Consider the following 57671-nt stretch of genomic DNA (forward strand, 5'->3'; position numbering starts at 1 on the left):
CCCATCAGTTGTTTTGGGAGTAATGTCGAGTGTTGCTTTTGGAGAAGTGTTGTTAATCCCCACTTGAGCTTTAATAATCAGGCTGATGAATAAAACAGCCAGTGTAATTATATTTTTCATTGTTTGTTGTATTTTTGGGTTTGTTTGTTGTTTATAATGTAAGCTTATGGTAACACAAAGCACACAAAGATTTCTTTAATATGATATGCTTATTGAGTTTCACGAAGCCATTCCACTTAAAAGAGCTCACTAAGCTATTCTTCTTTAATATGAATGAGCTGGGCTTCGACAGGCTCAGCCTGACATTGTGAACACAAAGTGCACTAAGTTTTTTTATTTATGATATGCTTTAAGTTTCACAAAGGCGTTCTACTTAGAAGAGCTCACTAAGCTGATTGTTATTAAACACAAATGGCACTAATGGAATGGCACTAATTTCACAAATGTTGTTTGATATTCTTTGCTTAGATCCCCTACGGGATGACAAATGAAGTGGGAAGTGTCGTTTTGCATTAAGCATTTGTGTTATTTGTGCATAGCTATTTGTGCTCATTTGTGTTTATTTAGTTACGTTAGATAGCTGGTTTTTAACATGAATGGCGCTAATGGAATTTCACTAATTTCACAATTGTTGTGTGAAAATGTTTGCTAAGATCCCTACGGGATGACAAACGGAGTGAGAAGTGTCGTGTTGCATTAAAGCATTTGTGTTATTTGTGCATAGCTATTTGCGCTTATTTGTGTTTACTAATTCGTGCTATTTGTATTTGATAAAATATCGCAAACATGGGCGGAGGACGGCTGAAGTGATTGGTTATAATTTTTAAAATATTGAAATAGTTAATAAGAGGATATAAAAGCTTCTTTTTAGCATGATTTACGACCAGGAAAACTCTCAGAACGGAATCCATCATTTTCTGCTGTTGTTTTACAGGAGAGGAATTTCCTAGAATAGCTATTGATAGAGGGTTACTTGCGTTTCCAATATAATGAGAACTCTTTGGGATTGTAAAGCATGCTTGATTTATTTGGTTAATATCATTTTTGCTAATGGACATCGATTTCAGCTTGAAGAGAACTTTACGCTTGGTTGCGTTAAACTGTTTTGATGATGTCTGATTTTTTCCTGATAAAGATGTAACAGTGGAAATCTCAATCGGTGATTCAATATACAGATAAGAATCTTCAGATATAAAAAGTGTTGAGTCCGAGTAGGAAAAAGGAGTCTGAGAGCTGATGAAAACAACAATGACAAATACCTGCAAAAACAGCATCCTTACGCTAAAACGCAGGAAATGAGGGAGCTGGGAAAGGGTCATCATTTGTAGTTTCATTTTGTGTAAAAAAGTAGTCCCACTTAGACTACGTTTAGCACCAAATGATCTAAGAATCAATATTGTTCTCTTTTTTTAGGGTAAAAACGAAGGCAGTTTCTTTTCACCTTAAACGCCCGAATTTTAAAGGAATCTACTATTTTAAATTAATTAACCTATTAAAAAACAAAGGATTATTATTTGGAAGTAAGGATAATTTGTTTACATTTGTCACAGAAAAAGTAGTCTAAGTGGGACTACTTTTTTAATTCAATAGGTAATATTTTTCTCTTTTGCGGTTTTGCCGGATTTCCAGTTTATTCATCCTTATATCTTTAAAAATAATCTGTTACCGATGAAAACTTTTGCCGGTTCTCGGCTTTAATCTTTATGTTATCTTGTCCTTATGACATGATCATGAAAATGATATGAAAGATATTTGAGATTCTTCCTTCGTCAGAATGACAGGTTTAATGTAATATAGGATTGGGCAAATACATAACATAATACTGTTACTGAGTGATAGCTCATGCTGAGCCTGCCGAAGTACCTTTGCGACCAAAAATATACGTCATCATTTAAGAAGTCTTTGCGAACTTTGCGTTAAAAACAAAATGGGATATTAATTTTTATTCCAAATAGATCAAATCTATTAGTCCACTCTTTTTAAAATCAAATTTTAGGTCTACCTTTATTCTATTCAAATAATAACGCTAGAATATTAATACAATAAAAAGATCTATGGAATCAGTAAACAACCCATCATTTCACGAAATCTTCAAACCAGAAAATGAAATTCCCCAGGAATATAAAGTTCCCGAAATCCATCAGCGCGAATACCTTCTCAACGGCGAACTGGTCGTGTGGAGCGGTGAGGTTCAGGAGATTTACTCACCCGTATGCATTCCGACAGAAAACGGACTGCAACGTAAACTGCTGGGCAGCGTCCCGAATATCGGCCCAAAAGAAGCTATGGAAGTTCTCGATGCCTGTGTAAAAGCGTATGACAACGGGCTGGGGGAGTGGCCTACCATGTCTGTGGAAGGAAGAATCAAATGTATGCAGAAATTTGTCTACCTGATGATTAAGGAGCGCGATGTGATTATCAGATTGCTGATGTGGGAGATCGGAAAAACACTCGCTGATTCTACCAAAGAATTTGACAGAACCGTAGACTATATCAACCAGACGATTGATGCATTGAAAGACCTCGACCGTGAGTCATCCCGTTTCCAGCAGGCGGAAGGTACCATTGCACAGATCAGAAGAGCACCGCTGGGAGTCGTTCTCAGTATGGGCCCATTTAATTATCCTTTAAATGAAATATTTACCACGCTTATTCCGGCGCTCATTATGGGAAATACCATTCTTTTTAAACTTCCCAAACATGGTGTTCTGGCTCATTACCCATTGTTAAAAGCATTTAAAGAAGCCTTCCCAAAAGGAACAGTGAATACCTTATACGGCAAAGGTTCCGAGATTATCACCCCGATAATGGAAAGCGGAAAGGTGAATGTGCTGGCATTTATCGGTTCCAGTAAAGTGGCCAACGGTTTGAAAAAGCTTCATCCGAAGGTTAATCGTTTACGTGCGATTTTAAGCCTTGATGCTAAAAATGCAGCGATTGTTACCAAAAATGCTAATCTCGATGTGGCGGTGAGCGAATGTATTTTAGGATCCCTGTCATTCAACGGTCAGCGTTGTACGGCACTGAAGCTGATCTTCGTTCAGAAAGAAGTGGCCGAGGAATTTACCCAAAAGCTGACGGCTGCCGTTTCTGCTATGAAACCCGGACTTCCGTGGGAAAAAGATGTGAAGATCACGCCGCTTCCGGAAGTCAACAAACCTCCTTATTTAAAGGAATGTTTAGAAGATGCTAAAGCAAAAGGCGCAACAGTGCTGAACGAAAACGGAGGATTTACCGAAGAATCTTTCTTCTTCCCGGCCGTTGTATATCCGGTGAATAGCGATATGAAGCTGTATCATGAAGAGCAGTTTGGGCCAGTGATTCCAGTAGTTCCGTTTGAAGATATTGAGGAACCGATCGAATACCAGGTGAATGCTGATCATGGGATGCAGGTGAGTATTTTCAGTGAAGATCCGCTGGAAGTTTCAAAACTGATTGATCCGTTTGTGAATCTTGTGAGCCGTGTGAACATCAACTGCCAGGCACAGAGAGGTCCGGATGTATTTCCATTCACCGGAAGAAAAGACAGTGCGGAAGGTACGTTATCGGTTTTTGATGCGCTTCGTTCGTTCTCGATCCGCTCGCTTGTGGCTGCGAAAGTAACGGAATCCAATAAGGATCTTCTGAACACGATCGTAAGGGATCATGATTCTAATTTCCTGAGCACGGATTATATTTTTTAATAGTTTGTTTCGAATAGATACTTATAAATGACTTCTGCCACTTTGCTAAAAATAAAGGTAATGTTGTTTTTTAACGCTAGGACCGCAAGAATTTTAAGGTATTGAATATTTTCCGGTCGCTAAGGCTGAACTTCGTTCGTAAACCTTCAGTTTATACTCAGCAAATGATAGTGATTTATAATCTTGAGTCTTTTGTGCTTTAAAAAAAAATAAATCCGCAGTACAAAGTTGTATTGCGGATTTTCATTGATGAAATCAAAACGTATATATTGAAGAAAGTTATTGCGATGTAAGGAACCTGCTGATGATACCGTTCAGTTCCTCAGCATGGGTCACATTCAGCCCGTGGGGTGCTCCTTCGATAATCATAAAATCATTGTTTAAGATTCCCTGCGCTGCCTGCTTTCCGGCTGTATCAATCGGTACAATATTATCGGAGTCTCCGTGTACGATTAGTGTTTTCACTGTTACATTCTTTAATTCCGGACGAAAATCGGTATTGGCCCAGCTTTCTGCACATTTTATCGTTGCGATAGGATTGGCAAATGAAGCAATGGCCCAGTCGTAATCGAGTTGTTTCTGGCTCACTGTTTTTGAAAGAAGCCCTACATTATAAAAGTCTTTGTGGAAAGATTCAAGAAAAGTAATTCTGTCTGTTTTCAAAGCCTGCATGATCTCATCGAGCTTTTCCTGAGGAACGCCATCCGGATTATCGTCTTTCTGCTTCACTAAAGGAATGATGGATGAAATTAAGGCAATCTTATCCACATTCTGGGTTCCGTAATTGGTAAGATAGCGTACTACTTCACCGCCACCCATTGAAAATCCGAAAAGGATAACTTTTTGAAGGTCGAGTTGAGTAATGATTTCGTGAAGGTCTTTGGCAAGCCCGTCATAATCGTATCCATCTGCTGAAGGAGATGATTTTCCGAAACCTTTGCGGTCATAAGTGATAACACGGTATCCGAGATTCAGAAGTACGGGAATCTGCATTTCCCATGATTTGCCGCTAAGTGGCCATCCGTGAATTAAAATAATTGGCTGACCTGATCCGAAATCTTCATAATAAAGCTGGACATTTTCATTGTCCTGTTTTGTAATAAAAGGCATATTGATATTTATTTGGTGTTAGTCTTTGGATCACAAATATTAAGCCACAAATACCATAGCAATCTTCATAAAGACTTTTTACAAATGTGAAAGGGTATTATTGATTATAACTTTTGTGGAAGATCATTTAAAAACTTAAACAGCTTTATTCATTAAAGCAAAGCAAGGTTATTATAAATCCTATTCTTATTGATATTATTCTTACATTCAATTCCTATAAAATATTTTTATCATCCGCTGTAACATTTTTGTAAGAAGATTACTAACCTCATAGAGAGTAAGAAATTATGGCCTCAACAGAACAGGAATTTTTAGATAAAATTGAAAAGCATAAAGGAATCATTTTCAAGATTTCTAAAATGTATATGGATGATAAAGACGACCGTGATGATCTTTTTCAGGAAATCACCTATCAGGTCTGGAAAGCGTATCCTAGTTTCAAAGGACAAAGTGAATTCTCTACCTGGCTCTACCGAATCGCCCTGAATACAGCAATCATTTTCCTCAAAAACGAGAAAAAAAGAAGCTTCATTACCGGTGGAGCATATGAAGAATATAAGATCGCTCACGAAGAATTTGATCATGAAAAAGAAGATAAACTGAATGCGATGTATAAAGCCATTCATCAACTGAACCCGATCGACAAAGCTTTTATCTTCTATTACCTCGAAGATTTTTCAGGAAAAGAGATTGCCGAACAGATGGGAATTTCCGAAGGAAATGTAAGGGTGAAAATGAACCGCGCCAAAAATAAACTTAAAGATATCTTAAGCTCAAATAAATCTTAACTTTTAAATCAATTGTCATGAATATAGATGAACTGAAAAATACATGGAATCAGGATGATTCCTTTGATGAAACACCGGAAATAAGCATGGAGCAGAAGCATAGGATTAATCTCCCGCTCGAAAAAATCCGCAAGAATATGCGCATGGAATTCTGGTCTACAATAGCAATGTTTGTTTTTGCCTTTGCTGTGATCGCCTTGTCACCCGGACTTTTTAAATTTAAATTTTACATCAGCATTCTCATTGCCTCGATGGTTTTTGTAACGTTCTTTTTTTACAGTCAGTTTTTTAAGCTGTACAATAATATGAGTAACCCATTGATGAAAACATATGATAGTCTGAAAGATCTGCTGTATCAGTTTCAGCTCAATAAGCAGTATTATCTTTCTTTCTACCTTTCTTTTGTACCTTTTTTGGTTTGTGAAATTATTATTGTCCTTGAATTTATCCCACGTTCGGTTCCTTTATCGAATCTTCAGGTCGCCACCACTCTTATCGGCACTATGGTTATTACGATGCCCCTGCTATTCATTATAGGAAAATGGTGGTTTAATAAGTTCTACGGAAAGTATATTCTCCAGGTTGAAAATTTGGTAAATGAACTGAAGAAATAGCATCTGATTGATTTAGGAAGTAGTTTCGGCGGCTGAAAGCCGCCGAAACTACTGTGTGTAATATGCCGGAAATTCTCGAAAAACAGAATAAAAATCCCTCCATTCAAAATAATGTGGACTTACACTGCTTACATTTTTAAAACCCTTATCCTCAAAAAGCTTTTTGGTTCGGGTCACATGAAAATATTGGGAAACCACGATAATGCTGTTGAATGACATATGTTTTCTTAAGGCTAAAGTATTATCGACAGTAGCTCTTGTGGTATTTCCAAGATTATCAACAACAATAAGTGAATCGGGAATTCCTTTGGCAACAAGGTATTGTTTCATTTTATCACCTTCGTAAAATCCTTCTTTTCCAAGCCCACCGCTTACGAGGATCTTTTTTACACGGTTTTTTCTGATAAGTTCTTCGCCGGTCTGAAGCCGCTTTTCAAGCCTTTCTGATAATGTTCCGTCTTCATTAACTTTACTTCCCAGAATAACGGCAATATCAGCATTCTTTCCACGGTCTGATAGCCCGTCAATGATGATATACGCTGAATGTACGGCAAACCATAGAATAAATATACAGACAATGATTTTAATGAATTTAAAAATATTTTCATTCTTATTTCATCAGGTATTTTTCAGCTTTTGCCTTTTCGTTTTTAATATCGCTCATAATCCATTCCAATTGAGGATATCTGTTGTGAATGATGTCATCCATCGTTTCTTTTATGGGAATATCAGGTACAACTCCCTTTTGGGTTTGTGTAAAGCTGATATCCGGCTGTACAAGGACAAGTCCGATCGGAAGATCTATCTTGGAATTGGGCAGCACTTGGTAAGAATAAAATCCAGCAACAGTGCCATCGTTAGCCCCACCTGTTTCTTCTCCAACGAGAACAGCCCTCTTGTCATTTTTAAGCTTGGCAGTGAGAATGGAAGATGCCGAAAAGCTTGATCCGTTGATCAGTACGAAAATCCTTCCGTTGAACGCATTCTTATCCGGTTTTGATGGTTTGTCAGCTTTTATTTTGTAATAAAACTTTCCGTCTTTTTTATAGGTGCTGAAGGTTTGAGCGAAGAAAAAGGCAGGATAAGTAAGTGTCTTAAAAGTATACTGCAACGCATTGCTCTTCCGGAAATAGTTGGTTTTTAAAGGCGTCGTGGCAGAATTTACTTGAGAAGGTTTGATCAAAACATATGGCTCCGGAGAAAGATAAGAGTACAACTTATGAATCTCTTCCAATGAACCTCCGTAGTTGTTTCTTACATCAAGAATAAGATATGATGCCCCGGCTTTTTTAATCTGTTCAAAAGTATTTTTGTAAAATTTAGCGGAATAATCTCCCGAAAAGCTTTTCACTTTAATATAGGCTATAGTGCTGTCCTGATCAAGAAATTTAAAATTCCTGTTGTAAGAATCACTGAAAGCTACGTAATCATTGATTTTTTTGTCCTCGGTTCTTTTTTTATTTTCTTTTTCTTTTTTGAGGTCATCCTCAGATTTTGATTCTCTTGTCAGCCGGTAAGTTTTTTTCTCTCCGTTGAATACTGTCTCTATCGTCGCATGATTTTCATATCCTTTTTCAGCTACGTAATAGTTGAAGAACAGGTCTTTCAGGAAGTACGGTTTGAAAGTCGTGTTGAATCCGTCGGTACTGATAAGTCTTCTGTACTTTTTTATGTAATGGGAAACCGGGGTTTTATCGATGGTAAGAATCTCAGTTCCGGGCTTTATTTTTTCAATAGAATCTTTATTTCCGATGATAAAAAGCCTGTCATCTTTGATATAATATTCAAAACGGCTGAACATTCCTTTTTTATTCTCAAGATCTTTGATTTCTCTTTTGGTGATTCTTTTAGAAGGAATCCGTAGCGAGAGATGGCCTTCACGGATGTCGGAAATCACCGGCTGCAGCTTAAAATAAAACTGAAGCGGGGTAAGAGGGGTGTTGATGGTATTTTTCACACTGTCGAATTTCCTGTCTAGTTCATCTTTTGAGATGTACATGTAAAGACCGGGATGCATTTCCTTAATTTTAGCATATGCGAAATCCACATCTTCTTTCAACTTTTCGGGCGGAATACAGATGTTTTGCCGTTCGTTATATTTACGTACAGATCCGCAGGCGGTTATCAGCAGGAGGATGAGCAGGAAGAAATAATTTTTCTGCACTTTTTGTTTTTTTATTTCAAAAATAAAGCTTTAGAGAATACGTTTTGAAAAAAGGCGTAATATTTTCATGTTAATATAAAGGTTTTTATCTCGATCAATTGTCATACCTATAATCTCACTCATTAACCTATAAATAAAAATGATTTACGGACTTATTATTTTAGCTGTCATCATAATTTTACTATATTTTGTCATTACCGGTCAGGAAGTTTTCGGATCGGAAGCAAAAGGAGAGCGGCTTCAGAGAATGCAGCGTTCCAAACATTATAAAAACAAGCAATTTCAGAATCTTACGTATACGCCTGCATTGGCAGAAGGATATTCGATGCCGAAAGTGATGTTTAATTTTCTGTTTGATAAAAAGGATCCTCATCTTAAGCCTTTACGTAATATCCCGTCAGTGCATACAGATTTGAAGAATCTTCCTAGAGATCAGGATGTTTTTATATGGCTGGGGCATTCGTCGTATTATATTCAGACCGACGGTGTTTCCTTTTTGATTGATCCTGTTCTCAGTTCGTACGGTTCGCCTTTCAGGTTTTTTAATAAAGCTTTTGCCGGAGCCGATATTTTTAGACCGGAAGACATACCAGCAGTTGATTATCTGGTGATTACGCATGATCATTATGATCATTTGGATTATCCGACCATAAAGGCTATTAAAACTAGGGTTGGCAAAGTTATTTTGCCTTTGGGAGTTGGTGCGCATCTTGAAAGATGGGGCTACGATACGAATCAGCTGATCGAAGAAGAGTGGGGAACTGAGGTTGATTTACGTAATGATATCAAAATTATATTTACTCCTGCAAGGCATTTTTCCGGACGGAAGATGAAAAGAAATGTTACATTGTGGACGTCTTATGTTTTATTGACACCTACCAAAAAATTATTTCTGGGTGGTGACAGTGGTTAAGATACACACTTTAAAATGATTGGTGAGCAATACGGACCTTTCGATTTTGCCATCATAGAAAACGGGCAGTATAATGAGGCCTGGAAGTATATTCATGCCTTACCGGAAGATGTTATTCAGGCGAGTATTGATGTGAGAGCCAAAAATATCATTCCTGTCCATTCTTCGAAGTTTGCTCTTGCACTCCATCCGTGGAATGAACCTTTACGAAAAGTAACGAGCCTTGCCGGAAGCAAAAATTTATCAGTTTTAACCCCGATGATCGGTGAACCTGTAGACTTAAATGCGCACGACAATCATTTTAGCAAATGGTGGGATATCGAATGATTAAGAATGCCAAATATTTCTGTAGCGAGTAGGGTGACTTTCAAACTGCTGTCTTACAAAGCTGCACTCAGGATCCACCAAAAGATCTTTTTCTTCGGCGTAGCGTACAAGCTCATCCAATAACATTTTAGCATAGCCGTGGCCTTCATGCTCTTCATCAAGTTTAGTGTAATAAACAATAAGCTGTCTACCATCTACCTCGATAGACATATAGCCGGCTTTGTGTCCGTCTATTAATATCTGCAACTCATCCTGATACGGACTGATTTCAAATTTTACAGTTTCCATAATACTGAGATTTTAGGTGTTACAAAATGATTTTGAGAGTTTTCCTCTTTTAAAATTACAAATTAAAATCGATATGAATGTGTTTCCGAAGGTTTTTACAAGATTCGTAACGAAATACATTATTCATTAAGCACCGGTATATCATTTTTAAGTGACTGACCAAAAAATCAGTCATTTAATTTTATCTATCAAAATTATTTCTTGACGTTTGTTTTGTTTGAATTTTATAATTTTGATCCATGGAATCGAATGAAACAATAAAAGGTTTTTACCGACGCGTCGGCCTCGAGTGTGTAAAAACACCCGGAGTAGGGCATTTTAATGTCTTTTCAAGGGAAAATTGCTCTCTTATCACGCCTTACAGCAGAAGAGATTATTACAAAATTTCTCTGATCATCGGAAAAGGAAAATTACATTATGCCGATAAATGGATCGCTGTCGACAAGCCGGCGTTGTTGTTTTCAAATCCGCTTATTCCTTATTCATGGGAAGCTGAAAATAAAGACCAGAAGGGATTTTTCTGTCTCTTTACCGACCAGTTCCTTCACGACGGAAACCGCCTGGGAAATTTACAGGATTCGCCGCTGTTCAGGATCGGAGGAACTCCGGTATTTTTTATTGATGAAGAACAGCAGAAAACAGTTGCGGATATTTTCATTAAAATGATGAATGAGATTCAGTCGGATTATCTGCACAAATATGATATGCTGCGGGCTTACCTTCATCTTCTGATTCATGAAACAATGAAAATGCACCCGGCGGAAAACTTTGAACCTTATCAGAATGCTTCGCAGAGAGTGGCATCTCTTTTTATGGAATTGCTGGAAAGACAGTTTCCTATTGACAGCCCTGAAAGATCTTTACGGCTGAAAAGCCCGATAGATTATGCTGAAAATTTATCCATTCATGTAAATTCTCTCAACCGTTCTGTAAAAGAGATCACCGGAAAAACCACCAGCCAGCAAATTGCCGCAAGAATTATCCAGGAAGCAAATGCTTTATTAAAGCACACCGACTGGAATATCTCTGAGATTGCTTACGGTCTGGGCTTCGAAGAACCGGCTTATTTTACCAACTATTTTAAAAAGCAGACAGGAATGTCACCCAATGCAGTAAGAATTGCTGTTGTTTGAATTTTATAATTCTTCGTTTGAATTCTATATTGAAATCAATGAATGGCTGTTATAATTTTGTCTTGTTAATTTAAATCACAATTATCATGAAATTTAGAAAATTAGGAAACACAGGAGAGCAACTGTCTGCAATTGGTTTGGGATGTATGGGAATGAGCTTTGCATATGGCCCTACCGATGAGCAGGAAAGCATTAATACATTGCATAAGGCTTTGGATCTGGGAGTAAATTTCTGGGATACCGCAGATATGTATGCCAATGGTGATAATGAAAAACTGATTTCAAAAGTTTTGGTTCCGAACCGCAATAAGATTTTTATCGCTACTAAATTCGGATTTCGTTTTAAAGATGGACAGACTGGCCACAGCGGTACGCCCGGAACTTATTTCGACGGTTCTCCGGAATGGATCAGAAAAGCGGTTGATCTGAGTCTTCAACGGCTGAAAATTGATGAGATCGATCTGTATTATGCTCACAGAGTTGACCCGAATATTCCGGTTGAAGAAACAGTAGGCGCAATGGCTGAGCTGGTAAAAGCTGGAAAAGTAAAATATTTGGGTTTGTCGGAGGCATCTGCTGAATCCATCAGGAAAGCTCATCAAATTCATCCGATTACTGCTTTACAGTCGGAATATTCTCTGCTTACGAAAGACGTTGAGAAAGAAATTTTGCCAACCATCAGAGAGTTGGGAATCACTTTAGTTCCATATTCTCCGCTGGCCAGAGGTCTTTTCTCTAATATTAATGATGCAGTAAATTTCGGGAATGATGATTTCAGGAAATCTTTGCCACGATATCAAAACGAATTTCTCGAAAATAACAAAAACCTGGCAAAAGAGATTAATGATTTTGCTCAATCTAAAGGAGTTAAAGGTACACAGCTGGCACTAGCCTGGGTTTTGAATCAGGGAGAAGATATTATTCCGATTCCGGGAACCAAGCGTATTCAATACTTAGAAGAAAACATTGCTGCTACCAATCTCGAACTTTCTCAGGAAGACCTTGAAACAATAGATTCCATTCTTAAAAAATATCCGAATGTCGGAGAAAGATACAGTGAGGGCGCTATGAAATTAGTTAACAACTAAAGAAATTATTCTAATCAGATCCCTGTTGTGTCAGCAGGATCTGTTTTTTAACGTTTTATAACAGCATGGTTACACTTAAAGAAAAAAATAAATTTATTGCTACGGTTCTGGCATTTGCCGTCATTCCTATGTCGGGTCTGGCAACGGACATCTACCTGCCTTCAATGCCAAGTATGGCTACAGAACTTCATCAGCCGGAAAGCAATATTCAGCTTACATTATCGATATTTCTCATCAGTTACGGTCTGACCCAGTTCTTTGCCGGAAGTATTGTAGATTCTTTCGGGAGATATAAGATTTCAATGCTGTCTCTTGGGCTGTTTGTGGCATCTTTTTTAATTACTGCGACTACCCAAAATATCTTTGTCATCTATGCCATGCGTGTTTTGCAGGGTATGCTTTCAGGATTTGCCGTAGTGGCGAAGAGGGCATTTTTTGTGGATGTTTATGAAGGTGAGGAGCGGAAGCATTATCTCAGTATTATGACGATCGTCTGGTCGGTAGGTCCTATTATTGCGCCGTTTATTGGAGGGTATTTGCAGAAAAACTTCGGGTGGCAGTCAAATTTTTATGTGCTGGCAGGGTATAGTTTACTGCTTTTACTCTTAGAATTTATATTTTCCGGGGAGACACTGAAAAAAAGAAATCCTTTCCACATTGAGTTTCTCATTAAAGAATATAGTGCGATGTTTAAAGCTAAAGATTTCTTTTACGGAATGGTCATGTGTGGACTGAGCTATTCGATGATTATGTTTTTTAATCTCTGCGGATCATTTATCATTGAACATAAAATGGGATATTCTGAAGTGGTCGCAGGCTACGTTTCCCTGATTTTAGGATTTGCCTGGATGGCTGGTGGATTTTTAGGTAAGGCTTTGATCAATAAAGCATTTCTGCCAAAAATACGTTACGCCAACTTTATCCAGTTACTTTTAATTATTTTAATGTTTGCTGCTTCCTATTTCTCCAATAATATTTACAGTCTGGTGGCTTTTGCATTTTTGATACATGTGACTGCAGGATTTATCTTTAACAATTACTTCTCTTACTGTATCGGAAGATTCCCGAATTCGGCCGGAATTGCAGGGGGCTTAACCGGTGGAGTGGCATTTATCATTACATCTGCCATCAGTTATGGAATTGTAGCTGTAATCAGGCCTCAGATACAGCTGGAAGTTGCAGAAGGATACTTTGTGCTGGGCGTTTTAGGATTATTTGTTTTAATTATGATTAAAATGAGAAAGGCACATATTTAAAATAATATTTCGGATACTTAATATAAAGACTAAAAAACCGGCCTACTGAATAGGACGGTTTTTATTATTTATCAAATATTTCGATCATTACATTTTCGGGAATGACATTTGAATAATCATAATCCTGAACATTTAGTTGATTCACTGAACTGATACAGATAACCTTATTGTTGTAGTTAAATACTTTATAAGGAAATCTTTTTGTATTTATAGTCTGTGTTTTAGTATAAGTATTGATATTGTAAAAATCAATAGTTTTAGCCATATTACCTGCAATAATACTGTTGTTGTCAAAATCAAAGCTCGTAAGTTTTGCATTTCCCGACGGAAGATCATTCTGATAAACCATTTGGGAATTATATACTGAACCAGTACTCGACGTGATCACCCTTCCATCAGGAAAAGTTTCAAAAATTCTGTAATTAAGAGGGTGGTCCCCATGATAGGTATCATCCTGATGGCTTACATAATTTCCGTTAAGATCAAATGTATATAAATCCATATCAATTGGCGTCATGTTCTGCGTAATTGTATATAATTTTACAGAAGTGCCTACAGATTTTCTCATTCTGCCGGTATATTCTGAATATGACTGAGACACCAAAGTTTTAGTACCTCTGTCTATACATTTCACTTTATCATAGTCCGCAACAGAACCATAAAGCTTATCATTATAATAGACAGTACTTACCAACGGCATTCCGAAATTTACCTGATCCTTCAAAGTCAGATTATTGCTGTCATAAATATCAACCCATCCATCTTTTCTTGCAACATATAATTCAGTGCTACCATTATAAGTACCAAGATCAGAATATCCTAAGACAGCATTTGTATTGATCTGGTGAGTAACGACTCCTGAATTGACATCATAAATGGCAATCTTTCCATCTGTATCCAAAAGATATAATCTGCCTGCGTTTTTGTCAAACTGCGCATCGAATACTTTAAGGTTCAGAAGTTTAATTTCCGGCCTTTCTATTTTTACAACATTACTTTTTACCTGTTCACCATTAGCTTTAAAACCAATAATCTGATACTCAAGATAAGGACTGAAAGGTACATTTGACATTGCAGAAAACTGAGTGGGATTATAAGTCCCAAGCTCAGTTTGCTGACCATTCGGAGAATCACTTCTCACAATTTTATAATAAGTATAATTCATATCCCCGGTAAGAGTCCAGCTTAAGCTGACCATTTCTGCGGATGAATTATAATTTGCTGTCAAATTAATCTTGTTTTCAATTATCGGCTGCATTATTACAACATCTGTAATATCATCATCTGAACTACTGCAGGAATATATTGATAGAAAAGCAAGAGCGATTATTAGTATTTTTTGCATATTCTTAAATTCCGTCAATAATTTCATTTAAAACCGTGCTTGGTCGCATGGAAGCATATGTTTTATACGTATCTGTTTTATAGTATCCTCCGATATCCTGAGGTTTACCCTGAGCACCAATTAATTCAGCGTTGATAACTTCTTCGTTCTCTTTCATTGCCTGTGCAATCGGAGCAAATTCAGCAGCCATTTCTGCATCGGCAGTCTGGTTCGCTAATGCTTCAGCCCAATACATGGCAAGATAGAAATGAGAACCTCTGTTGTCGATCTGTCCTACTTTTCTTGCAGGAGATTTATCAGTCGCTAAGAATTTAGCATTTGCCTCATCCAATGCATCGGCCAATACCTGAGATTTTGTGTTCCCCTGAGTCTGTGCTAAATGCTCTAAAGAAGCCTGTAATGCAAGGAATTCACCTAAAGAATCCCATCTTAAATAGCCTTCTTCTACAAACTGTTCCACGTGTTTCGGAGCAGAACCTCCGGCACCTGTTTCAAATAAACCACCACCATTCATTAACGGAACGATAGAAAGCATTTTTGCAGAAGTTCCAAGCTCAAGAATAGGGAAAAGGTCAGTTAAATAATCTCTTAATACATTTCCTGATACAGAAATCGTATCTTTTCCTTCTCTTGCTCTTTTTAAAGTTTCAGTCATGGCATCTTTTACATCCATAATTCTGATGTAAAGACCATTGGTATCGTGATCTTTAAGATATTTTTCAACTTTTTTGATGATTTCTCTGTCGTGTGCTCTTCCTTTATCCAGCCAGAAAATAGCAGGAGTATCTGATAATCTGGCTCTGTTTACGGCCAGTTTTACCCAATCCTGAATCGGAGCATCTTTTGTCTGACACATTCTGAAAATGTCACCTTTTTCTACTTTTTGAGAAAGAAGAACATTTCCGTTTTCGTCCTGAACTTCGATGGTTCCGTCTGCTGCAGCCTGGAAAGTTTTATCGTGAGAACCATATTCTTCAGCTTTCTGAGCCATCAAACCAACGTTCGGAACTGAACCCATCGTTGTAGGATCCAACTTTCCGTGTGCTTTCATATCATCAATTACAGATTGATAAAAACCTGCATAAGAACGGTCTGGAATAATACAAACGGTGTCTTCTTCTTTTCCTTCTTTATTCCACATTTTGCCTCCGCCTCTTACCAAAGCAGCCATAGATGCATCTACAATAATGTCTGAAGGAACGTGGAAATTGGTAATTCCTTTGTCAGAATTTACCATTGCTACTCTCGGTCCGTTGGCCAAAGCAGCTTCGATGTCCGCTTTAATTTCGGCTTCCTGAGCATTTCCTTTGATTTTATCAAAAAGATCAGCAAGACCGTTATTTGGGTTGATATCTAAAGACTTGAACGTTTCAGCATATTTAGTAAAAACCTCTTTAAAGAAAGTTTCTACGATAGCCCCGAAAATAATAGGATCGGAGATTTTCATCATCGTCGCCTTTAAGTGGGCAGAAAGAAGAACATTTCTGTTTTTTGCCTCATCGATAGCCTGCTGAACAAAAGCTTTCAATGCATTTAAATTCATTACAGAAGAATCAATAACCTCTCCCGCCTGAAGATTGGCAAAATCTTTTAATTGAGTTTCAGAACCGTCATTTCCTTTAAATACGATTCTGTATTTTGTTGCATTTTCTAACGTTGTTGAAGTTTCTGTTCCGTAAAAATCTCCGCTTTCCATGTGGGCAACATCTGTTTTGCTGTCAGAAGCCCAATCACCCATTCTGTGAGGGTTTGCTTTTGCATAGTTTTTAACAGCTTTAGGAGCACGTCTGTCAGAATTTCCTTCTCTTAGCACAGGGTTTACAGCACTTCCGAGAACCTTGGCATATTTAGCTTTAATGGCTTTTTCTTCATCATTCTTCGGTTCTGCAGGATAGTTCGGAACCGCAAAACCTTTAGCCTGCAATTCAGCGATGGCAGCGTCAAGCTGAGGTACTGATGCAGATATATTAGGCAACTTGATAATATTAGCGTCAGGTTGTGTAGCCAATTGGCCCAATTCAGCTAAAGCATCACCGATTTTCTGATCATCTTTCAAAAATTCCGGGAAGTTTGCTAAAATCCTTCCTGCCAAAGAAATATCCGGAACGGCGATCTCAATGTTTGCTGATTTTGTAAAAGCTTTTACAATCGGTAAAAACGAGTGTGTTGCCAACATTGGAGCCTCATCCGTTAATGTGTAATAGATTTTTGATTTGTCTGACATTATACTGTTATTTATTATTTGATTTTTAAGACTCACAAATTTAGTTAAAAATTAATCTTTTTAGATAAATAGCCGGTAAGATTTTCCACTTTAAGATTAATTTAACCTTCATATGAATGAATCGCTTCTTATTTTAATTAAATTTGAAAAACTAAAAAAAGAATATGTCAACAACAATTACTTTAAAAGGAAATGAAGTTCACACTATAGGAACACTTCCTGAGGTGGGAACGACGATCAGAGACTTTGCACTGGTAGATTCAGGATTACATGTAAAAACACTGGAAAATTTTGAAGGCAAGAAAAAAGTATTCAATATTTTCCCAAGTATTGATACACCGACTTGTGCATCTTCAGCAAGAAAATTCAATGAGCAGGCTTCTGCGCTGGAAAATACCGTGGTTATTAATGTTTCTAAAGATTTGCCGTTTGCCCTTGGAAGATTTTGTGCTGCCGAAGGTCTTGATAATGTGGAAACCCTTTCGGATTTCAGAAGTAGCTTTGGTGATGATTACGAAGTGACCATAACCGATTCTCCTATGAAAGGACTTCTGAGTCGTGCCGTAATTGTCACCGATGAAAACAATAAAGTAGTATACACGGAACAGGTTGGAGAAATTGCAGATGAGCCTAATTATGAAGCAGCATTAGCCGCTTTAAATAAATAGAAAAATAAACACTTACTAAATAAATCCCTGTAGGTTTTCCTGCAGGGTTTTATTTTGTTCTACTCCGAATCTCAATCTCAATCTCAGCCTCAACCTCAACCTTACCTTTTACCATTTGAACCTTACACTATAAAATCGTACCTTTAGAAAATGAAACGTTCCGGAACAGCAGATCTTCCCCTTCACTATGGCAAAGTACCGCCGTGGCTGTATGAGCGTATGTCATTGCTCGGACTTTCAATCATCGAAGTTATCCTCACCGATTACGGAAAAGATGAGGTGTTGAGAAGACTGGCAGATCCTTTCTGGTTCCAGAGTTTTGGCGCGGTTATGGGGATGGACTGGCATTCTTCGGGGATTACTACTTCGGTTATGGGTGCTTTAAAGCGTTCGATCAATCCAAATTCCCAGGCACTGGGACTCTATATTTGCGGAGGAAAAGGAAAATTTTCAAGAGATACCCCTTCTGAGTTAATTCAAATCGCAGATAAAACAGGACTGAACGGAAATGAACTGGTAAGAGCCAGCAAACTTTCAGCAAAAGTTGATAATACGGCTATTCAGGATGGATATCAGTTGTATCTTCATAATTTTATCCTGGCTGATAACGGGAACTGGAGCATCGTTCAACAGGGGATGCATGAATCCGACAGTACGGCAAGACGCTACCACTGGCATTCTGAAAATATTAAATCGTTTGTGGAAGAACCTCATACAGGAATCAATGGCATATCAAGAGGTAAAATTTTAAATCTTACTGATGCTGAAGCCTCCGGTAACAGAAAAGGAATTCTTGAAATTTCCCACACGGATTCTGCAGAAATCATGAGCGATTTTGCCAGGCTGATTCTTCCTGCACATCATGATGTGCAGGCTTCTGATGTAGACCTGAAACGTTTGGGTGCACTTCTATATGTCACCCGTGAACAGCAGCCTCAGAATTTTGAAGATTTGCTGATGCTGGAAGGCGTTGGGCCTAGGACGATGCAGTCGCTTGCGCTGGTAAGTGAGGTGATTCATGGGGCGCCATCAAGATTTACGGATCCTGCAAGATTTTCTTTTGCTCATGGCGGAAAAGACGGTCATCCGTTTCCCGTACCTACGAAAGTTTATGATGAAAGCATCAGCCTTATCAGAAAAGGAATTGAAAAATCCAGGCTTGGAAATTCCGATAAATTAAGGACCATCAACAAGCTTCATGATATTGTTGTAAAAACCGAAAAGGACTTTACCCCGGATTTTGATATTCAGCAAGTCATTGAAGAAGAACGCCGGAATTCATGGAGGTTTGGCGGAAAAACTGTTTTTGGGGATGCACAGAAACCTTCGTCTCCAAAGCCAATCCAGCTTTCTCTGTTCTGATATACAATAAAAAGGCTTTATACTTTTAGCTGATTTAAAAAGTATAAAGCCTGAGATTAAAATTCTTTAACTGAATTCCTGATTCGTTAAATGGCTGTTGACAACGTCAGAGCTTCCCAATCTTTTGCATCTTTCGTAATAGCCGTGATCTTATTATCTAAAAACTCCGGAGTGCCTACACCCAACAACAGGTGTACCGGCGGATGCGCTTCTTTACTGATTTGTATCAAAACATCAGCTGCCTTTACGGGATCATTCGGCTGATTCCCGTTGATCTCATCAAGATGGGTTTTCTCAGAATTTCTGGCGGCCTCATAAGCTTCGATAGAATTGGCAGGCGTTCTTAAAGAATCCTTCGTAAGGAATTCTGTGCGGAAGTAGCCGGGATAAACAACCGTGGCATAAACACCGAAATCTTTTGCCTCTTCGGCCAGCGCTTCAGTAAAACCGGCCACTGCAAATTTTGTGGAACAGTAAACACCCCAGCCCGGAAAGCCTCCATAATAGCCCCCGATCGATGAAATGTTAAAAATATTCCCTGATTTCTGATCGCGCAGGTAAGGCATGGCATTTCGGATCACATTTAAAGTTCCGAAAACATTTACCTCAAAATTAGCTCTCGTTTCTTCATCGCTCAGTTCTTCCAGCGTACCCAACTGTCCATATCCGGCATTGTTGACGATTACATCTATTTTTCCAAAATGTTCAACCGTTCTGGCTATGACAGATTTTACATCATTATTGTCAGTAATATTCATGCTCAATGGCAGGAAATTTTCCGAAGACGCTCCGAATGCTGATGTTAAAGCTTCCACCGTGCGGCTTGTTGCGGCTACCTGATATCCTTCAGCCAACAATTTTTTTACCAGTTCGAAGCCAAGACCTTTTGAAGCACCTGTTACGAACCATACTTTTTTTGTTTCCATTCTTTAATATTTTTTTTGTTTTAAATGATGGTACAAAGATGGAAAGAAGATGGTTTTTAAAAGTAGTCTGATCCACGAATGATGTATCCAAATCGTGAATAATTCGCATTATTATAAATTAATAGGTTGGAAGTTGGAAGCTTGAAACTTAAAGACCGAGTGTTTAGTTAAATACTATTTTATCCCGCCTCAGCCTTAACCTTAGCCTCATTCTTCCAGCTCCATCCATAATATAAGGTAAAATTTAATTCTCTCTTTTAAATGTTGTTATTAAAATTACCACGGACTGATGCCGGTTTCATCCTCAATATCATTGCTGAAATATTGTCCGGTCGGTCCGTTTTCATCTGTCAGTGTATGTTTAACAATAAATGATGCCGCACTTTCAACAGAACCCGGACCACTATGGGCATTAAAATCTGTTGCGGTATAACCCGGATCAATCACATTTACTTTGAACAGCTGGTCTTTTAGTTCATATGCCAGCGTAATGGTGTAAGCATTCAACGCAGATTTTGAAGGACCATAAGCAGCACTTTTCACATGATAATACTTCCATTCCGGATCGCTGTGTAAGGTGAGTGAACCTAGCCCCGAAGTAATGTTGCTGATGCGAGGACTGTCCGACTTTTTAAGCAGATCTAAAAAAGTCTGTGTAACATTAATCACTCCAAAGAAATTGGTATCAAACACTTCGCGGATATCGTTTACTGATGTTTCTGCTGCCGTCTGAGGATTTACTCCAAGAATCCCGGCATTATTAATCAGGATATCCAGTTTTCCCTGCTCTGCTTCAATGCTGTCTTTTGCATTTTTTATCGATTCAGAATTGGTAACGTCAATTTCAACCGCTTTGATATTCTGATATCCATTTTCCGTTAATTGTTTTACGGTTTCTTCTCCTTTTTGAAGGTTTCTGCTTCCAAGGTAAACAAATAATCCTTTTTCTGAAAGTTGTTTTGCGGTTTCAAGACCGATGCTTCTGTTGGCACCTGTAATTAATACTGTTTTCATTTTTTATATTTAAATTGATGGTGTAAAATTGCAGTAATTAAAGAGTATAACATTTGCCATTTGACAAAAAAAGAAATTTTTTGATTGGATGCTTAAATGGTGGAGTAATGAAATGTATATTTTATTCAGTAATAAACTTCCAGCCTCCATCTTCCATCAAATATTACCTAATATTCTTCCTGATTCTACTCAGAGAAGATTGGGTAACGCCCAGATAAGAAGCAACGTATGACAGGGGAATTCTATTGACCGCTGTAGGATAGATCTCCATAAATTTCAGGTATCGGGTAGTGGCATCTTCGGAAACAAGCGGACTTCTTCTTTCCACTTTTTGCATCAGCGCCCTTGAAATGATTTTATGAACGATAGCATCAAAACCTACAATGGTCTGCAGGAGTTCCAGCCAGTCTTTTCTTTGAAAAACAATAAGTTTGCAGTTAGTCACCGCCTGAACATAAGCGCTTGAACTGATTTGATTGTCAAAGCTTTCAAGATCTACGACCAGATTATTCTCTTCTATGAAATATTTGGTGATCTCCTCACTTTTATTATTGTAATAGCACACACGAAGGATTCCGTCCTCCACAAAGCCAACTTGTTTGGCAATCTTTCCGGCTTCCGAAAAGTATTCTTCTTTGGAAAGGCTGATCTCTGTCGCTTTTTCCGCAATAAAATCCATCTGTTGCTGATTGAGATTTCCGAATCTCAGGATAAAATCAAATAATTCTTTCATGAATGCAAGTTAGGAAAATGAATCTGGCTGAAATTTGTCATTTGGCAAAAAGAAAACGGATTTATTTCTTTACCATTTAAACATCTTTTATAAAATCTTCATATTCATAATAAAATCTTTCAAATCCATCCATCTTATCGACAAAAAACTGAAACGTTTCCTGCCAGGTATTTTTATTGAAAATCGAAACGCCATGCTTTTCTACCCAGATTCTGGCCATTACTTTTCCGTTTTCCAGCGTGTAATACTCATCTTTTTGAAAATCGCCAATGAACTCTTTTAATATATCTTCCAAAGACCAGATTTTTTCATAATAAGCATTCCTGAAAATCTCATCTTTCATTTCAATATCCAGAGAGACTTCAGCCTTTTTATTATCTGCATAAAACTTAAACGACATGTCTTTGATCTTGGTATCATACAAAATCCATTTTCTGGGGAAGGACTTTCCAAAAGCCGTCCAGAATTCTTTCTTTAACTGTTGTGCTTCCTGCTTGCTGAACATAGATACAAAGGTAGACAAAAATTAGAATCCAGTTAAAAGCGATGAAGAGCCAAGTAAAAGGAGCCAAGGTAAAAGTGAAGAAAACTAAGGGAGATATGTAAGTAAAATAAAAGTAAAAAGCCTATGTGATTCCTTCATTAAAAAACTTTTGCCTTTTTACTTTTTACCTGGCTCTTTCCATTCTTTCTGTTATTTCAGAATTTTTCCTATTTTTGTTGTAATGCTGTCTAAAAAATCTCAATATGCTTTTAAAGCGCTGTCGTACCTGGTAGAAAAGAGGAATGATGGCCCTATTCTTATTTCCGAAATTGCGGCACATAAGAATATTCCTTTGAAGTTTCTGGAAAACATCCTTCTCGAACTGAAAAAAGCGGATATTCTCGATAGCAAAAAAGGAAAAGGAGGAGGATATTTCTTTAAAGAAAATCCTGAAAACGTAAAGCTGGCAAAAATTATCCGCCTGGTAAACGGGCCGATTGCTCTGCTTCCATGCGTGAGCCTGAATTTTTACGAGAAGTGTGAAGATTGCAATGAAGATCACTGTAGCCTTCACGACGTACTGATCGAAGTTCGGGATGCTTCGCTCAATATTCTGGAAAGAAAAACATTAATGGATCTGATCGATTGATCGGATCCATTTTTTTGAATTATTAGTCTACTTTTTTGGTGGGATAATAATTTTATTAGATATTTGCATTACTTCAAATGGATAATTTATGATTTCAAAAGAAGATGCAGAAACCCTGAAACAGCTTTCAGCAGAGGAGGGATTGAAATTTATTTCATCAAAATTTCCGAATGCCGCCGTTTTTTCAACATCACTTGGTCAGGAAGATCAGGTTATCACCGATATCATTTTTAAAAACAAGCTACCGATCAAGGTTTTTACGCTGGATACGGGCAGGCTGTTTTACGAACATTATGAATTGCTTTCACAAAATAATTCAAGATATAAAACGAAAACCGAAGAATATTTCCCGGATCCTTCAGATGTAGAAAAGTTTGTTAATGAAAAAGGAATCAACGCCTTTTATCATTCCGTAGAAAATAGAAAAGAGTGTTGTTTTATCAGGAAGGTTAAACCTTTAAACCGTGCACTCGAAAATGCAGGAATATGGATAACCGGCTTACGGGCAGAACAATCGGAAAACCGTGAGAATATGCCGGTTATAGAGTGGGATGAAGGACGAAAACTCTATAAATATAATCCGCTCATCAACTGGAATTATCAGCAGGTTTTGGTATACCTTCAGCAAAATAATGTCCAGGAATTGCCATTACACAAGAAAGGATATATCAGTGTGGGCTGCCAACCTTGTACCCGACCCATTGTTGAAGGGGAAAACCCACGTGCAGGACGTTGGTGGTGGGAAAATTCACAAAAAGAATGCGGTCTCCATACGCATTAATTCAAATCTCTTTACATTCAAAATGATTACACATAAACTAGACTATCTGGAACAGCTGGAAGCTGAAAGTATTTATATCATGCGCGAAATTGCGGCTCAGTTTGAAAAACCGGCCCTGCTTTTCAGCGGTGGGAAAGATTCCATTACATTGGTTCATCTTGCTATAAAGGCTTTTGCACCCATGAATATTCCTTTTCCTTTGGTGCATATTGATACCGGGCATAATTTTCCGGAAGCGCTTCAGTTCAGGGATTATCTGGCAAGAAATATCGGAGCCGAGCTGATCGTAAGAAAAGTGGAAGATACCATTAAAGCTAAAAATTTAACTGAACCCAAAGGGAAATTTGCCTCCAGAAACTGGCTTCAGACACATACTTTACTCGATACCATTGAAGAATTTGGTTTTGATGCATGCATTGGCGGTGCGAGAAGAGATGAGGAAAAAGCAAGAGCAAAAGAACGCTTTTTCTCTGTTCGTGACGAATTTGGGCAATGGGATCCAAAGCTGCAGCGTCCTGAACTGTGGAATATTTACAATGGAAGAATCAACAAAGGTGAAAACGTAAGAGTATTTCCAATTTCCAACTGGACCGAACTGGATGTGTGGAATTATATTAAAAAAGAAAATATCCAGCTTCCTTCTATTTATTTTGCCCATAACCGTGATGTGATCGAGTATGACGGACAATTGATTGCAGTTTCAGATTTTATTCAGATTGATGAAAATGATACCATTGTTAATAAACAGGTAAGATATAGAACGGTAGGTGATATGACATGTACTGCTGCGGTAGAAAGCACTGCCGAAACGCTTGATGAGGTCGTAAACGAAATTACCGCTTCAAGAATCTCCGAACGTGGTGAAACCCGTATCGATGACAAAGTAACGGAAGCCGCTATGGAAGACCGGAAAAAAGGAGGATATTTTTAATGTGTAATGAGCAATTGGTAATAAGTAATGCCAATCGTACGTAAAATTTATTTTTAAAATTGAATAAAAATTTTTAACATGAATAATAAGTAATACAATTTATTGAATTCAAAGATTACTCATTGCACATTACTTATTACTCATAATTAAGAAAAACATGGACATACTAAGATTTATCACTGCCGGAAGCGTAGATGACGGAAAAAGTACCCTCATCGGAAGACTTCTTTATGACAGTAAAAATATATTGATCGATCAGCTCGAAGCGCTGGAAAAACAGTCGAAGAACAAAAACGAAAACGGAATAGACCTTGCTATTCTAACAGACGGTTTAAGAGCCGAGAGAGAGCAGGGAATTACCATTGACGTTGCTTACCGGTATTTTTCAACGCCGAAAAGAAAGTTCATTATTGCCGATGCGCCGGGACATATTCAGTACACTAGAAATATGATTACGGGAGCGTCTAATTCCCAGCTGATTATTATTCTGATTGATGCAAGGCAAGGCGTGATCGAGCAGACCAGAAGACATTCAATTATTGCTTCCTTGCTGAAGATGAGAAATGTAGTGGTCGCCATTAATAAAATGGATCTTGTAGAATATTCTCAAGAGGTTTTTAATGATATCAAAGCGCAGTATGAACTGGTCGCAAATAAACTAGGTTTGGATAATGTAAATTATTTTCCCATTTCGGCATTCCACGGGGATAATATTGTTTCCGAATCTGAAAATATGGTCTGGTATCAGGGGCCAACGTTACTGGATTTTCTGGAGAATGTAGAAGTTGATCATAAAAAAGATTTTGAAAGTCCGAGATTTCAGGTGCAGTATGTGATTCGCCCTCAGACCGATGAGCTGCACGATTACAGAGGATATGCTGGCGAAGTAATTTCTGGAGCGTATAAGAAAGGAGATGAAATTACTGTTATGCCTCAAAATATTCAGACACGGATCTCCAAATTGGAAACCGGCGGTAAGGAAGTGAATGTTGTTTTTGCCAATCAGCCAGCTGTTATTCATGTTGAAGACGATATTGATATTAGCCGCGGCGATTTTCTGGTAAAATCTGAAGATCTTCCGAAAATTGAGAATGAAATAGAAGCAGTTGTATGCTGGCTGGACAAAAAGGAACTGAATGAGGGAAATAAATATTTTATTCAGCATAAAAGCAAGTTACTGAAAGCGCTTGTGAAGGAAATTGAATATAAAATTGATGTCAACACCTTAGAAAAAATTCCTGTGACGGAAAGCATCAGACTTAATGAGGTGGTAAAAGTACGTCTTAAAACCGCTTCTCCACTTGTATTTGACAGTTTTGAAGAGAGTAAAGCTACGGGTAATGCAATCTTGGTTGATGAAACAAGCAATTCAACGGTGGGAGCTGTCATGATCCTGTAAACATTTATAATTTAGAATTAAAAAAAGCAGCCATGATCATTTCAAGGAAAGTTCAGTTCAGACTCAATATTTTTTTTATAACGCTGGCAATATTATCTGTTATTGTTTTCTCAATGTATGAACTGGGCTATCTTGATGAGCTTTTTACAATCTTAGCCAAAGACAATTACATTTTTTACTGGATGATGCTCGTCGGGATTTTAGCGGAGATCGTGGCAGGTTCCATGGGAATGGGGTATGGCGTGATCTGCACAACAACGTTGTTGTTTCTGGGAATTCCCCCTCATGCGGTGAGTGCCAGTATTCATTCGGCGGAAAGTTTTACGACGGCGGCAGGAAGCATTAGTCATATCAGGCTCAAGAATGTTAGTAAAAGTTTGGTGAAGAAACTGGCTGTTCCTGCGGTTATCGGAGCTATTATTGGAGCCGTTTCATTGACGTATCTCGGAGAATATTATTCTGAAATTACCAAAACCATCATCTCATTTTATACGTTGTACTTAGGAATTCAGATTTTATCTAATGCATTTAAGAAAAAACAGGATAAAAAATTAAAACGCAGAACAAATCTTACAAGGCTGGGACTTGTAGGAGGTTTTATTGATTCTTTTGCCGGCGGGGGATGGGGGCCGCTGGTAACGGGGACATTGATTAAAAATTCTTTTACACCCAGATTTGCTGTCGGAAGCTCAACGGTAGCTAAGTTTATTTTAACCCTTACAGCAGCAATTACTTTTATTTTCACGTTAGGAATTCAACATTGGAACATTATTCTTGGTCTTCTGATCGGCGGGATTTTTACCGCACCTATTTCTGCCATGCTAACGGCAAAGTTGCCTGTAAAAAGTATGTTTGTAGTAATCGGACTTTTAGTTATCATAATGAGTTCTATAACGATCTATAAATCTGTTTTTTAGTGAAGATTTACTTAGTGTGGAAAAATAAAAGGGTTAAAAATATCTTCCGTTTTGAAAATATTTTACTTTTACATCATTAAAAAAATATTATGAATATACACGTTGTTGCCGTATTTAAGTTTAATGAAAACTACCTGATGGAAGCCGTTGAACTTTTTCAGGCATTGGTAAAAGAAACCCGAAAAGAGGAAGGCTGCCTGAAGTATGACCTCATCGAGGATAAAAATAATAAAGGAACATTTTTTATGATCGAACTTTGGGAAACTGAAGAACATCTGAACCGTCACAGCGGACAGGATCATTTGCTGAATTTTAGAAAAGATGTTGCTAAAATGCTGGAAAGCTCAACAGAAGTTTACAAAGGTTATAAAACATTATAAAATTTATCATTCAATTAAATACAAAAGGCTGTTCACCAATGTGAGCAGCCTTTCTTTAGAAAAAATAGAAAGTATTATTTTGAAAGTGAATTGTGAATAGTCAATAGTTAATTTTTAAATTCACTGTTCAGAATTCAGAATTAACCATTCACTATTGACTTGTCTTATTTCACAATTAACTTTTTCGTTTCTGTACTTCCTCCGAAAGTAATTTTTACCAGATAATTCCCTGATGAAAGATGAGAAAGATTCAGATCCTGTTTATAGAAACCTGCCTGATTGGTCAGTTCAGCAGAATATACTTTTTTGCCTGACAGATCATAAACTTCTACATTTCCTTTACTGCTGAGCTTTTCTTTAACATCAAATAAAACCGTTACCTGTCTGTCTGCGGTAGTCGGATTCGGATAAATTCCGAAAGACGCTTTTTTACCGGCAGTTTCCACAGTTCCCAACGTTGACGTGATATTTTTATATTTAAAATACATGTTTCCTGTCTGAGATCCCTCATTGGAAATAAAATACATTCTGTAATATTCAGATCCCTGTTTGATGTAATACACCGCATCGCTGTATATGCCTGTCGTTGGTTTCCAGCTGTGTCCGATCGCTGTAATATTGCTTGAAAAAGAATTTGAAGCAGGAATAGTGGCATTAGAGGTAGCCTGTGTTTCGGGCTGAACTTTTGCCACGGTGATGTTCGTATTCTGAATCACACCCGACATTCTGTACTTCATGGTAGCCGGTTGTCCTGTATTGGGATCAACATATGGATAATCTGTCCAGTATCTGGTGAACATAAAGTCCCAATTGGTTTTTGAAGGCTCAAGATTGGCTACTTTATCACCGGTTGCGAATGAAAAATAGTTGAAATAAGCATCATCGGTACCGTTCGCAATTGTTTTGGAAACGGTAGCATCCCATGATGAATTTGCTGAATTCCACTTAGCATATTTGAAAGTATAACCGCCGAAATAATCGTCGATCATAAATTTGTAATAAGTGTTTGTAGAAAGATATTTCAGGATGAAAATCACTTTTCCTTCGATGTGGTGATTTCCGGGATTATATTCTCCCCAGCCATAAGTCGCGGTACCTTGTTCGAAAGCGCCCTCCTGTATAGCAGTAGTATTGTCAAGATTGTATAAAGGAGATCCGTAAGTACTCACACTGTTTGTGGTGATGGTATTCCAGTCATTAGGATTATTAGAGGCCTGATATACTTCGATGTTTTGTGCATCATTAATTCTCGTTCCGAAATTCATACTTGAATTCCTGTAGAAAGCAATATCCCAGGTATTGGCCGGTTGAGAAACCATATTGTTGGCACTCAGATCAAAAAATACACGGTTCTGGTAACTTGCCCCCATGGACATATTAACCGTTGTATATCCATTTGTATCAACTTGTGAAAGAACAGTTTGCTGTATCCCTAAAGAAATCATTGCCGCAAAAAGTAATTTTGTTTTCATAATATCTGACGTTATTTATTATTTAGAATTATTCTACAAAACTATATAAATTATTTTTAATTGTTCTAAATAAAACATGATTTTTGTCGTGTTTTTATATTAAATTTTGTTCGTATTATGAATTTTTAAAGCTAGTAAAAAGCTTGTTTAGATGATACTGATATAAAAAAGACCGATTTATGAAATCATAAATCAGTCTTAATAACTATGAGGTTTAATAAATCTTACTTCTTAATAAACTTTGATTTTATTACAGAACCTTCTGCTGTTTCAATAAGGATATAATAAACGCCAGTCTGAAGTCTGCTGATATCAAAAGATCTTCCTGACAATTTACCCTCCGCAACTTTTTGTCCTGCTGCAGAATATACATGAATGTTTTTCGGGTCTTTTTTAGCAATAAATTCTAAAGCCGTATGATCAGCATTCACAGCAAATCGAATTTCTTCTTTGGATTTTATCTGATCGGAAACTGCAAGACTTGAAGCCTGATTGTAAACAACATCGTCAATTTCAAGTACCGTGTGTGGAGCAAGTGCCCCTACAAATTTAAACACGATATATTGTGAAGTTGAAGCCGTTACAGGTATGCTAATGGTCTGGAAGGTATCACTTGTTAAAATCGTTGCATTTGCAAGAGCTACAAATGTACTCATATCGGTAGGGTTTGAAGCCAGTCCTACCTGTATAGATCCTGGCGCAGAACCTGTATTTCTCCTTGCTTTAAACGTTAATGTTTTGTCTCCCGCGGGAGCTACAATTTGTGGTGAAATCAAATATTCCGGACTATTTTGGTTCGCTCCTGAATAAGCCTGCACAAAATTATCAGTAGCATTGTTGACTACAATATTCATCATTGGAGCGGGATTACCAACAGCGTCCGGATAAATAGCCGTCCATTGATTCTGTGGAAAAACAGTTTGTCCCTGACCTGGAGTAAAGCTGTTGAAATTCTCATTAATTGTCGCTACTTGTGCATGGGCTGTAATCGCTGCAAACATCAAAGTTCCTAAAAGTAGTTTTAATTTCATAATGTTATTTTTATTTAGAATTATTCCACAAAATTAATAATTTATTTTTAACTGTTCTAAATAAAGTTATATATTTGTCGAAAATTTTCCACCTATGAAGAAGAAAGTGCTTTCCATTCTATCATTATCCACTATTTTATGGGTGAATGCACAGGAAAAAGATTCTTTAAAGCAGAAAGCCATCGATGAGGTTGTCATCACAGGACAATATACTCAGCAATCCATTAATAAATCCATCTATAAAGTAGAGGTAATTGATGCACAGCAGATTAAAAATATGGCAGCTACCAATGTGGCTGATGTTTTGAATCAAAGTTTAAATATTCTTATTACTTCTGATCGTAATTCCGGAAACTCTACAGCAAGTCTTTTGGGACTTGGAGGCGAATACACGAAAATTTTAGTAGATAATATTCCGATAGTAGGAGATATTGGTTTAGGGAATAATATCGATCTGACTAAATTAAATATCAACAATGTAGAGCGTATCGAAGTAGTAAGAGGTTCAATGGGCGTAGATTATGGAAGCAATGCGGTGGCGGGAGTAATTAATATTATCACTAAAAAAAATACTCAGAAAAAACTTACATTGAATGCTTCTGTGCAGGAAGAAACAGTCGGCAAAGAATACGATTGGTATAAGAAAGGAGAGGGAAGGCATATTCAAACGCTGAATGTAGGATACAACATTAATGAAAACTGGTATGTAGGAGCTAACTTTAATCGTAACGATTTCCAAGGATTTAAAGGAACTCAGGAAGGTTATAAATACTTCGAGCAGGACGAAAAAAGAGGATATCTCTGGCAGCCTAAAGATGTTCTAAACGTTGATGGGATTATACGTTATAACAAAAATAAAACATCTGTTTTCTACAAATTCGGATTTCTAAATGAAAAACTGAATTATTACAATCCAATTGTAAATGAATATTTTTATGATGTTGATGACAGAACATATGCTGCAACAGATAGAGACTATCTTACCACAAGATATCTGAACCAGCTTAATATTCAGACAAAACTAGGAGCCATCAATTATACAGGCGATTTTTCTTATCAGACTCAGGATAGAAAATACAGAGATTTTAAATATGATATACCAAATAGAAAGCTAGTTGATGGAAAAGATGAATATCAATCTTATAATAAATCAGATGTTTTTTATTCAAGAGGTGTTTTTAGTAACTTTTTAGACAGTAAGACAATAGATTTCCAGATAGGATATGAATTGGACCATACTTCAGGATTTGCTGGGAATATTGCCGGTGATTTTGAAGGCACAGATAATGTAAAGAGAAAAATTTTCAATTATGCCAATTTTATGTCCATTGAATGGAATGCCACAGATTGGTTGTCCATACGCCCGGGATATCGTTTAACTTTAAGTGATAAGTTTGATACACAGCATAATTATTCATTAACGGCAAGGGCTAAAATTACAGAAAATGACAATGTAAGACTCGTAATCGGAAGTGCAAACAGATTCCCGAATTTTGATGAATTGTACACCTATATGGTAGACAGTAATCATGATATTCGTGGGAATGCTGATTTGAAACCGGAAGAAGGGATGACCGCTTCTTTAAATGCCGAAAAGAAAATCATTTTAAATTCAGGTTGGGATTTTAGGATCGGTGCCAGTGCAACATACCTTAAAGTAAAAGACAGAATCGAGCTGGCAATGGTGAACAGACAACCGTTGCAATATAAATATATTAACATAGATAGTTTCCGCTCGTATATTTTTGAAGCAAATTTTAAAGCTCAGAAAGGGCCGCTTGCTTTAGCCGCAAACGCTACTTATTACGGAATTTCCAAAGAACTGAATGAAGGGGGATTTGTTTCTCCTGATGATTTCTTCAATACTTTTGAAGCAAATTTGTCTGCAAACTATACCATTCCGAAGATCAATACCACACTTTCACTTTACTACAAATATACCGGTAAAACGCAGATGTTTGTTTTAGTTTCTCCTGATGTTGCCACTTCTTTTTATGATATAGGTGAGAGAAAAGACTTCAGTATGATGAATTTTATTGTTACTCAGCCATTCTTTAAAAATCATTTTGAAGTTAGTGCCGGTGTTAAGAATATTTTTGATGTATCATCTGTGAGAGATACTACCATTGCAGGAAATGCACATGAAGCATCAACCTCTGTGTCTAATCTTTTCTATGGCAGAAGCTATTTTGCCAGATTAAGCTATAATTTTTAAAATTCTAAAAATGAAAAAAATACTATTTTATCTTTTATTAGGAGTATCATTCATTTCTCAGTCATGTATCAATGATAATGAAGATCCTGTAGCGGTAATTCCTTCGGAGGGAAAATTGGTAGATGCAACAGTTGGCGGTCCTACACAACCTAATCAGGTTTGGGTGGATTTGAGCGATGTAGATCAGGATGGGAATCCAAGAAAATATACGAATGTAAGAACAGACTGGGATCTTGCTTTTTATTCGGGAAACGAGTTCAAAGTAATGCTTAATTCATCAATTATGATGGGAGCAGCGAAAATTCCCAATGCCTCAGATATCTCTGCCGTGAAGGAATCTGATGTTGCAACATTAACGACGCAGGTTCAGGTGGCGAATTTTAATCCTTCCAATACGGTTTATATTGATGATGTTAACGGAAATTTCCCTACAGGATATACTGCGATTAGTGAAGTAAAAGCAGATGCTTCAGAAAGTGGGGTTTATCTTATCAATATGGGAAAAGAGCTTTATTCGGGTAGTGTGGCAATTGGTTCAGTGGCTACCGGAGGAAACAGCAGAGGATGGATGAAGCTTCAGGTAACGAAAGAAGGAAGCGGATATAGAGTAAAATATGGAAGTCTGAATGCAACTGGTGATCAGATTAAAAATGTTTTGATCGACAAAAATACGGCATACAACTATACTTTCTTTAGCTTAAAAAACAACAAGCAAGTTACAATTCAGCCTGAAAAAAATAAATGGGATATCTGTTTCACGGTATTTACCAATATTATTGAAGGTGCGGGAAGTTATATTTATGCAGATTTTGTAACAACAAATAATATCGGAAATGTAGGAGCTTATGAAGTAAAAGTAGCATCTGCAGGGTCGATGATTGAAACATTCAATAATTTCAAAAAATCTGATGTTGATGATTCCAAGCTTATCTATAAAGATCAAAGAGTGATTGGTGCCAACTGGAGAGAAGTAGGACCATCCGGCTATCAGGTAAAAGGTGATGTTTTCTACATTATTAAAGATTCGGAAGGAACTTATTTTAAATTAAGATTTTCATCGCTTACAGATAACGCCGGAGAAAGAGGACATGCAATGTTTAAATACAAACCACTTTAAAAAATAAATCAAATAATAAGAGTAGTATATCATGAAAAAATTCATTCTTGCCGCTTCTGTGCTGGTAGCCGTGTATTCTTGTAAAAAAGAAGATGGTTCAAAAACAGAAAATAAAACAGAAATAAACGCTGAAACACCAAAATCTAACAATAAAATTGTAACGCTTAACGGTGGAATAACAGAAATTGTTGCTGCGTTAGGTCACGAAAAAGAAATCGTAGGAACCGATGTTACCAGTACGTATCCCGAGTCTTTGAAAGCTACCGCGAAAGATTTAGGACACGTACGATCAATGACCATTGAGCCGATCATGGCGGTTTCTCCGACGTTGATTTTAGCTTCTGATAAAGACATTAACCCTGAATTAATGGGAAAAATAAAGTCTTCCGGAATCAAAACTGAAATTTTCAAACAAGAGTTTACCGTAGACGGAACCAAAAAATTAATCGCCGACGTAGCAAAAGCAATCGGAAGTACAGATTATCAGAAACTGAATGATAAAATAGATGCTGATTTAAAGCAGATCCAGCCTATTGCCAAAAAACCTAAAGTCCTGTTCATCTACGCAAGAGGAAATATGCTAATGGTTTCAGGTAAAAATACCCCAATGGCTTCTTTAATAGAATTGGCAGGCGGTGAAAATGCAGTCAATGATTTTGAAGATTTTAAACCTTTAACCCCCGAAGCGGTAGTAAAAGCAAATCCTGACGTTTTATTTTTCTTCACAAGCGGATTACAGGGAGCAGGAGGAAATGAAGGCGCACTGAAAATGCCTGGCGTATCTCAGACCAACGCCGGTAAAAACAAAAAAATTATTGCGATGGATGGAGGCCTTGTTTCAGGATTCGGACCACGATTGGGAGAAGCTGCTGTAGGATTAAACAAACTTTTAGTTGAAAGCACAAAGTAAATTATACGCTTATGTAACAATAAGTACCATACTGCTAGTAATTATAGCAGTATGGTCTCTTAATACCGGAGTTTATGATTTCGGCGGGCAGTCTGCGTTTGAAGTTTTAGGGAAAATGCTTAACGGGAATTCGACGTTATCAATGAGCGATAAATATGTGGTCTGGGATGTGCGGGCAGCCAGAATTATTATGGCTATTCTGATCGGGAGCATGCTTGCCGTTTCAGGAACAAGCCTGCAGGGATTATTTAAAAATCCTTTAGCAACAGGAGATTTAATAGGACTTACATCGGGAGCAACTTTACTCGCTGCCATTACGATTGTTTTAGGAGGGCATTTCAAGCAGTATCTTCCTGAAGCAGTACAGTTTTCACTGGTCGGTATTTCTGCTTTCATCGGTTCTTTATTATCCATGTTGCTGGTCTACAGGATTTCGACAAGCGGAGGAAAAACAAATGTCGTCATGATGCTGCTAAGTGGTGTTGCCATTACTGCCATCGGATTCTCTATCACCGGATTTTTGATTTATATCTCAAAAGATGATCAGCTGAGAGATCTGACGTTTTGGAATTTAGGAAGCTTAGCCGCCGCCACATGGACCAAGAATATCATTTTAGTAATCGTTTTAATTATTTCTTACATCATCTTATTACCAAAAGGAAAAGCATTAAATGCGATGATGTTAGGTGAAAAAGATGCCCAGCATTTAGGAATTAATGTAGAAAGATTAAAAAAGCAGATCATCATCATTGCAGCACTGATGATCGGAAGTTGCGTGGCGTTTTCAGGAACCATTGGTTTTGTAGGTCTTATTGTACCCTACATTTTAAGGCTGTTATTTAAATCCAATTATGCTTTCATTTTACCGTTATCAGCGGTTTGCGGGAGCATTTTGTTACTGACGGCAGACACTTTCAGCAGAAGTATCGCAGCGCCTTCAGAACTGCCGATCGGAATTCTGACAGCCCTCATGGGAGGTCCGATCTTCATCGCGATTTTAGTTAAATTTAAAAAGTCACTGTCATGATTACGGCACATCAGATCAGTTATAAACATAAAGAATTCCATATCCTGGATGCGGTGGATGTTCACCTGCAATACGGAGAATTTCTGGCGATTGTCGGCCCGAACGGAGCCGGAAAGTCTAGTCTCCTGAGTGTTTTGGCGAATGAAGTAAAATCGAAACAGCAGATTTTATTTAAAGATAAAAACATCAGCGATTGGAAAGTCACGGAGCTTTCAAAACATAAAGCCAAATTTTCCCAGCACAACAGCAACGATATTCCGCTTGACGTGAAAGATGTCGTGATGATGGGACGGTATCCGTATTTTGATGCCCAACCCAGAAAGGAGGACTTCGAAGCGATGAACAGCATGATGTACGAAACAGATGTTTATCATTTGAAAGACAGAGAGTATAATACTTTATCAGGAGGAGAAAAACAACGCGTACACCTCTCAAGAGTGATGGCGCAGCTACAGAATGAGATCGCCCATAAACTCCTTTTCCTGGATGAGCCTTTGAACAATCTTGATGTAAAGCATCAGTATAAAGCATTGGGAATCATTAAAAATTTTACAAAAAGGGCAAATTCTGCCGTAGTAGTTCTCCACGACCTGAATCTTGCGGCACAATATGCCGATAAAATATTGCTAATGAAATCAGGGAGGGTAGCCGCATACGGAACACCGGAAGAGGTATTTACTACGGAAAACATCAGTAATGCATACAATTTTCCATGTACGATCTGCGAACATCCGATTACCAGTAACCCCATGATTATTTTCGGATAAATGGATAAAGAAAATTTAAAAATATTAGCACAGCATCTTGCCAATCCTCAAGGTGAAAAAGGCATTGAAATCGGTGAGATGATGAATGCCACCAATATCGGAATGACGTTGGAAAGCATTAAAACACTTTTAATAGAAGATAACGAGCACATCCTGGAAATCGGACACGGAAACGCTGCGCATGTTAAAAGTATTGTAAACAGGGCTCAAAATGTAAAGTATACAGGAATTGATATTTCCGAAACGATGCATAATGAGGCAAAACGATTAAATGAACCTTTTAAAGATCAGGTCGATTTTGTTTTGTATGAAGGTGAAAAGCTTCCTTTCGGAGATCAAACGTTTGACAAGATATTTACCGTAAACACGGTTTATTTCTGGCAGCAGCCGGTGGAATATTTGAATGAAATTTATAGGGTTCTAAAAAAGACAGGAATTTTTGTCCTGACTTTCGGACAAAGGGATTTTATGGAAAAACTGCCATTTACACAATTTGATTTCACTTTATACAATACCGATGAAATGGAAGAGACCGTCTCACGAAGCCATTTTAAAAGAATGAAAATTTCCGAGAGGGAAGAACAGGTGAAAAGCAAAACAGGAGACGAAACAATAACAAGAAATTATACGATTTTAACCATTAAAAAATAAAAAAAATGAGCACATTAGTTAACGATCTTAAAGAAAAATGGGAAGCTCTTAAAGCTGAAAATCCACATTTGAGAATCAGAAACGCAGCTGCAGAACTTGGTGTTAGTGAAGCAGAATTATTGGCAACAAATGTAGGCGAAGGCGTAACGGTTTTAAAGCTGGAATTTAAAGATATTTTAACGGAAACAGAAAAGTTAGGAAAAGTAATGGCTCTTACCCGTAACGACGAGTGCGTTCACGAAAGAAAAGGAACTTACCAGAATGGTGATTTCAGCAGTCCTCACGCACAGCTTTTCGTAGGAGAGGATATTGATCTCAGAATTTTCCTTAACCACTGGAAATTCGCTTTTGCTGTGGTGGAGGGCGATAAAAAAAGTTTACAGTTTTTCGGAAAAGACGGATTGGCTTTGCATAAAATTTACTTAACTAAAGACAGCAATGAAGCTGCTTTTGACGCAATAGTTGATCAATTTAAGGCTAATGAGCAGCAATCATCATTCGAATTTGAAACGGTAGCTCCAAAAACGGAAGATAAACCGGATGCTGAAATCGACATAGAAGGTTTCCAAAATGCATGGAGATCACTGAAAGATACCCACGATTTCTTTATGATGACCAGAAAGTTTGGCGTAAGCAGAACGCAGGCATTAAGGCTGGCTCCGGAAGGTTTTACCAAAAAAATTGATAGCTCAAAAGTGGTGAATGTACTTGAAGATGCTTCTGAAAAACAGCTTCCGATAATGATTTTCGTAGGCAACAGGGGTATTATTCAGATTCACACCGGAAATGTAAAGAAAACATTATGGCACCAGCAGTGGTTCAACGTAATGGATCCGGATTTCAACTTACACCTTGATGTCACAAAAATCGCAGAAGCGTGGATCGTGAAAAAACCTACAGAAGACGGTGAAGTGACTGCCATTGAAGTTTTCAACCAGGATGGTGATTTCATCGTTCAGTTCTTTGGGAAAAGAAAACCGGGAATCCCTGAATTACAGGAATGGAAAGATCTTGTAGCAGATCTTGAAAAATAAATAGTTAGATCATTTTTTTAAGGCCGTTTTGTATATTGCAGGGCGGCTTTTTTAATAGGAAAACAGAATAACACTGTCCGAAGTATATAAGGGAATGTCCGGAATAAATAAAGCTTAGTCTGAAATAAATGAAGCATCGTCCAAAGTGTATAAGACATTGTCCGGAATAAATAAGGCTTTGGCTAATTTAAATGAGGCATTGTCCAAAGTGTATAAGACAATGTCCAGAGTATATAAGACATTGTCTGATGTAAGTAAAACATCGTCCGGAGTAGATATTACAAGGTTATTTGCCATGTAAGTAAATTTAAAATAATCTTTCCGACCTTTGCACTACATTAAATAATCTAATTAACTAAATATGAAAAATATTTTCTCAATACTATTACTTGTGCTTTTCTGCTCATTGAATGCGCAGGATTTCAAGGCCTATCAATTCTACAACAAAAAAGGAAAGGAAATCGGAACTGAAAAATTAGTGAAAGAACTCGCAGATTACGATATCGTTTTCTTTGGTGAAAACCACAACAGTTCCATCAACCATTGGCTGCAGTTAAAAGTTACAGAAGCTTTATTTGAAAAGAAAGGTGGGCAGCTTATCCTGGGTGCCGAAATGTTTGAAAGGGATAATCAGGAACAATTAAACAAATACTTAAATGGAACATTTGATGCTAAAACGTTAAAAGATTCCGCAAGGCTGTGGAATAATTTTTCCACCGATTATAAACCATTGGTTGATTTTGCTAAAGCTAAAAAACTGCCGTTCATTGCGACCAATGTTCCCAGAAGATACGCCTCCCAAACCTCAAAAGAAGGACTGGAATCGTTGAATAATTTACCGGCTAAAGACAAAACATATATCGCTCTATTACCAATCAAGGTGACACTTGACACCCCAGGCTATCCTGAAATGAAAAAAATGATGGGTGATCATGCGGAAGAAATGAAAGTGATGAATTTTATTTCAGCGCAGGCTATTAAAGATGCCACCATGGCAGAATCAATCCTGAAAAATTTACAGGCTGGAAAAACTTTTATCCATTACAATGGAAATTATCACAGCAAAGAATTCGGTGGTATTTACTGGTACATCAGGCAAAAAAATCCTAACCTGAAAATGGCGGTCATTTCGGTCTTCGAATCTGAAGATCCCGAATTGAAAGTTCCGCAAAAAGATTATATTCCGACAGATTTTAATCTTATCATTCCTGCAGATATGACGAAAACGTATTAGAAGAGCCAAGTTTAAAGTTAAAGGTTAAAATTGATAAGCGAATAAATTACCCACCATTTTGTCATTCTGAACAAAGCGAAGCGGAGTGAAGAATCTCTTAAAATAACTGTAATAGTTTGAGATTAATCAATCATTATTTAATTCTTTATCGCAAAGTAAACAAAGGTATTTATTAAATAGATTCTTAATTTAAGATAACGAAAACTGAACTTCGTTCTTAAACCTTTAGTTATGCTTATTATAAATTAAATTTAGCTATCATTTGCTGAGTGTTAACGCCTTTGCGAACGGGAAAAATATACGAAATCATTTCAAATAAAACCTAGCGCTCATTGTGTTGAAATAAAAACAGAAAGTTTCCATTAACATTGTTTTTGATACGATAATATTACACTTATAAAGGGATAATTTAATCCAAATCATTCGTGCAATCTGCAAAATCTGTTTGTTTATAATACCAAAAATTAAAAACATCATTTATATTTGTTTAATATTCCGTCAACATGAAAAAGATTTCCTTTCTACTGATTTTATTTATCGGTTTAGTGCAGGCGCAGAAACTTACTGCTGAAGAGATTTCCCTGATCAATCAAGGCAACATCAACACTGCATTACCGATTTATCAAACAACCGATGAGCATCAGCACAAAACATTGCTGAGCCTCTCTACAGCGATTGATCCGTTGGATAAAAACACGGCGACGCTTGTTAAAAGAATGAAGGAATCTTTATTGTCTACGGATGGCGGAGTAGGAATTGCAGCTCCTCAGGTCGGAATCAACAGAAGAGTGATCTGGGTTCAGCGTTTCGATAAGCCTGGCGAACCATTAGAATATTTCATTAATCCGGTGATTGTCTGGAGATCGGAACTCCAGAACCTCGGTCCGGAAGGTGATCTGTCGATTCCCGATTTTAGGGATCAGTTTTACAGAAGCAAAGTCATTCAGCTGGAATACGTCGATCTAAATGGGCAGAAGTTTTCAGAAATGGTAGAAGGGTTCACCGCCGTCATTTTCCAGCACGAGATCGACCACCTTTTTGGTGTTTTGATCTCCGATAAAAAAGAGAAAGAGAAAAACGATTCGTATCAGAAAGTGGATGCTTTTAAGAAAAGTAATTCTGTGACAAGGTAGCGTTCAAAAATCAATACTTCCCAATTTGAACATTAGACACATTTTTAATTTTGATCTTTCTGCCTACTTTTTTCAATAAACCTGTTTCAGGATTTCTTTTAAAAACGACTACTTCATTAGTTCCCGTATTGGCCGTAATCAAAAATTTTCCACTGGGATCAATATTAAATGTTCTAGGATGTTTTCCCTTTACAGATTGATAGCCTATGGTTTTCAATATCCCGTTGTTTTGAATGGAAAATATGGCGATGTTGTTTTCATGCCCTCGATTGGAAGCGTAAAGGAAATTTCCGTCCGGGGATATATGAATGTCTGAACCTTCAAAACATTCTTTATATTTTGCTGAATGAGTAGCAATCCGCTGAATATTTTCAAGTTTTCCATTTTCATAGAAATATACACTTACGGTTCCGCCCATTTCTTCAATACAATAGGCAAATTTCCCATTCGGATGAAAGGTCAAATGTCTTGGCCCGCTACCAGGAACTGTTTGTACAAAAGGAGTTTCTGTTTTCTGTAACGGTTTCTCTTTTCCATCTTGGAACTGATAAATTCTTATTTTATCAGCGCCTAAATCCGGCATGAAAATGTATTTAAAATCCGGAGAAAAAACAGTGGAGTGGATGTGTGCACGTTCTTGTCTGTCAGGATTTATACTTCCCTCTGAAAATTGAAAATTTTGAGTATAAGGTTCAATCTTTCCGTCGTTTAAAATAGGATAAACTGAAACACTTCCTTCCGTATAATTTCCGTTGATAAGCCATTTTCCATTTCTATGTACTGTAAGATATACAGGGTTTTCACCACCGCTTTTTTGTGAGTTAATGATTGTTAATGATTTCTTTTTAACGTTGAATTCAACGCTGCTTACACTTCCTCCATTTTCCGTTTTACTTTCTGTGCAGGCAAAAATGTATTTTCCATTCGGCGACATTGTAAGAAAAGAAGGATTTACAATACCTTTCAGGGAAGTTATTTTTGACAAATTTCCGCTGATGGTATCCAATTCATAGACGTAAATTCCTTCAGTATTCTTATCCCAGTTAAATGAACCAAAAAAGACATACGTATGTTGAGAATATACACTAATCCAGCTGCAGACGGTAATGATTAAGGCTATTATGTTTTTCAAATCTTTTCTTTTAAAACACAAACATATAAATGATTTTGGTAGGATACAATAACATCTGCTGATATGAGACAAAAAAAATCTGCTTCCGAAGAAACAGATTTTAAATATCATAAGAATAATCTTAGTTGTTCGTTACCGAAAGTCTGACCTCAATATTATTTCTGGTTGCATTGGAGTAAGGACAGATCTCGTGAGCTTTCTCTGTTAAAGACTGAGCTTCTTCGATAGAAACTCCTGGGATATTTACATCCAGCTGTACGGCCAGCCCGAAGCCGCCATTGTCAATCTGGCCGATACTTACTTCTGCGGTTACGGTTGTTTCACTTGTTTTTATCTTTGACAAAGAAATTACTCTGTTCAGTGCACTGTCAAAACATGCCGAATATCCGGCTGCAAAAAGCATTTCAGGATTAGCGAAATCGTCATTGGCACCACCGAGCGCTTTTGGCATTTTTACATCAAGATCAAGAATTCCATTGTCACTTTTTACATGACCGTTTCTTCCTCCGGTCGCCGTTACTTTTGTCGTATATAAGGTTTTCATTATTTTTCTATTTTGTTTAAAATTTTCATAACGCTTGTTTTCAGATCAAGCCAATCTTCTTCAGTAGCATCTATTTTTTTATAAATTTTTGCCGGAATTTCGCAGGCTTTTGTCTGTAAAGCTTTTCCTGCTTCTGTAATGAATACTTCGACGACTCTTTCATCTTCTTTTTTTCTTTTTCTTGAGATAAAGCCTTTATTCTCAAGCCTTTTAAGAAGTGGCGTAAGGGTGCCGCTGTCCAGATACAGCTTTTCTCCGATATGATTTACCGAAAGTCCGTCGTTTTCCCACAATACCATCATCACAAGATATTGAGGATAAGTAATATCAAGTTCATCAAGAAACGGACGGTAAAGACCCGTAATCTCTTTTGCAATCACATAAAGTGGAAAGCAGAGTTGGTTTTGCAGTTTTAAAGATTCCTGATGTTGCATGATACTGAAAATTAAATTGTTGATTATTTTCTAATGATAAATTCCTCCATAGGAATTCTGACTTTTTTCATGTGGGAAAGCCAGTCGTTTTTTTCGTCTCTGTAACCGAGATACAAAAGACTTACACTCTTCAGTCCCAATGCTCTCAGTCCCAGGATTTCATCCACCACCTCATTGCTGAATCCTTCCGCAGGCGTACTGTCGATTTTTAATTCTGCTGCCTGAGCCATAGCCAGTCCTAAAGCAATATAAGTCTGTCTTGCCGTATGAGCAAAATGTTGTTCAGGAGTCTGAGCACCATATATTTCTTTAATTTTATCCGTATAGCTGGAAAAGCGCCCTCTTGGCAAATCTCTGACATCGGTATGATAATCATATACTTTATCAATTTTCTCATCCGAATAGCTGTCCCACGCTGCGAAAACCAAAACATGCGAAGAATCTCTCATGACTTCGGGATTCAATGCACCCTTAACCATTTTTTCTTTTAATTCCTGGCTCTCTACAACCACTACCCGGAATGGCTGAAGACCTGACGAAGTAGGAGCAAGTCTTGCGGCTTCTAAAATTTTGTTTAAATCTTCTTCTGAAATTTTTTTTGCAGGATCATATGCTTTCACGGCATGTCTCCAGTTTAAATCTTCTATTAATGACATTTTGCTAATTATTTTATTTTGGAATAGTCTTTGCAAAAATGTTGCCAAATTAAATTGTGTGCAATTTAATTTTTACTTTAAATAAAAATCTGTTTCTTTTTTGAAACAGATCGCTTAATAATATTTAATTTTTGTTTATCAGTTCTGCACTGAAAACCTCTTCAAAATGCTTTCTGATTTTTGCTTTGATATCTTCCACTTCATCGGGCGTCAGTTCTCTTTCAAGTTCTCTTTTAAGGGAAGTCACTTGTTTGTCTTTGATTCCACACGGGATGATGTATTCAAAATAGCGCATATCGGTGTTGACGTTTAAAGCAAAACCATGCAGTGTCACCCACCGGGACGCTTTTACACCCATCGCACAGATTTTTCTGGCGTAAGGCTTCCCTACATCCAGCCAGACTCCTGTTTCCCCTTGGGATCGTTCGCCTTTCAAACCATATTCAGCAATGGTTCTGATGATCACTTCTTCCAGATTTCGCATGTATTTGTGAATATCAGTGAAGAAATTTTCAAGATCGAGAATGGGGTAGCCTACAATTTGTCCGTATCCGTGATAGGTGATATCTCCGCCGCGGTTTACTTTTACAAACGTGGCATCGATTTCCTTTAATTTATCAATTCCGGCAAGCATATTTTCTTCATGTCCGCTTTTCCCCAATGTGTAAACGTGGGGATGTTCCACTAAAAGAAAGTGGTTGGGTGTTGTAATATATTCTTCTGAAGGCAAGTCGCGGTTTTTGATTTTAAGGTCTATAATGTTTTTCATTAAAGATTCCTGGTAATCCCAGGCAGGCTGATATTCCAGGGTTCCTAAATCTTCAAATGTAACGACTTTATTCTGATGTGTATTCATTTTAATTTTTGATGATACAAATTTAGTGATTTTTAACCTTTCACAGAATGGATGAAATCTATAGCCTTGTTCTTCCAATCTCTATGATGGAGTAAAATATCAACAAAGGCAGTTCCGATGATTCCGCCGCTGGCTTTTTCGTTTACCTTTTCAAAATCTCCTTTTGTTTTGATTCCAAAGCCAATCATGACCTGATTTTTTAACGGTAATGAGGCTATTCTGGAAAAGTAGCTTTCATTTTTCAGATTGACATTTGTATTCCCTGTAGTAGATGACGAACTTACGGCATACAGAAAGCCCGAACTTAAAGAATCAAGGTATAAAATTCTCTCATCTGAGGTTTCCGGTGTGATCAGGAATGTAAAATTTAAATTGTATTTATTAATAATCTGCTGATAATTCTTTTCAAATTCAATAGGTGGCAGATCAGGAATTATTAATCCTGAAACGCCACTCTCCGAACATTCTGCACAAAATTTTTCAAATCCAAAACTTAAAACAGGATTAATATATCCCATCAGGATAATCGGAATTTTGATAACATTCTTTATAGATTTCAGCTGTGAAAAAAGTTTTTGAATGGTCATGCCGTTTTTTAAGGCAAGTTCATGAGCTTTCTGAATTACAGGCCCGTCGGCAACCGGATCAGAATAAGGCATTCCTATTTCGATCATATCAGCACCGGCATTCTGGATAAGTTGTATAATTTCTGCAGTGTCTTCCAGTTGGGGAATTCCCGCTGTGAAGTATATGTTGAGTTTTTTCATTAAATTTCTATTGATTTTAAAATTCTACCGTCAGATAATCTCCACTCTGTTAATCCATTTGCACTCCTACCCATAACTATTGCGGCTGCAGTAGAGGGACTACTAAATAAGTAGTCTTCTGTAAAAACTAATTTATTATTTATAGCAACAATTTTTTGTTCATCAATCAATCGCTGTCTAAAACTTACTACTGATTGATTTAAAGAATTGGTAACTGAATCAGCAATTTCGGATCCTTTTAAAACTACAAAGCCTTCATTTGTAATCTGGCCCTTAGCATTTGCTCCTCGTGTAGCTTTTATATAAAATGTATTATTTATTTGTTCTTCTACTGTCTGGTTTTCATGAATAAGTTCTTCAAAAATTTTATAGCCTAGTGAATTGGTTAACAGCTTTATATTCTCAATAAATTCTTCCATCTCTGCTCGGTCTGATTCCGAAATACTAGATCTTGTTGGAATATTAGTGTTGATTAAGTCATATCTATTAACTTTTTTTGCGATTTCGAAAAGTCTATTCTCTAAATATTTTACATGAGCTTTGTTCAGATTTTCGTCTTTACTTATAAAGATTATTACCTCATTCCAGAAATCTTTACCCGAAACCTGCTGCGTAATTCTTTTGTATATTTCTTCACCTTCTCCTATGTAAGCTAAATCTTTATTTGTGGACTTTCCAAATAAAATATAAATACCAGTGCTCTCCAATTCCGATCTATCAGCCGAGATTTTTATTTTATTTCTAGGGATTTTAAATGCTTTTCCTGTCCAATTTGAAAGCTCACAAGTTAGTCTTCCATTAGGCTCTCCATCAATAAGAAATGTTTTAATAGTTTTTCCAAACATAGTTTATAGTTTCAGCAAAATTAATTATTTAAATACTTCAAATAGGTCTCCATATCCTTATCTCCGCGGCCACTCAGGCAAATGACGACGATGTCATTCTTGTCAAAAATCTTTTTATCCAACACCGCCAATGCATGTGCACTTTCCAAAGCAGGAATAATTCCTTCAAACTTGGTCAACCGGAAAGCTGATTGCAGAGCTTCATCATCATTGATGCTGAAAAATTCCGCTCTTTTTTCTTTAAATAAGTTCGCGTGAAAAGGTCCGATTCCTGGATAATCCAGACCGGCAGAGATGGAGTGTGGTTCAATTACTTGTCCGTCGTCAGTCTGCATTACCAGGCTTTTGCTGCCGTGAAGGATGCCCTTTGTTCCCAAAAAAGTAGTGGCGGCAGACCTCCCGGAATCTATACCAAAGCCTCCCGCTTCAGCTGCGATGAGCTTTACATTTTCATCATCCGCAAAATGATAAAAAGCTCCTGCCGCATTACTTCCGCCACCAACACAGGCAATGACATAATCCGGTTTTTGGCGTCCTGACTGTTCTAAAAGCTGTTCTTTAATTTCTTTTGAAATAATACTTTGGAATCTGGCCACCAGATCAGGGAAAGGGTGAGGACCTACAACACTTCCAATAACGTAATGCGTTGTGGAGGCATTGTTGATCCAGTCCCGTAACGCTTCATTTACGGCATCTTTCAAGGTTTTAGATCCGGAAGTTGCAGGAATAACCTCTGCACCCAGCATTTTCATTCTCGCTACATTCGGAGCCTGCCGCTGAATATCGATTTCTCCCATGTAAACAATACATTCCAACCCTAATAAAGCACAGGCAGTCGCTGTTGCAACGCCATGTTGCCCTGCTCCGGTTTCTGCAATAATTCGTTTTTTTCCAAGGTGTCTGGCTAATAAAACCTGTCCTAAGGCATTATTGATCTTGTGCGCTCCGGTATGATTGAGATCTTCTCTTTTTAAATAAATCTGAGTCTGGTATTGATCACTTAAATTTTCAGCAAAATATAGCGGCGTTGCCCGGCCTACATAGTTTTTTAACAAACCCTGATATTCTTTCTGAAAATTTTCGGATTCAATGATTTCAAGGTAATTGTTTTGCAATTCTTCTATATTGGGATAGAGCATTTCGGGGATAAAAGCTCCTCCGAATTCACCGTAATATCCGTGTTGATCGGGATTTTTATAATTCATTTTTTTTCTTTTAAAGTTATATTTTTTTATTGGGCAAGTCCCGAAGGGACGGCCTACGTCAGGATTGGATGCAGTCCAATCAAACTAATCCCATAAATATTTTTCATCATATTTCATTCTATGTTTTTCGAGAATTCCAATCAATTCATCCTGATAATGGATCTGTTGGTGATGCTGTCTTTGGTTCATGATATAATTTTTCATCATCACTACATTTTCTTCAGTCACTGAAAAAGCTCCGTAGCCATCCTGCCAGAAGAAATTTTCATATTTTTTTCCTTTTGTTTTCATCCATTTTGATGAATACGATTTAATTTCCTGAACTAATCTCATTAAAGCAATTTTCTTTGAAAGCAAACAAAGGATATGAATATGGTTATCTGTTCCTCCAATTTGTAAAGCATTACTTTCTAAATTTTTACATACGACTGCAATATATGGAAAGAGCTCTTTTTCTATTTTTTCGTCAATGAAATCTTCTCTGTGTTTTGTGCTGAAAACAATGTGTACATAATTTTTTACCAATGATTGTGACATCTGTTTGTGTTTTTAATTGATTGTTGATTTAATTTTAAATCGGACTTACATCCGATTCTTTTGTAGGTCGTCCTTTCAGGACTCTTTTTTATTTGATGTTATTTTTTAAAATTTTAATTTTTTCCAGATCTTTGATTCCGGGTTTTATTTCAAATCGTGAATTGACGTCTATAGCAAATGGCTTGTGCTTTAACAGCTTTATTTTTTCAATATTTTCTAGTGAAATGCCTCCGCTAAGAAAATAGGGAAGAGGAATTTCAATACGGTTTAAAAGATTCCAGTCGAAGGTTTTTCCGGTTCCGCCGAATGCTATTGAATCGGTATCGAAAAGGAAATAATTGATGTTAAATTGATATTGATGAATGATTTTTTGTAATTCAGTGACGTCTTGGTTTCCAATTCTTATTGCTTTAATAATTTCGACCTGAGGATTTAATTTTTTTCTTAATTCCGAAATAAAGTCTACATCCTCATCACCGTGGAGCTGGACAAAATTCAGTTTTGCACTTTCTGTAGTGTTCACAATTTTCTCTAAACTTTCATTCACAAAAACACCTACTTTTCCCTGATGCCTGATGTCCGCAATTTGTCCCGGGGTTATATGATTTAAAATAAATCTGGGTGATTTTTCATAAAAGATAAATCCTAGAAAATCTGTATTCATAGCAGCCAGTTCCTGAATCTGTGCCAGTTGTATTAAACCACAAACCTTGAGTTTGAGCTGACTGTTGTGAGATAATTCATGTAAGCTTTTAATCATTGTTACCATTTTAAACAATTATTGTGCTTTTGAAATAAATTCACTGAATTTCTTGCCCGGATTTTGATTCTTCATAAAAAATTCTCCCATCAGGAAACCATCAAACCCCTTTTCTTTCAGGTATTTAAAATCTTCGACACTGTAAATTCCACTTTCTGCTACTGATAGAACATCTTCCGGAAGTTGATTTTTCAGCTGAACAGAATGATCAAGATTAACATCAAAGTTTTTTAAATTACGGTTGTTGATGCCAACCATATCAACATTTGTGTTATAATATTTTAATTCACTTTCCGAATGAATTTCCAGTAAAACCTCAAGATTCAGCTGATGTGCAAGATCTGTAAAATCCCTAACCTGAGAAACCGAAAGACAGGCGGCAATAAGCAATACCACATCGGCGCCCATGCTTTTCGCTTCGTAAAACTGATATTCATCAATCATAAAATCTTTTCGCAAAATCGGAATATTAATATGATCGCGGATTTGAATAATGTCTTTAAAACTTCCTCCGAAAAAATCCTTATCTGTTAAAATGGAAATTCCGCTTGCCCCTGATCTTTCATAAGCTGAAGCTACCTCCAACGGACTCACCTGATCATTAATTACACCTTTGGAGGGTGACTGTCTTTTGAATTCCGCAATAATTCCGCTTTTGTTTTTAAGAGTTTTCTTCAGTGAAAATGGGGTTCTTCCAAAATATTCGGAATCTTTCAACTGCTGGAGGGATATTTCTGCTTTTAAAAATTCAAGTTCTTTCTTTTTTCTGTGTATGATTTTATCAAGTATGTTCATATCATTAATAAATATTGTAATTAATTGATTAACAGATTGAAACTTTGAAAAGCTTTTCCGCTGTAAAGACTTTCCCGCGCAAATGCAAGACATTCATTATAATTACCGAATTTCTTTGTATTTAAAAGCGCAACCGCAGCATTGACAAGAACTACTGAATTCTGCTGATTACTGCCATTTCCGCTCAGAATATTCCTGAAAATTTCTGCTGTTTCCTGAATACTTGTCCCGGCTTTTATGCTTTCAGCAGTTACCGCTTCAAAGCCTAAGTCTTTAGCTGAATACACTTCTTCACCATTTTTAGTAATAATTTTGGTGTCATGTGTGAGACTGATCTCATCATACCCATCCAATCCATGAACGATGACAAAGTCGCGGGCATCTTTTTGCAGCAGATACTGATAAATTCGTGCAATTTCAAGATTGTAAACCCCGATCATGGAAAATTGAGGTTTTGCCGGATTAACCAGCGGACCAAGCAGATTGAAAAATGTTCTTAGTCCAAGCGACTTTCTTAAAGTTCCTACCGATTTCAGAGCTGGGTGGAAATAAGGAGCATGTAAAAAGCAGATATTGGCTTTTTCAAGATCTTCCTGCAGTCTTTCCGAGCTGTTTTTGAATTCATATCCACATTCCTCCAGTACGTTAGATGATCCTGTAAGAGTCGATGCCCCGTAATTTCCATGTTTTATGACTTTCTGACCTGCGCCGGCAACCACAAAACTGGCTAATGTTGAGATGTTTATCGTATTTTTTCCATCACCACCGGTTCCTACAATATCAATGGCGTCTTTCGCATCAATATCTACAGGAATGGCCATCTGAAGGAGCGCTTCACGGAAACCTTCCAGTTCTGGCAGGGTAATATTACGCATCAAAAAAATGCTGATAAAAGCAGTAACTTCCTGTGGATTAAATTTATTCTGAGCGATTTCAATCATAATAGCTTTTGCCTGAGACTTCGACAATGTATGATGGTTGAAAAGATATTCGAGGATTTCTTTCATTGATTGAGCTTTAAAATGAATGTTTAGTTCAGGAGAAAATTCCGGATTATTACTTCTCCCTCGGGCGTTAGAATACTTTCCGGATGAAACTGAACTCCGTGAACGTCATAGGTTTTGTGCTGCAGGGCCATGATCATACCGTCTTTGTCAATGGCCGTAATTTCAAGCTCTTCCGGAAAATCTTCACGATTGACCACCCAGCTGTGGTATCTTCCGACTTCGAGTCCGCTGGTAAGGTCTTTGAAAATTTTTGTATCTGGTTTTACCAGCTCTGCAGAAGTAGCAACTCCATGGAAAATTTCTGACAGATTAATAAGGCTTCCTCCGAATGCTTCAGCAATAGCCTGCTGACCGAGACAAACGCCCAGAATACTTTTTGTAGGAGCATATTCTTTAATTAATTCCAATAAAATTCCTGCTTCTTCGGGAATTCCGGGGCCGGGGGAAAGAACTATTTTGTCGTATTTCCCGATTTCCTCCAAAGTAATCTGGTCATTTTTTACCACGTCAACTCTGGTATTTAAAATTCTCTCAATAATCTGGACAAGATTGTAGGTAAAGCTGTCGTAATTGTCGAAGACGAGAACTTTGATTTCGTTCATATTGTTATTCATTTGTTCTGATTTTTAAGTTTATATTTAATGATCAACCAGCTTTTCGGCTTTCTCTACCGCTTTTTTTAATGCATTAAGTTTATTGTTTACTTCCTGCAATTCGCTTTCAGGATCAGATTTTGCTACGATTCCTGCTCCTGCCTGGTAATACAACGTATTGTTTTTGCTTAAGAATGTTCGGATCATAATGGCCTGGTTGCAGCTCCCGTTTAACCCGAAAAACCCGATACATCCACCATAATATCCTCTCGAATCTTTTTCATAGGTGTTGATAAGCTGTAATGCTTTGTGCTTTGGGGCTCCACTTAAAGTTCCTTGTGGAAAGGTAGCGGCCATCATTTTGAAAGGATTGGTTTCTTCAGGTAAATCGGCAGTAACTTCACTTACCATGTGAATAACATGTGAGAAAAGCTGTATTTCCTTGAGTTTGGTTACTGTTACATTTTTCCCGATTTTTCCGAGGTCATTTCTGGCAAGATCGACAAGCATGGTGTGCTCCGCATTTTCTTTTGGGTCATTTTTTAATGATTCAATGGATTGAAGATCGGTTTCAAAGTGGCCTGTTCTTTTAAAAGTTCCTGCAATAGGATGAATAATGGCTTTGTTGTCTTTAATAATTAGTTGACTTTCAGGACTGGAGCCAAATAATTTGTAATTTCCGTAATCAAAGAAAAATAAATAAGGCGAAGGGTTAATATTCCGGAGCGCACGGTAAACGTTGAACTCATCCCCTTTGAATTTCTGTTCGAATCTTCTGCTTAAAACCAATTGAAATACATCACCTCGCATGCAGTGTTTCTGGGCAGTTTTTACAAGATCAATATATTCTTCATCGATAATATTGGAAGTTTCTGCTCCGTTTTTTTCAAAAGGATAAATCACCGAATTTTTATTTTTTATAAAACTTTCCAGCAGTTGAATCTCAGACTTTATACCTTCAATCTGGTTTTCAATGATATGCATTTCATCATTGTAATGATTAATGGCAATCACATATTGATACAGGCGGTACCGAAGCAGCGGAATTTCAACTTCTTTACTTTGAGGTTTAAAAATCAGATTTTCAAAGAATTGTACGGCTTCAAAACTTGTATATCCGAAAAGGCTTTGCGCAGTCTCAACAACCGGATCTTGTGTCTTTTCGCATTCAAAAATTCCGGAGAAATCCTCGAAAAGGGTTTCAATATTTTGCTGTAAAGGTTGTTTAAAAGGTTCCTGTCCGGGAATTTTTACTTCAAATTCATTTAAATTTTTAATCTCGATTCCTGCAATGGCATTAATGGCAATAAAAGAAAAATTATTGTCAATATTTTTAGAATCTGAACTTTCCAGCAGAATGGTATCCCTGAATTTATCGCGTACCTGCAGATAAATATTCATCGGAGTCTGAAGATCCCCGAGCGTTTTTTTAGAAACGGTTTTTATTTTTATTTTTTTACTGAACATTACAGTTTATTTAATAGGGTTGGAACAAAAAAAGACTTCAACGGAATACGTCAAAGTCTTTATTATATAATTTTATAATTATAATCGCTGTATAAGAATCACCAACACGACAATAACTTCAGACCCGACGAAGAGTTTGAAAGCCACCACCAATTTTTATTGTTGTTGATATTAAACATGCCACAAATGTAAATATTTTTTTCAATACAAAAAATGAAAACAGGGAAATTAATTTTATTTTAACTGATCTAATAAATTTTATTCATTCCGTAAAGACTTAATGCAATAGCTTTTTTATCGGAAATATCTTTAATATGAACATTTATCATAATTTTAAAACTTTATTTTTTATATTTTTGCTTAATAATTTTATAGAGAAAAAATGAAAAAAGTATTAGCAATCGCATTTATCGGAGGTTTATTAGTGGCTAACTGTTCAAAAAAGCCAAATCATGACTTACAAGACAGCAACACCATGTTGCCTGAACCGGATGCTCCAACGGTAGTGGATTCCAGCGCAACAACAAGAGATACACCGGAAGCTGATGTAAATGCGGCCGTATCAGTTCCTGCAAAAGATGCAAAAGCAGATACGCTTACTAAATAATGAGAAAATTTTTGCTGGCGGGGGCTATCGGGTTTCTGATGTTTTCCTGTTCCAAAAAAGAAAATATACCGGTTGACACAACATCATCAGAAAAAACAGTTGATGCAGAGCCTGCGAAGGCCAATCTCTCCGGAGATCAGATCATCGAAAGTCTTGACTGTTCGGGATGTCACGCGGTAAATGAAAGAATGATAGGACCTTCTTATCAGGAAATTGCAGATAAATATTCTGAAAAGGATATTGAATTGCTTGCTTCCAAGATCATAGAAGGCGGAAGCGGAGTCTGGGGCAATGTTCCCATGTCTCCTCATCCTCAGGTGTCAAAAGATGAAGCTAAAAAAATGGTGGAATATATTCTAAGACAGAAAAAATAAATGTCCGCCGAAAAATCCAGTCTGCATACAAGAAATCTGCACCGCGATCCTTACGATTTTGATCGGCTTATTTCTTGTGTGCCAGAACTGAAACAATATGTGTTTATCAATTCTTATCAAACGGTAACCATAAACTTCAGCATTCCCAAAGCTGTAAAACTGCTTAACAAAGCTTTATTAGAAAGTTTTTATCATGTTAAAAACTGGGATATTCCGGAGAATAATCTTTGTCCTCCCATTCCTGGCAGAGCAGATTATATTCATTACATCGCCGATTTATTGGCTGAACAACAAAGAGAAATTCCGACAGGTTTAAAAATCAGGGGGTTGGATATTGGTGTGGGAGCAAATCTTGTATATCCTTTAATAGCGCATCAATCTTATGGTTGGCAAATGTTGGGAACGGATATTAATGAAGATTCTTTAAAGAACGCCCAACAGATTTTGGATCATAATCCTGAGTTGTTATCTGAAATTCATTTAAAGCAGCAATTTCAACCTGAATTTATATTTAAAAATATGATCAAACCTGAAGATCGCTTCACTTTTTCGATGTGCAATCCGCCTTTTCACGATTCTGAAGAGTCTGCAATAAAAGGAAATCTCAGGAAAACACGAAATCTTAACAAATCAAAAATCAGCAAGCCTTTACTTAATTTTAGCGGACAGCAATCTGAACTTTGGTGTGAGGGTGGCGAATTGGCTTTTATCACAAGAATGATTCATGAAAGCTTTTTGTATCGTTCTCAGGTTCTTTGGTTTACATGCTTAGTTTCAAAAAAAGATAACTTATATAAGTTAACGACACTTCTGAAAAAAGTGAAGGCACTGGAATTCAAAACAATTGATATGGCTCAGGGGCAAAAAGTAAGCAGAATGTTGGCCTGGACTTTCATTCCTCAACAAAATCGCAACGACTGGTTCTGATAAAATTTAGTTTAAATTTTTAAACTGAATTAATTTTAACTGAAATAAATTATATTTCTGGAAAAAGTCGTTGATCATCAATTCAAAAATCACTAATTTTGCACGTTATTTTAAATAAATACAATGCAATTATCAGAACAAGAAATCATTAGACGAGAAAAGCTGAACAAGCTTGTTGAAATGGGAATCAACGCGTTCCCTGCAGATGAATATGTAATTACAGATACTACAGAATCTATAAAGCAGGATTTCGCTGATAATAAACAGGTTAAGATTGCAGGAAGACTGATGTCAAGAAGAATTCAGGGGAAGGCTTCTTTCGCTGAATTGCAGGACTCTACAGGTAGAATTCAGGTTTATTTCAACAGGGATGAGATTTGTACAGGTGAAGATAAGACTTTATATAATGAAGTTTACAAGCACCTTTTAGATATTGGAGATATTATTGGTGTTGAAGGCGAACTGTTCACCACTCAGGTTGGTGAAAAAACAGTGCTGGTAAAAAACTTTACGCTTTTAACGAAATCTTTAAGACCTCTTCCACAGGCAAAAACGGATGAAAATGGAGTTGTACACGATGCTTTCAATGATCCGGAACTGAGATACAGACAGCGTTATGTAGATTTAACGGTAAATCCTCAGATAAAAGAAGTTTTTGTGAAAAGAACGAAACTGTTCAATGCCATGAGAACATTCTTCAATGATGCTGGATATTTTGAAGTGGAGACTCCGATCTTACAATCAATTCCGGGAGGAGCGGCTGCAAGACCTTTTATCACGCATCATAATGCTCTGGACATTCCATTATATTTAAGAATTGCAAACGAGCTATATCTGAAAAGACTGATCGTAGGTGGTTTTGACGGAGTTTATGAATTCTCAAAAAACTTCAGAAATGAAGGGATGGACAGAACGCACAACCCGGAATTCACAGCCATGGAAATTTATGTAGCCTATAAAGACTACAACTGGATGATGGATTTTACGGAAAAATTATTGGAATTCTGTGCGGTTCAGGTAAACGGAACAACGAAAGCGACTTTCGGAGAATATGAAGTGGATTTCAAAGCGCCTTATCAGAGAATTTCAATGACAGATGCGATTTTGAAGTTTACAGGTTTTGATATTACAGGAAAAACAGAACAGGAATTATTCGATTTTGCAAAATCCATCGGAATTGAGGTTAATGAAACCATGGGTAAAGGGAAATTAATCGATGAAATTTTCGGTGAAAAATGTGAAGGTAATTTTATCCAGCCAACATTCATTACCGATTATCCTATTGAAATGTCGCCTTTAACCAAAAAACACAGAAGTAAAGAAGGTCTTACGGAACGTTTCGAGCTAATGGTTTGTGGTAAAGAAATAGCTAATGCTTATTCTGAGCTGAATGATCCGATCGATCAGAGGGAACGTTTTGAAGATCAGTTGAAATTGTCTGAAAAAGGAGATGATGAAGCAGGTCAGTTTATCGATGAAGATTTCTTAAGAGCCCTTGAATATGGAATGCCACCAACTTCAGGATTAGGAATTGGAATGGACAGATTGATTATGTTCTTAACGAATAATGCATCGATTCAGGAAGTATTGTTCTTCCCGCAAATGAAACCTGAAAAAGTGACTCCACAGATCGAGCTTGGAGAAGATGAAAAAGTTATTCTTGAAATTTTAAATTCCCAGAAAGAGCCGTTTTCATTGGCCGAAGTGAAAGAAAGAAGCCAGCTGTCCGGTAAAAAATGGGATAAAGCTTCCAAAACGTTAACGAAAAACAATTTAGTGAAAGTGGAGAAAATTGATGAGAATCTTTTGATGAAACTGGTTTAAGATTTTTTCAATGTAGATAATTTAGTTCCGGCGGAAGCGAAGCTTCCGCCGGAACTTTTTTTTAAATAATAAACTATTTTTACTGATTTTACGTTTCACTAAAAAATTATCAAATGAAAATTCTTGTATTGCTGTTTTTTTGTAGTATAAGTTTTAAATCACAAATGCTTACTTCTGTCTATTTTGATTATGACAGCTATACGCTTACGAAAAATTCTCAAAGAAAATTAGATAGTTTGGCTCAATTAAAAAGCAATCTGAAGTTTAAAATTTTTGGTAACTGTGATATTTCCGGAAGCTCCGAATACAATAAAGTACTTTCTGAAAACCGTGCTGCTGCAGTGAGTAAGTATTTAAAGTCAAAAATTAAAAATAATATCAAACTGGAAAGCGTAACTGGCTTGGGAAAAGAAAAGCAGATCAATGACAACAGCACCGAAGAACTGCGCGGAAAAAACAGAAGGGTAGACATTTTTATTGATCGTATTATGGGAGATGGGGAAATAAGATCCGGTAAAACCTTTGAAAGTTTCTTCAGCCGGAAGATTTCTGAAATGAAAGTAAAAGATACTTTTTCTCTGCCAAATGTTAATTTTATGGGAGGCCGCCACATCTGGCTTCCAAAGGGAAATAAAGTTTTAGAAAAACTTGCTGATATTTTGAAAAATAATCCAGCGTTGGAGGTTGAGCTCCAGGGACATATTTGCTGTGATTACGAAAATTTTGATGGAGAAGATCTTGATCTGAAAACATTTAATCTTTCCTTTACAAGAGCGAATGCCATCAGGGAGTTTCTTGAAAAGCGGGGGATAAGTTCCGGTAGAATAAAAGCAATTGGCCTCGGGCATCTTAATCCGGTGGCATATCCGGAGCGAACAGAAGAAGATTTTGTTAAGAACAGAAGGGTTGAAATTGTTTTACTAAAAAAATGACAGATTTTCGGCGGAAGCGAAGCTTCCGCCGAAACCTTTTTATTTTACTCCGGATATAATCGTACTATCCTTTCTTCCATTTCCGTATCTGGGTTCTGAAGCTGTTAAAAGGCGCTACCGTATTAATATGAATCCATTTCGAGATAGGCCATTTTGCTGCTGTGGTAGCCCATTTCCTTTTTTCCGGAAGGAATAGCACATCATCATCAAGATTTTCTATCCATGCTAGAATTTCAGTTATCTGTTTAGATAATATTTCGCGTTGTTCTTCCAAACTGTACGAACCATAAGATCTGTAGAAAAACTCGTGAAGACCTTTTAAATTATTCCATTTGTAATCTGGTGTTGGCGTTTTTACATCAATACCTTTTAATTCATCTGATTCCCAGCTTAAAAGCAAACCTGTCCATCCGATCTGATAAGAAAGATTTTGTGATGGCGTTTTGTCGATGTTCACTTTCAGAAGATCCTTTTCAGGTTCATTGATAGCATCAAATTCCTGATCATACAAGACGTATGATTTCTTGATAGCATCTGTCAGTTCTTCTTTGCTTGCGTAGGCTGGCATAATGGTAATGATTTAAAATTATCTTCTTAGCTTGCTGAACGATGCCATTAAATAAAACAAAAATGGTAAAATAAAGATACATCCCAATATTAAGGCCCAACCGAGGGCAGAAATAGTTTTTGGGGCAGCAACATGTTCAAGTAATGAAAGGTGCTGGCCATTTCCAAAAAGAATGATATTGGGATTATGTTGATATGTTGCGGCGACCAAGATCATAATAATCTGAAAGCCTGCCAAAGCCCTTACCGGAAGAAGCTTTCTTCTGTTCATCGCTCTGAGGATTAGTAACAGGCAAATGGTTGCAAAAACAGTAGCCATAATTCCCAGAGGTTTTGAAAATACCCACATAAGTAATGGAATATCAGAAAGGTAAGCCGTCAGAAATACCAAAGCACCGGTAATCACAACAAAGATCATAGTTTGCTTTGATTTTTTAATCATTAAACTTAATTCTACGCGGTCTACTGTTTCTCTGAGGGCAAAAATAGAGGCGAGATAAGCACAGATCGCAACGGTAAAAAGTCCGACAGCAACGCCAAACCAATTGAGCCAGCTGAAAATATACAGCTCTAAAAATCCCTTAGCATCAGGATTAATAGAATGTGAAATCGTTGCAGCGGCAATTAATCCTAAAAAAAACGGTGTCAGAAGACTTGAAAAATAAAAGATCTGCGTATACAGTTTTTGCCATTCGTCCTTTACGGCGTCATAATGTCTGAATGTGAATGCGGTTCCCCTTGCAATAATCCCGATCAGCATTAAAACCAAAGGAATATGAAGATACGTTGAAAGTGTGGTATAAATTTCAGGAAAGCCTACAAAAAGAATAACGATAGCAATAATCAGCCACATGTGGTTGGCTTCCCAGACCGGAGCTATCGATTCGTACATGATAACTTTCGTTTTGGAACGGTTCTTTTTTCTGGTAAAAAGTTCGACAATCCCGGCGCCAAAATCTGCTCCGCCTAAAATCACATAAAGACAGATCGACAGCCAGAGAAAGCCTATGACTACATATATCATAATTTCTTTTGTTTAGCGTTAAATTGAGGATCGGTAGGGTCATAAAGTCT

The 57671-nt window shown here is 37.1% G+C and carries 60 protein-coding genes and 1 pseudogene (1 of these 61 running past the window's edge); 29 read left to right on the forward strand and 32 right to left on the reverse strand.

Annotation, left to right across the window (positions count from 1 at the left end; all coding sequences use genetic code 11):
• Positions 1-734: 734 nt before the first annotated feature.
• Entirely contained in the window at positions 735-1334 is a 600-nt protein-coding gene (locus tag BMW64_RS19065) for a hypothetical protein (RefSeq protein WP_143052736.1), read from the reverse strand.
• A gap of 720 nt (positions 1335-2054) precedes the next feature.
• Between BMW64_RS19065 and BMW64_RS19070 the strand changes: the two genes are divergently transcribed.
• A complete protein-coding gene (locus BMW64_RS19070; protein WP_090002068.1) occupies positions 2055-3683 on the forward strand; it encodes an NADP-dependent glyceraldehyde-3-phosphate dehydrogenase in 1629 nt (542 codons plus the stop codon).
• 279 nt (positions 3684-3962) lie between these two features.
• Here BMW64_RS19070 and BMW64_RS19075 read toward each other — a convergent pair whose 3' ends face one another.
• A complete protein-coding gene (locus BMW64_RS19075) occupies positions 3963-4793 on the reverse strand; it encodes an alpha/beta fold hydrolase (RefSeq protein WP_090002070.1) in 831 nt (276 codons plus the stop codon).
• A gap of 287 nt (positions 4794-5080) precedes the next feature.
• Here BMW64_RS19075 and BMW64_RS19080 point away from each other — a divergent pair, with 287 nt between their 5' ends.
• Positions 5081-5581 (forward strand): RNA polymerase sigma factor, encoded by a 501-nt coding sequence (locus tag BMW64_RS19080; RefSeq protein WP_090002073.1) that lies wholly within the window; start codon positions 5081-5083, stop codon positions 5579-5581.
• A 17-nt stretch (positions 5582-5598) separates the two neighbouring features.
• Positions 5599-6195 (forward strand): hypothetical protein, encoded by a 597-nt coding sequence (locus BMW64_RS20805; RefSeq protein WP_090002075.1) that lies wholly within the window; start codon positions 5599-5601, stop codon positions 6193-6195.
• Positions 6196-6243: 48 nt separating this feature from the next.
• Here BMW64_RS20805 and BMW64_RS19090 read toward each other — a convergent pair whose 3' ends face one another.
• From BMW64_RS19090 to BMW64_RS19095, 3 genes are read right to left on the reverse strand one after another with little or no spacing between them, the layout of a single operon-like run.
• A complete protein-coding gene (locus BMW64_RS19090; protein ID WP_228400975.1) occupies positions 6244-6687 on the reverse strand; it encodes a YdcF family protein in 444 nt (147 codons plus the stop codon).
• Positions 6582-6803: a hypothetical protein gene (locus BMW64_RS20980; protein WP_228400972.1), complete on the reverse strand. Its 222-nt coding sequence runs from the start codon at positions 6801-6803 to the stop codon at positions 6582-6584. The genes BMW64_RS19090 and BMW64_RS20980 overlap by 106 nt, the downstream gene beginning before the upstream one ends.
• A gap of 2 nt (positions 6804-6805) precedes the next feature.
• Complete coding sequence (locus BMW64_RS19095) at positions 6806-8359, reverse strand: S41 family peptidase (RefSeq protein ID WP_090002080.1); 1554 nt, start codon at positions 8357-8359, stop codon at positions 6806-6808.
• 337 nt (positions 8360-8696) lie between these two features.
• Between BMW64_RS19095 and BMW64_RS21145 the strand changes: the two are divergent.
• Positions 8697-9599 (forward strand): annotated as a pseudogene (locus BMW64_RS21145) (MBL fold metallo-hydrolase).
• On the opposite strand, the gene BMW64_RS19105 reads toward BMW64_RS21145, so the two are convergent.
• Positions 9600-9887, reverse strand: a complete 288-nt coding sequence (locus BMW64_RS19105; protein WP_090002082.1) for a GNAT family N-acetyltransferase — start codon at positions 9885-9887, stop codon at positions 9600-9602.
• Positions 9888-10126: 239 nt separating this feature from the next.
• On the opposite strand from BMW64_RS19105, the gene BMW64_RS19110 reads away from it, so the two are divergent.
• The 3 genes from BMW64_RS19110 (at position 10127) to BMW64_RS19120 (ending at position 13364) form a co-directional block, all read left to right on the forward strand.
• The gene (locus BMW64_RS19110; protein WP_090002085.1) at positions 10127-11020 is read left to right on the forward strand and encodes a helix-turn-helix domain-containing protein; all 894 of its coding nucleotides are present in this window, start codon (positions 10127-10129) and stop codon (positions 11018-11020) included.
• A gap of 86 nt (positions 11021-11106) precedes the next feature.
• Entirely contained in the window at positions 11107-12108 is a 1002-nt protein-coding gene (locus tag BMW64_RS19115) for an aldo/keto reductase (protein WP_090002087.1), read from the forward strand.
• 65 nt (positions 12109-12173) lie between these two features.
• Positions 12174-13364, forward strand: coding sequence for an MFS transporter (locus BMW64_RS19120; RefSeq protein WP_090002088.1), 1191 nt, complete (start codon positions 12174-12176; stop codon positions 13362-13364).
• A 64-nt stretch (positions 13365-13428) separates the two neighbouring features.
• On the opposite strand, the gene BMW64_RS19125 is transcribed toward BMW64_RS19120, so the two are convergent.
• Positions 13429-14709 (reverse strand): hypothetical protein, encoded by a 1281-nt coding sequence (locus BMW64_RS19125; RefSeq protein ID WP_143052737.1) that lies wholly within the window; start codon positions 14707-14709, stop codon positions 13429-13431.
• A 4-nt stretch (positions 14710-14713) separates the two neighbouring features.
• On the reverse strand, positions 14714-16933 hold the full coding sequence (locus tag BMW64_RS19130) for an NADP-dependent isocitrate dehydrogenase (protein WP_090002093.1): 2220 nt from the start codon (positions 16931-16933) through the stop codon (positions 14714-14716).
• A gap of 164 nt (positions 16934-17097) precedes the next feature.
• Here BMW64_RS19130 and tpx point away from each other — a divergent pair, with 164 nt between their 5' ends.
• Positions 17098-17601: a thiol peroxidase gene (gene tpx, locus BMW64_RS19135; protein WP_090002095.1), complete on the forward strand. Its 504-nt coding sequence runs from the start codon at positions 17098-17100 to the stop codon at positions 17599-17601.
• A 150-nt stretch (positions 17602-17751) separates the two neighbouring features.
• A complete protein-coding gene (locus tag BMW64_RS19140) occupies positions 17752-18963 on the forward strand; it encodes a DUF763 domain-containing protein (protein ID WP_090002097.1) in 1212 nt (403 codons plus the stop codon).
• An 86-nt stretch (positions 18964-19049) separates the two neighbouring features.
• Here BMW64_RS19140 and BMW64_RS19145 read toward each other — a convergent pair whose 3' ends face one another.
• The 4 genes from BMW64_RS19145 to BMW64_RS19160 form a co-directional block, all read right to left on the reverse strand.
• Entirely contained in the window at positions 19050-19889 is an 840-nt protein-coding gene (locus BMW64_RS19145) for an SDR family NAD(P)-dependent oxidoreductase (RefSeq protein ID WP_090002099.1), read from the reverse strand.
• Between the two features lie 276 nt (positions 19890-20165).
• The gene (locus BMW64_RS19150; protein WP_090002101.1) at positions 20166-20903 is read right to left on the reverse strand and encodes an SDR family oxidoreductase; all 738 of its coding nucleotides are present in this window, start codon (positions 20901-20903) and stop codon (positions 20166-20168) included.
• 163 nt (positions 20904-21066) lie between these two features.
• Positions 21067-21636, reverse strand: coding sequence for a Crp/Fnr family transcriptional regulator (locus tag BMW64_RS19155; protein ID WP_090002103.1), 570 nt, complete (start codon positions 21634-21636; stop codon positions 21067-21069).
• 76 nt (positions 21637-21712) lie between these two features.
• Complete coding sequence (locus BMW64_RS19160) at positions 21713-22141, reverse strand: DUF4268 domain-containing protein (RefSeq protein ID WP_090002105.1); 429 nt, start codon at positions 22139-22141, stop codon at positions 21713-21715.
• A gap of 220 nt (positions 22142-22361) precedes the next feature.
• On the opposite strand from BMW64_RS19160, the gene BMW64_RS19165 reads away from it, so the two are divergent.
• The 6 genes from BMW64_RS19165 (at position 22362) to BMW64_RS19190 (ending at position 27177) form a co-directional block, all read left to right on the forward strand.
• Positions 22362-22769 (forward strand): RrF2 family transcriptional regulator, encoded by a 408-nt coding sequence (locus BMW64_RS19165; RefSeq protein ID WP_090002107.1) that lies wholly within the window; start codon positions 22362-22364, stop codon positions 22767-22769.
• Positions 22770-22857: 88 nt separating this feature from the next.
• Positions 22858-23550 carry a phosphoadenylyl-sulfate reductase gene (locus BMW64_RS19170; RefSeq protein ID WP_090002109.1) on the forward strand — a complete coding sequence of 231 codons (693 nt, stop codon included), beginning with the start codon at positions 22858-22860 and terminating at the stop codon, positions 23548-23550.
• Between the two features lie 22 nt (positions 23551-23572).
• Entirely contained in the window at positions 23573-24481 is a 909-nt protein-coding gene (cysD, locus tag BMW64_RS19175) for a sulfate adenylyltransferase subunit CysD (protein ID WP_090002111.1), read from the forward strand.
• Between the two features lie 157 nt (positions 24482-24638).
• Entirely contained in the window at positions 24639-25880 is a 1242-nt protein-coding gene (locus tag BMW64_RS19180; RefSeq protein ID WP_090002113.1) for a sulfate adenylyltransferase subunit 1, read from the forward strand.
• 32 nt (positions 25881-25912) lie between these two features.
• On the forward strand, positions 25913-26797 hold the full coding sequence (locus BMW64_RS19185) for a sulfite exporter TauE/SafE family protein (RefSeq protein ID WP_090002115.1): 885 nt from the start codon (positions 25913-25915) through the stop codon (positions 26795-26797).
• Between the two features lie 89 nt (positions 26798-26886).
• The gene (locus BMW64_RS19190; RefSeq protein WP_090002117.1) at positions 26887-27177 is read left to right on the forward strand and encodes a putative quinol monooxygenase; all 291 of its coding nucleotides are present in this window, start codon (positions 26887-26889) and stop codon (positions 27175-27177) included.
• Between the two features lie 164 nt (positions 27178-27341).
• Here the strand turns inward: BMW64_RS19190 and BMW64_RS19195 are convergent, their stop codons facing one another.
• Both BMW64_RS19195 and BMW64_RS19200 read right to left on the reverse strand, forming a co-directional pair.
• Complete coding sequence (locus BMW64_RS19195; protein WP_090002119.1) at positions 27342-28649, reverse strand: T9SS type A sorting domain-containing protein; 1308 nt, start codon at positions 28647-28649, stop codon at positions 27342-27344.
• Positions 28650-28873: 224 nt separating this feature from the next.
• Entirely contained in the window at positions 28874-29680 is an 807-nt protein-coding gene (locus tag BMW64_RS19200) for a T9SS-dependent choice-of-anchor J family protein (RefSeq protein WP_090002121.1), read from the reverse strand.
• 94 nt (positions 29681-29774) lie between these two features.
• Here BMW64_RS19200 and BMW64_RS19205 point away from each other — a divergent pair, with 94 nt between their 5' ends.
• The 7 genes from BMW64_RS19205 to BMW64_RS19235 are packed head-to-tail and all read left to right on the forward strand — an operon-like array spanning position 29775 to position 37401.
• Positions 29775-31895: a TonB-dependent receptor plug domain-containing protein gene (locus BMW64_RS19205; protein WP_090002123.1), complete on the forward strand. Its 2121-nt coding sequence runs from the start codon at positions 29775-29777 to the stop codon at positions 31893-31895.
• Between the two features lie 10 nt (positions 31896-31905).
• Positions 31906-33012, forward strand: a complete 1107-nt coding sequence (locus BMW64_RS19210) for an HmuY family protein (protein WP_090002125.1) — start codon at positions 31906-31908, stop codon at positions 33010-33012.
• A gap of 31 nt (positions 33013-33043) precedes the next feature.
• Positions 33044-33922, forward strand: coding sequence for a heme/hemin ABC transporter substrate-binding protein (locus BMW64_RS19215; RefSeq protein WP_090002127.1), 879 nt, complete (start codon positions 33044-33046; stop codon positions 33920-33922).
• Positions 33906-34949, forward strand: coding sequence for a FecCD family ABC transporter permease (locus tag BMW64_RS19220; protein ID WP_090002128.1), 1044 nt, complete (start codon positions 33906-33908; stop codon positions 34947-34949). The genes BMW64_RS19215 and BMW64_RS19220 overlap by 17 nt, the downstream gene beginning before the upstream one ends.
• A complete protein-coding gene (locus tag BMW64_RS19225) occupies positions 34946-35716 on the forward strand; it encodes a heme ABC transporter ATP-binding protein (RefSeq protein ID WP_090002130.1) in 771 nt (256 codons plus the stop codon). The genes BMW64_RS19220 and BMW64_RS19225 overlap by 4 nt, the downstream gene beginning before the upstream one ends.
• Positions 35717-36367, forward strand: coding sequence for a class I SAM-dependent methyltransferase (locus BMW64_RS19230; RefSeq protein WP_090002132.1), 651 nt, complete (start codon positions 35717-35719; stop codon positions 36365-36367).
• A 5-nt stretch (positions 36368-36372) separates the two neighbouring features.
• Complete coding sequence (locus tag BMW64_RS19235) at positions 36373-37401, forward strand: hemin-degrading factor (protein ID WP_090002134.1); 1029 nt, start codon at positions 36373-36375, stop codon at positions 37399-37401.
• Positions 37402-37515: 114 nt separating this feature from the next.
• On the opposite strand, the gene BMW64_RS19240 is transcribed toward BMW64_RS19235, so the two are convergent.
• Positions 37516-37698: a hypothetical protein gene (locus BMW64_RS19240; protein WP_090002136.1), complete on the reverse strand. Its 183-nt coding sequence runs from the start codon at positions 37696-37698 to the stop codon at positions 37516-37518.
• Between the two features lie 64 nt (positions 37699-37762).
• Here BMW64_RS19240 and BMW64_RS19245 point away from each other — a divergent pair, with 64 nt between their 5' ends.
• A complete protein-coding gene (locus tag BMW64_RS19245) occupies positions 37763-38635 on the forward strand; it encodes a ChaN family lipoprotein (RefSeq protein ID WP_090002139.1) in 873 nt (290 codons plus the stop codon).
• 503 nt (positions 38636-39138) lie between these two features.
• Positions 39139-39768, forward strand: coding sequence for a peptide deformylase (gene def, locus BMW64_RS19250; RefSeq protein WP_090002141.1), 630 nt, complete (start codon positions 39139-39141; stop codon positions 39766-39768).
• Between the two features lie 10 nt (positions 39769-39778).
• On the opposite strand, the gene BMW64_RS19255 is transcribed toward def, so the two are convergent.
• The 14 genes from BMW64_RS19255 to BMW64_RS19320 all read right to left on the reverse strand — a co-directional run bounded on the left by BMW64_RS19255 (position 39779) and on the right by BMW64_RS19320 (position 51366).
• Positions 39779-40900, reverse strand: coding sequence for a lactonase family protein (locus BMW64_RS19255; protein WP_317048329.1), 1122 nt, complete (start codon positions 40898-40900; stop codon positions 39779-39781).
• Positions 40901-41021: 121 nt separating this feature from the next.
• Entirely contained in the window at positions 41022-41444 is a 423-nt protein-coding gene (locus BMW64_RS19260) for an organic hydroperoxide resistance protein (protein ID WP_090002145.1), read from the reverse strand.
• A complete protein-coding gene (locus tag BMW64_RS19265; protein WP_090002147.1) occupies positions 41444-41878 on the reverse strand; it encodes a MarR family winged helix-turn-helix transcriptional regulator in 435 nt (144 codons plus the stop codon). The genes BMW64_RS19260 and BMW64_RS19265 overlap by 1 nt, the downstream gene beginning before the upstream one ends.
• A gap of 23 nt (positions 41879-41901) precedes the next feature.
• The gene (locus tag BMW64_RS19270; RefSeq protein WP_090002149.1) at positions 41902-42534 is read right to left on the reverse strand and encodes an NAD(P)H-dependent oxidoreductase; all 633 of its coding nucleotides are present in this window, start codon (positions 42532-42534) and stop codon (positions 41902-41904) included.
• Positions 42535-42658: 124 nt separating this feature from the next.
• Entirely contained in the window at positions 42659-43390 is a 732-nt protein-coding gene (gene lipB, locus BMW64_RS19275) for a lipoyl(octanoyl) transferase LipB (RefSeq protein ID WP_090002151.1), read from the reverse strand.
• A 32-nt stretch (positions 43391-43422) separates the two neighbouring features.
• Positions 43423-44157: a tryptophan synthase subunit alpha gene (trpA, locus tag BMW64_RS19280; RefSeq protein ID WP_090002153.1), complete on the reverse strand. Its 735-nt coding sequence runs from the start codon at positions 44155-44157 to the stop codon at positions 43423-43425.
• Entirely contained in the window at positions 44157-45002 is an 846-nt protein-coding gene (locus tag BMW64_RS19285) for a GIY-YIG nuclease family protein (protein ID WP_090002155.1), read from the reverse strand. The genes trpA and BMW64_RS19285 overlap by 1 nt, the downstream gene beginning before the upstream one ends.
• 20 nt (positions 45003-45022) lie before the next feature.
• Entirely contained in the window at positions 45023-46207 is a 1185-nt protein-coding gene (gene trpB / locus BMW64_RS19290) for a tryptophan synthase subunit beta (protein WP_090002157.1), read from the reverse strand.
• 84 nt (positions 46208-46291) lie between these two features.
• A complete protein-coding gene (tnpA, locus tag BMW64_RS19295; RefSeq protein WP_090002160.1) occupies positions 46292-46744 on the reverse strand; it encodes an IS200/IS605 family transposase in 453 nt (150 codons plus the stop codon).
• 88 nt (positions 46745-46832) lie between these two features.
• Positions 46833-47504, reverse strand: a complete 672-nt coding sequence (locus tag BMW64_RS19300; protein ID WP_090002197.1) for a phosphoribosylanthranilate isomerase — start codon at positions 47502-47504, stop codon at positions 46833-46835.
• Positions 47505-47522: 18 nt separating this feature from the next.
• Positions 47523-48299, reverse strand: a complete 777-nt coding sequence (gene trpC, locus BMW64_RS19305; RefSeq protein WP_090002162.1) for an indole-3-glycerol phosphate synthase TrpC — start codon at positions 48297-48299, stop codon at positions 47523-47525.
• Positions 48300-48319: 20 nt separating this feature from the next.
• Positions 48320-49306 carry an anthranilate phosphoribosyltransferase gene (trpD, locus tag BMW64_RS19310; RefSeq protein WP_090002164.1) on the reverse strand — a complete coding sequence of 329 codons (987 nt, stop codon included), beginning with the start codon at positions 49304-49306 and terminating at the stop codon, positions 48320-48322.
• Positions 49307-49329: 23 nt separating this feature from the next.
• Positions 49330-49899 (reverse strand): anthranilate synthase component II, encoded by a 570-nt coding sequence (locus BMW64_RS19315; RefSeq protein ID WP_090002199.1) that lies wholly within the window; start codon positions 49897-49899, stop codon positions 49330-49332.
• Between the two features lie 45 nt (positions 49900-49944).
• Positions 49945-51366, reverse strand: a complete 1422-nt coding sequence (locus BMW64_RS19320) for an anthranilate synthase component I family protein (RefSeq protein WP_090002166.1) — start codon at positions 51364-51366, stop codon at positions 49945-49947.
• A 382-nt stretch (positions 51367-51748) separates the two neighbouring features.
• Between BMW64_RS19320 and BMW64_RS19325 the strand changes: the two genes are divergently transcribed.
• From BMW64_RS19325 to BMW64_RS19345, 5 genes are all read left to right on the forward strand, one after another.
• Entirely contained in the window at positions 51749-51973 is a 225-nt protein-coding gene (locus BMW64_RS19325; RefSeq protein ID WP_042720120.1) for a hypothetical protein, read from the forward strand.
• Complete coding sequence (locus BMW64_RS19330) at positions 51973-52347, forward strand: c-type cytochrome (RefSeq protein ID WP_090002168.1); 375 nt, start codon at positions 51973-51975, stop codon at positions 52345-52347. Before BMW64_RS19325 ends, BMW64_RS19330 begins: the two co-directional genes overlap by 1 nt.
• Positions 52348-53274 carry a 23S rRNA (adenine(1618)-N(6))-methyltransferase RlmF gene (gene rlmF / locus BMW64_RS19335; protein WP_090002170.1) on the forward strand — a complete coding sequence of 309 codons (927 nt, stop codon included), beginning with the start codon at positions 52348-52350 and terminating at the stop codon, positions 53272-53274. It abuts the gene before it with no gap.
• 123 nt (positions 53275-53397) lie between these two features.
• Positions 53398-55098 carry a lysine--tRNA ligase gene (gene lysS / locus BMW64_RS19340; RefSeq protein WP_090002172.1) on the forward strand — a complete coding sequence of 567 codons (1701 nt, stop codon included), beginning with the start codon at positions 53398-53400 and terminating at the stop codon, positions 55096-55098.
• A gap of 113 nt (positions 55099-55211) precedes the next feature.
• Complete coding sequence (locus BMW64_RS19345; protein ID WP_090002173.1) at positions 55212-56030, forward strand: OmpA family protein; 819 nt, start codon at positions 55212-55214, stop codon at positions 56028-56030.
• Positions 56031-56094: 64 nt separating this feature from the next.
• On the opposite strand, the gene BMW64_RS19350 is transcribed toward BMW64_RS19345, so the two are convergent.
• The 3 genes in view from BMW64_RS19350 to BMW64_RS19360 are tightly spaced (at most 18 nt apart) and all read right to left on the reverse strand, a layout consistent with a single transcriptional unit that may run on beyond the window.
• Entirely contained in the window at positions 56095-56598 is a 504-nt protein-coding gene (locus BMW64_RS19350) for a ClbS/DfsB family four-helix bundle protein (RefSeq protein WP_090002175.1), read from the reverse strand.
• 18 nt (positions 56599-56616) lie between these two features.
• Positions 56617-57621 carry a cytochrome d ubiquinol oxidase subunit II gene (locus BMW64_RS19355; RefSeq protein ID WP_090002177.1) on the reverse strand — a complete coding sequence of 335 codons (1005 nt, stop codon included), beginning with the start codon at positions 57619-57621 and terminating at the stop codon, positions 56617-56619.
• Positions 57618-57671: the end of a cytochrome ubiquinol oxidase subunit I gene (locus tag BMW64_RS19360; RefSeq protein ID WP_090002179.1), read on the reverse strand. The gene runs 1290 nt beyond the window's last position; the window shows 54 of its 1344 coding nt (coding positions 1291-1344); its start codon lies beyond the right edge, outside the window; it ends in the stop codon at positions 57618-57620. The genes BMW64_RS19355 and BMW64_RS19360 overlap by 4 nt, the downstream gene beginning before the upstream one ends.

Origin of the sequence: Chryseobacterium taichungense, from assembly GCF_900109935.1 — a bacterium.
GTDB lineage: Bacteria > Bacteroidota > Bacteroidia > Flavobacteriales > Weeksellaceae > Chryseobacterium > Chryseobacterium taichungense.

Bases quoted from the DNA above. Each gene is read 5' to 3' on its own strand.
- BMW64_RS19065 (WP_143052736.1), bottom strand. From the start codon at position 1,334: ATGAAACTACAAATGATGACCCTTTCCCAGCTCCCTCATTTCCTGCGT.
- BMW64_RS19070 (WP_090002068.1), top strand. From the start codon at position 2,055: ATGGAATCAGTAAACAACCCATCATTTCACGAAATCTTCAAACCAGAA.
- BMW64_RS19075 (WP_090002070.1), bottom strand. From the start codon at position 4,793: ATGCCTTTTATTACAAAACAGGACAATGAAAATGTCCAGCTTTATTAT.
- BMW64_RS19080 (WP_090002073.1), top strand. From the start codon at position 5,081: ATGGCCTCAACAGAACAGGAATTTTTAGATAAAATTGAAAAGCATAAA.
- BMW64_RS20805 (WP_090002075.1), top strand. From the start codon at position 5,599: ATGAATATAGATGAACTGAAAAATACATGGAATCAGGATGATTCCTTT.
- BMW64_RS20980 (WP_228400972.1), bottom strand. From the start codon at position 6,803: ATGAAAATATTTTTAAATTCATTAAAATCATTGTCTGTATATTTATTC.
- BMW64_RS19105 (WP_090002082.1), bottom strand. From the start codon at position 9,887: ATGGAAACTGTAAAATTTGAAATCAGTCCGTATCAGGATGAGTTGCAG.
- BMW64_RS19110 (WP_090002085.1), top strand. From the start codon at position 10,127: ATGGAATCGAATGAAACAATAAAAGGTTTTTACCGACGCGTCGGCCTC.
- BMW64_RS19115 (WP_090002087.1), top strand. From the start codon at position 11,107: ATGAAATTTAGAAAATTAGGAAACACAGGAGAGCAACTGTCTGCAATT.
- BMW64_RS19120 (WP_090002088.1), top strand. From the start codon at position 12,174: ATGGTTACACTTAAAGAAAAAAATAAATTTATTGCTACGGTTCTGGCA.
- BMW64_RS19125 (WP_143052737.1), bottom strand. From the start codon at position 14,709: ATGCAAAAAATACTAATAATCGCTCTTGCTTTTCTATCAATATATTCC.
- BMW64_RS19130 (WP_090002093.1), bottom strand. From the start codon at position 16,933: ATGTCAGACAAATCAAAAATCTATTACACATTAACGGATGAGGCTCCA.
- tpx (WP_090002095.1), top strand. From the start codon at position 17,098: ATGTCAACAACAATTACTTTAAAAGGAAATGAAGTTCACACTATAGGA.
- BMW64_RS19140 (WP_090002097.1), top strand. From the start codon at position 17,752: ATGAAACGTTCCGGAACAGCAGATCTTCCCCTTCACTATGGCAAAGTA.
- BMW64_RS19145 (WP_090002099.1), bottom strand. From the start codon at position 19,889: ATGGAAACAAAAAAAGTATGGTTCGTAACAGGTGCTTCAAAAGGTCTT.
- BMW64_RS19150 (WP_090002101.1), bottom strand. From the start codon at position 20,903: ATGAAAACAGTATTAATTACAGGTGCCAACAGAAGCATCGGTCTTGAA.
- BMW64_RS19155 (WP_090002103.1), bottom strand. From the start codon at position 21,636: ATGAAAGAATTATTTGATTTTATCCTGAGATTCGGAAATCTCAATCAG.
- BMW64_RS19160 (WP_090002105.1), bottom strand. From the start codon at position 22,141: ATGTTCAGCAAGCAGGAAGCACAACAGTTAAAGAAAGAATTCTGGACG.
- BMW64_RS19165 (WP_090002107.1), top strand. From the start codon at position 22,362: ATGCTGTCTAAAAAATCTCAATATGCTTTTAAAGCGCTGTCGTACCTG.
- BMW64_RS19170 (WP_090002109.1), top strand. From the start codon at position 22,858: ATGATTTCAAAAGAAGATGCAGAAACCCTGAAACAGCTTTCAGCAGAG.
- cysD (WP_090002111.1), top strand. From the start codon at position 23,573: ATGATTACACATAAACTAGACTATCTGGAACAGCTGGAAGCTGAAAGT.
- BMW64_RS19180 (WP_090002113.1), top strand. From the start codon at position 24,639: ATGGACATACTAAGATTTATCACTGCCGGAAGCGTAGATGACGGAAAA.
- BMW64_RS19185 (WP_090002115.1), top strand. From the start codon at position 25,913: ATGATCATTTCAAGGAAAGTTCAGTTCAGACTCAATATTTTTTTTATA.
- BMW64_RS19190 (WP_090002117.1), top strand. From the start codon at position 26,887: ATGAATATACACGTTGTTGCCGTATTTAAGTTTAATGAAAACTACCTG.
- BMW64_RS19195 (WP_090002119.1), bottom strand. From the start codon at position 28,649: ATGAAAACAAAATTACTTTTTGCGGCAATGATTTCTTTAGGGATACAG.
- BMW64_RS19200 (WP_090002121.1), bottom strand. From the start codon at position 29,680: ATGAAATTAAAACTACTTTTAGGAACTTTGATGTTTGCAGCGATTACA.
- BMW64_RS19205 (WP_090002123.1), top strand. From the start codon at position 29,775: ATGAAGAAGAAAGTGCTTTCCATTCTATCATTATCCACTATTTTATGG.
- BMW64_RS19210 (WP_090002125.1), top strand. From the start codon at position 31,906: ATGAAAAAAATACTATTTTATCTTTTATTAGGAGTATCATTCATTTCT.
- BMW64_RS19215 (WP_090002127.1), top strand. From the start codon at position 33,044: ATGAAAAAATTCATTCTTGCCGCTTCTGTGCTGGTAGCCGTGTATTCT.
- BMW64_RS19225 (WP_090002130.1), top strand. From the start codon at position 34,946: ATGATTACGGCACATCAGATCAGTTATAAACATAAAGAATTCCATATC.
- BMW64_RS19230 (WP_090002132.1), top strand. From the start codon at position 35,717: ATGGATAAAGAAAATTTAAAAATATTAGCACAGCATCTTGCCAATCCT.
- BMW64_RS19235 (WP_090002134.1), top strand. From the start codon at position 36,373: ATGAGCACATTAGTTAACGATCTTAAAGAAAAATGGGAAGCTCTTAAA.
- BMW64_RS19240 (WP_090002136.1), bottom strand. From the start codon at position 37,698: ATGGCAAATAACCTTGTAATATCTACTCCGGACGATGTTTTACTTACA.
- BMW64_RS19245 (WP_090002139.1), top strand. From the start codon at position 37,763: ATGAAAAATATTTTCTCAATACTATTACTTGTGCTTTTCTGCTCATTG.
- def (WP_090002141.1), top strand. From the start codon at position 39,139: ATGAAAAAGATTTCCTTTCTACTGATTTTATTTATCGGTTTAGTGCAG.
- BMW64_RS19260 (WP_090002145.1), bottom strand. From the start codon at position 41,444: ATGAAAACCTTATATACGACAAAAGTAACGGCGACCGGAGGAAGAAAC.
- BMW64_RS19265 (WP_090002147.1), bottom strand. From the start codon at position 41,878: ATGCAACATCAGGAATCTTTAAAACTGCAAAACCAACTCTGCTTTCCA.
- BMW64_RS19270 (WP_090002149.1), bottom strand. From the start codon at position 42,534: ATGTCATTAATAGAAGATTTAAACTGGAGACATGCCGTGAAAGCATAT.
- lipB (WP_090002151.1), bottom strand. From the start codon at position 43,390: ATGAATACACATCAGAATAAAGTCGTTACATTTGAAGATTTAGGAACC.
- trpA (WP_090002153.1), bottom strand. From the start codon at position 44,157: ATGAAAAAACTCAACATATACTTCACAGCGGGAATTCCCCAACTGGAA.
- BMW64_RS19285 (WP_090002155.1), bottom strand. From the start codon at position 45,002: ATGTTTGGAAAAACTATTAAAACATTTCTTATTGATGGAGAGCCTAAT.
- trpB (WP_090002157.1), bottom strand. From the start codon at position 46,207: ATGAATTATAAAAATCCCGATCAACACGGATATTACGGTGAATTCGGA.
- tnpA (WP_090002160.1), bottom strand. From the start codon at position 46,744: ATGTCACAATCATTGGTAAAAAATTATGTACACATTGTTTTCAGCACA.
- BMW64_RS19300 (WP_090002197.1), bottom strand. From the start codon at position 47,504: ATGATTAAAAGCTTACATGAATTATCTCACAACAGTCAGCTCAAACTC.
- trpC (WP_090002162.1), bottom strand. From the start codon at position 48,299: ATGAACATACTTGATAAAATCATACACAGAAAAAAGAAAGAACTTGAA.
- trpD (WP_090002164.1), bottom strand. From the start codon at position 49,306: ATGAAAGAAATCCTCGAATATCTTTTCAACCATCATACATTGTCGAAG.
- BMW64_RS19320 (WP_090002166.1), bottom strand. From the start codon at position 51,366: ATGTTCAGTAAAAAAATAAAAATAAAAACCGTTTCTAAAAAAACGCTC.
- BMW64_RS19325 (WP_042720120.1), top strand. From the start codon at position 51,749: ATGAAAAAAGTATTAGCAATCGCATTTATCGGAGGTTTATTAGTGGCT.
- BMW64_RS19330 (WP_090002168.1), top strand. From the start codon at position 51,973: ATGAGAAAATTTTTGCTGGCGGGGGCTATCGGGTTTCTGATGTTTTCC.
- rlmF (WP_090002170.1), top strand. From the start codon at position 52,348: ATGTCCGCCGAAAAATCCAGTCTGCATACAAGAAATCTGCACCGCGAT.
- lysS (WP_090002172.1), top strand. From the start codon at position 53,398: ATGCAATTATCAGAACAAGAAATCATTAGACGAGAAAAGCTGAACAAG.
- BMW64_RS19345 (WP_090002173.1), top strand. From the start codon at position 55,212: ATGAAAATTCTTGTATTGCTGTTTTTTTGTAGTATAAGTTTTAAATCA.
- BMW64_RS19350 (WP_090002175.1), bottom strand. From the start codon at position 56,598: ATGCCAGCCTACGCAAGCAAAGAAGAACTGACAGATGCTATCAAGAAA.
- BMW64_RS19355 (WP_090002177.1), bottom strand. From the start codon at position 57,621: ATGATATATGTAGTCATAGGCTTTCTCTGGCTGTCGATCTGTCTTTAT.